The organism is Billgrantia aerodenitrificans (assembly GCF_021404405.1).
Lineage (GTDB): Bacteria > Pseudomonadota > Gammaproteobacteria > Pseudomonadales > Halomonadaceae > Halomonas > Halomonas aerodenitrificans.
Map to the genome: position 1 here is coordinate 342,195 of NZ_JABFTV010000002.1, position 56,362 is coordinate 398,556.

Annotated in this window: 52 protein-coding genes, 1 tRNA gene and 1 riboswitch (2 of these 54 only partly in view); of the genes, 32 read left to right on the forward strand and 21 right to left on the reverse strand. The window is 64.6% G+C overall.

Going from position 1 to position 56,362, the window contains the following annotated elements; translation table 11 throughout:
- Nucleotides 1-144: the beginning of a lysophospholipid acyltransferase family protein gene (locus tag HOP59_RS04835; protein ID WP_234253034.1), read on the reverse strand. It extends 516 nt beyond the left edge of the window; 144 of the gene's 660 nt are visible here — the first part of the coding sequence; the start codon lies at nt 142-144; its stop codon lies off the left edge, out of view.
- Nucleotides 126-2,318 carry an AMP-binding protein gene (locus HOP59_RS04840; RefSeq protein WP_234253035.1) on the reverse strand — a complete coding sequence of 731 codons (2,193 nt, stop codon included), beginning with the start codon at nt 2,316-2,318 and terminating at the stop codon, nt 126-128. Before HOP59_RS04840 ends, HOP59_RS04835 begins: the two co-directional genes overlap by 19 nt.
- 110 nt (nt 2,319-2,428) lie before the next feature.
- Here HOP59_RS04840 and HOP59_RS04845 point away from each other — a divergent pair, with 110 nt between their 5' ends.
- Nucleotides 2,429-3,268, forward strand: a complete 840-nt coding sequence (locus HOP59_RS04845; protein ID WP_234253036.1) for a fructosamine kinase family protein — start codon at nt 2,429-2,431, stop codon at nt 3,266-3,268.
- A 102-nt stretch (nt 3,269-3,370) separates the two neighbouring features.
- A complete protein-coding gene (locus HOP59_RS04850; RefSeq protein WP_234253037.1) occupies nt 3,371-4,363 on the forward strand; it encodes a lipid A deacylase LpxR family protein in 993 nt (330 codons plus the stop codon).
- A 60-nt stretch (nt 4,364-4,423) separates the two neighbouring features.
- Here HOP59_RS04850 and cynS read toward each other — a convergent pair whose 3' ends face one another.
- From cynS to HOP59_RS04870, 4 genes are read right to left on the reverse strand one after another with little or no spacing between them, the layout of a single operon-like run.
- Complete coding sequence (cynS, locus tag HOP59_RS04855) at nt 4,424-4,864, reverse strand: cyanase (RefSeq protein ID WP_010629321.1); 441 nt, start codon at nt 4,862-4,864, stop codon at nt 4,424-4,426.
- The gene (locus tag HOP59_RS04860; RefSeq protein ID WP_234253038.1) at nt 4,857-5,804 is read right to left on the reverse strand and encodes an ABC transporter ATP-binding protein; all 948 of its coding nucleotides are present in this window, start codon (nt 5,802-5,804) and stop codon (nt 4,857-4,859) included. Before HOP59_RS04860 ends, cynS begins: the two co-directional genes overlap by 8 nt.
- Before the next feature lie 5 nt (nt 5,805-5,809).
- A complete protein-coding gene (gene ntrB / locus HOP59_RS04865) occupies nt 5,810-6,667 on the reverse strand; it encodes a nitrate ABC transporter permease (RefSeq protein WP_010629319.1) in 858 nt (285 codons plus the stop codon).
- A gap of 1 nt (nt 6,668) precedes the next feature.
- Nucleotides 6,669-8,051, reverse strand: coding sequence for a CmpA/NrtA family ABC transporter substrate-binding protein (locus HOP59_RS04870; RefSeq protein ID WP_010629318.1), 1,383 nt, complete (start codon nt 8,049-8,051; stop codon nt 6,669-6,671).
- Between the two features lie 289 nt (nt 8,052-8,340).
- On the opposite strand from HOP59_RS04870, the gene HOP59_RS04875 reads away from it, so the two are divergent.
- A complete protein-coding gene (locus HOP59_RS04875) occupies nt 8,341-10,275 on the forward strand; it encodes a sigma 54-interacting transcriptional regulator (protein WP_010629317.1) in 1,935 nt (644 codons plus the stop codon).
- A gap of 89 nt (nt 10,276-10,364) precedes the next feature.
- On the forward strand, nt 10,365-10,766 hold the full coding sequence (locus HOP59_RS04880; protein WP_234253039.1) for a hypothetical protein: 402 nt from the start codon (nt 10,365-10,367) through the stop codon (nt 10,764-10,766).
- Nucleotides 10,767-10,953: 187 nt separating this feature from the next.
- On the opposite strand, the gene HOP59_RS04885 is transcribed toward HOP59_RS04880, so the two are convergent.
- Nucleotides 10,954-11,892, reverse strand: a complete 939-nt coding sequence (locus HOP59_RS04885; RefSeq protein WP_234253040.1) for an alpha/beta fold hydrolase — start codon at nt 11,890-11,892, stop codon at nt 10,954-10,956.
- Between the two features lie 247 nt (nt 11,893-12,139).
- On the opposite strand from HOP59_RS04885, the gene HOP59_RS04890 reads away from it, so the two are divergent.
- A complete protein-coding gene (locus HOP59_RS04890; RefSeq protein WP_234253041.1) occupies nt 12,140-13,336 on the forward strand; it encodes an efflux RND transporter periplasmic adaptor subunit in 1,197 nt (398 codons plus the stop codon).
- Complete coding sequence (locus HOP59_RS04895; protein WP_010629314.1) at nt 13,336-16,476, forward strand: efflux RND transporter permease subunit; 3,141 nt, start codon at nt 13,336-13,338, stop codon at nt 16,474-16,476. The genes HOP59_RS04890 and HOP59_RS04895 overlap by 1 nt, the downstream gene beginning before the upstream one ends.
- A gap of 21 nt (nt 16,477-16,497) precedes the next feature.
- Here the strand turns inward: HOP59_RS04895 and HOP59_RS04900 are convergent, their stop codons facing one another.
- Nucleotides 16,498-17,124 carry a TetR family transcriptional regulator gene (locus HOP59_RS04900; RefSeq protein WP_010629313.1) on the reverse strand — a complete coding sequence of 209 codons (627 nt, stop codon included), beginning with the start codon at nt 17,122-17,124 and terminating at the stop codon, nt 16,498-16,500.
- A 157-nt stretch (nt 17,125-17,281) separates the two neighbouring features.
- On the opposite strand from HOP59_RS04900, the gene HOP59_RS04905 reads away from it, so the two are divergent.
- On the forward strand, nt 17,282-18,313 hold the full coding sequence (locus tag HOP59_RS04905; RefSeq protein WP_010629312.1) for a succinylglutamate desuccinylase/aspartoacylase family protein: 1,032 nt from the start codon (nt 17,282-17,284) through the stop codon (nt 18,311-18,313).
- 6 nt (nt 18,314-18,319) lie between these two features.
- On the opposite strand, the gene dusA is transcribed toward HOP59_RS04905, so the two are convergent.
- The 12 genes from dusA to HOP59_RS04965 all read right to left on the reverse strand — a co-directional run bounded on the left by dusA (nt 18,320) and on the right by HOP59_RS04965 (nt 29,403).
- Nucleotides 18,320-19,333, reverse strand: a complete 1,014-nt coding sequence (dusA, locus tag HOP59_RS04910) for a tRNA dihydrouridine(20/20a) synthase DusA (protein ID WP_035591585.1) — start codon at nt 19,331-19,333, stop codon at nt 18,320-18,322.
- 303 nt (nt 19,334-19,636) lie between these two features.
- Nucleotides 19,637-19,939, reverse strand: coding sequence for a helix-turn-helix domain-containing protein (locus HOP59_RS04915; protein ID WP_010629310.1), 303 nt, complete (start codon nt 19,937-19,939; stop codon nt 19,637-19,639).
- A gap of 10 nt (nt 19,940-19,949) precedes the next feature.
- Nucleotides 19,950-20,243 (reverse strand): type II toxin-antitoxin system RelE/ParE family toxin, encoded by a 294-nt coding sequence (locus HOP59_RS04920; RefSeq protein ID WP_479688658.1) that lies wholly within the window; start codon nt 20,241-20,243, stop codon nt 19,950-19,952.
- Between the two features lie 153 nt (nt 20,244-20,396).
- Nucleotides 20,397-20,594 carry a hypothetical protein gene (locus HOP59_RS04925; protein WP_026038227.1) on the reverse strand — a complete coding sequence of 66 codons (198 nt, stop codon included), beginning with the start codon at nt 20,592-20,594 and terminating at the stop codon, nt 20,397-20,399.
- Nucleotides 20,595-20,906: 312 nt separating this feature from the next.
- Nucleotides 20,907-22,193: a Y-family DNA polymerase gene (locus tag HOP59_RS04930; RefSeq protein ID WP_010629307.1), complete on the reverse strand. Its 1,287-nt coding sequence runs from the start codon at nt 22,191-22,193 to the stop codon at nt 20,907-20,909.
- A complete protein-coding gene (locus tag HOP59_RS04935) occupies nt 22,190-22,630 on the reverse strand; it encodes a LexA family protein (RefSeq protein ID WP_010629306.1) in 441 nt (146 codons plus the stop codon). The genes HOP59_RS04930 and HOP59_RS04935 overlap by 4 nt, the downstream gene beginning before the upstream one ends.
- A gap of 1,307 nt (nt 22,631-23,937) precedes the next feature.
- A complete protein-coding gene (locus HOP59_RS04940; protein ID WP_234253042.1) occupies nt 23,938-24,270 on the reverse strand; it encodes a hypothetical protein in 333 nt (110 codons plus the stop codon).
- A 140-nt stretch (nt 24,271-24,410) separates the two neighbouring features.
- Complete coding sequence (locus HOP59_RS04945) at nt 24,411-24,980, reverse strand: recombinase family protein (protein ID WP_234253043.1); 570 nt, start codon at nt 24,978-24,980, stop codon at nt 24,411-24,413.
- Between the two features lie 928 nt (nt 24,981-25,908).
- A complete protein-coding gene (gene rnhA / locus HOP59_RS04950) occupies nt 25,909-26,379 on the reverse strand; it encodes a ribonuclease HI (RefSeq protein WP_234253044.1) in 471 nt (156 codons plus the stop codon).
- A gap of 595 nt (nt 26,380-26,974) precedes the next feature.
- Nucleotides 26,975-28,288 (reverse strand): tyrosine-type recombinase/integrase, encoded by a 1,314-nt coding sequence (locus tag HOP59_RS04955; RefSeq protein WP_234253045.1) that lies wholly within the window; start codon nt 28,286-28,288, stop codon nt 26,975-26,977.
- Between the two features lie 188 nt (nt 28,289-28,476).
- A tRNA-Gly gene (locus HOP59_RS04960) sits at nt 28,477-28,550 on the reverse strand.
- A 445-nt stretch (nt 28,551-28,995) separates the two neighbouring features.
- Nucleotides 28,996-29,403: a CBS domain-containing protein gene (locus tag HOP59_RS04965; RefSeq protein ID WP_010629305.1), complete on the reverse strand. Its 408-nt coding sequence runs from the start codon at nt 29,401-29,403 to the stop codon at nt 28,996-28,998.
- Between the two features lie 368 nt (nt 29,404-29,771).
- Here HOP59_RS04965 and HOP59_RS04970 point away from each other — a divergent pair, with 368 nt between their 5' ends.
- The 16 genes from HOP59_RS04970 to HOP59_RS05045 all read left to right on the forward strand — a co-directional run bounded on the left by HOP59_RS04970 (nt 29,772) and on the right by HOP59_RS05045 (nt 46,539).
- Entirely contained in the window at nt 29,772-30,350 is a 579-nt protein-coding gene (locus HOP59_RS04970) for a YqaE/Pmp3 family membrane protein (RefSeq protein WP_010629304.1), read from the forward strand.
- 345 nt (nt 30,351-30,695) lie between these two features.
- Nucleotides 30,696-32,228 carry a glycerol kinase GlpK gene (glpK, locus tag HOP59_RS04975; RefSeq protein WP_010629303.1) on the forward strand — a complete coding sequence of 511 codons (1,533 nt, stop codon included), beginning with the start codon at nt 30,696-30,698 and terminating at the stop codon, nt 32,226-32,228.
- A gap of 51 nt (nt 32,229-32,279) precedes the next feature.
- Entirely contained in the window at nt 32,280-33,368 is a 1,089-nt protein-coding gene (locus tag HOP59_RS04980; protein WP_010629302.1) for an ABC transporter ATP-binding protein, read from the forward strand.
- Nucleotides 33,368-34,465: an ABC transporter ATP-binding protein gene (locus HOP59_RS04985; protein ID WP_010629301.1), complete on the forward strand. Its 1,098-nt coding sequence runs from the start codon at nt 33,368-33,370 to the stop codon at nt 34,463-34,465. Before HOP59_RS04980 ends, HOP59_RS04985 begins: the two co-directional genes overlap by 1 nt.
- Entirely contained in the window at nt 34,462-35,346 is an 885-nt protein-coding gene (locus tag HOP59_RS04990; protein WP_010629300.1) for a carbohydrate ABC transporter permease, read from the forward strand. The genes HOP59_RS04985 and HOP59_RS04990 overlap by 4 nt, the downstream gene beginning before the upstream one ends.
- Nucleotide 35,347: 1 nt before the next feature.
- Nucleotides 35,348-36,241 carry a carbohydrate ABC transporter permease gene (locus HOP59_RS04995; protein ID WP_010629299.1) on the forward strand — a complete coding sequence of 298 codons (894 nt, stop codon included), beginning with the start codon at nt 35,348-35,350 and terminating at the stop codon, nt 36,239-36,241.
- A gap of 16 nt (nt 36,242-36,257) precedes the next feature.
- A complete protein-coding gene (locus tag HOP59_RS05000; RefSeq protein ID WP_010629298.1) occupies nt 36,258-36,530 on the forward strand; it encodes a DUF2160 domain-containing protein in 273 nt (90 codons plus the stop codon).
- 63 nt (nt 36,531-36,593) lie between these two features.
- Nucleotides 36,594-38,333: an ABC transporter substrate-binding protein gene (locus tag HOP59_RS05005; protein WP_026038225.1), complete on the forward strand. Its 1,740-nt coding sequence runs from the start codon at nt 36,594-36,596 to the stop codon at nt 38,331-38,333.
- Nucleotides 38,334-38,470: 137 nt separating this feature from the next.
- A complete protein-coding gene (locus HOP59_RS05010) occupies nt 38,471-40,183 on the forward strand; it encodes a glycerol-3-phosphate dehydrogenase/oxidase (RefSeq protein ID WP_010629296.1) in 1,713 nt (570 codons plus the stop codon).
- A gap of 57 nt (nt 40,184-40,240) precedes the next feature.
- Entirely contained in the window at nt 40,241-41,110 is an 870-nt protein-coding gene (locus HOP59_RS05015; protein ID WP_035591590.1) for a carboxylate/amino acid/amine transporter, read from the forward strand.
- A gap of 64 nt (nt 41,111-41,174) precedes the next feature.
- Nucleotides 41,175-42,068, forward strand: a complete 894-nt coding sequence (locus HOP59_RS05020) for an NAD(+) kinase (RefSeq protein WP_010629294.1) — start codon at nt 41,175-41,177, stop codon at nt 42,066-42,068.
- A 16-nt stretch (nt 42,069-42,084) separates the two neighbouring features.
- A complete protein-coding gene (locus HOP59_RS05025) occupies nt 42,085-43,071 on the forward strand; it encodes a metallophosphoesterase (protein WP_026038224.1) in 987 nt (328 codons plus the stop codon).
- Between the two features lie 228 nt (nt 43,072-43,299).
- On the forward strand, nt 43,300-44,151 hold the full coding sequence (locus HOP59_RS05030; protein ID WP_234253046.1) for a rhomboid family intramembrane serine protease: 852 nt from the start codon (nt 43,300-43,302) through the stop codon (nt 44,149-44,151).
- 36 nt (nt 44,152-44,187) lie between these two features.
- Complete coding sequence (locus HOP59_RS05035) at nt 44,188-44,472, forward strand: YeaC family protein (protein WP_234253047.1); 285 nt, start codon at nt 44,188-44,190, stop codon at nt 44,470-44,472.
- Nucleotides 44,473-44,675: 203 nt separating this feature from the next.
- Nucleotides 44,676-45,473 carry a DUF2797 domain-containing protein gene (locus HOP59_RS05040; RefSeq protein WP_234253048.1) on the forward strand — a complete coding sequence of 266 codons (798 nt, stop codon included), beginning with the start codon at nt 44,676-44,678 and terminating at the stop codon, nt 45,471-45,473.
- Between the two features lie 70 nt (nt 45,474-45,543).
- Nucleotides 45,544-46,539 (forward strand): zinc-dependent alcohol dehydrogenase family protein, encoded by a 996-nt coding sequence (locus HOP59_RS05045; protein WP_234253049.1) that lies wholly within the window; start codon nt 45,544-45,546, stop codon nt 46,537-46,539.
- 4 nt (nt 46,540-46,543) lie between these two features.
- Here HOP59_RS05045 and HOP59_RS05050 read toward each other — a convergent pair whose 3' ends face one another.
- Nucleotides 46,544-47,626, reverse strand: coding sequence for a PA0069 family radical SAM protein (locus tag HOP59_RS05050; protein WP_234253050.1), 1,083 nt, complete (start codon nt 47,624-47,626; stop codon nt 46,544-46,546).
- A gap of 117 nt (nt 47,627-47,743) precedes the next feature.
- Here HOP59_RS05050 and HOP59_RS05055 point away from each other — a divergent pair, with 117 nt between their 5' ends.
- From HOP59_RS05055 to HOP59_RS05095, 9 genes are all read left to right on the forward strand, one after another.
- Nucleotides 47,744-49,993 carry a heavy metal translocating P-type ATPase gene (locus HOP59_RS05055; RefSeq protein WP_234253051.1) on the forward strand — a complete coding sequence of 750 codons (2,250 nt, stop codon included), beginning with the start codon at nt 47,744-47,746 and terminating at the stop codon, nt 49,991-49,993.
- Nucleotides 49,994-50,050: 57 nt separating this feature from the next.
- On the forward strand, nt 50,051-51,106 hold the full coding sequence (gene cobT, locus HOP59_RS05060; RefSeq protein ID WP_234253052.1) for a nicotinate-nucleotide--dimethylbenzimidazole phosphoribosyltransferase: 1,056 nt from the start codon (nt 50,051-50,053) through the stop codon (nt 51,104-51,106).
- Between the two features lie 10 nt (nt 51,107-51,116).
- Nucleotides 51,117-52,097, forward strand: coding sequence for an adenosylcobinamide-phosphate synthase CbiB (cbiB, locus tag HOP59_RS05065; protein ID WP_234253053.1), 981 nt, complete (start codon nt 51,117-51,119; stop codon nt 52,095-52,097).
- Nucleotides 52,098-52,113: 16 nt separating this feature from the next.
- Entirely contained in the window at nt 52,114-53,199 is a 1,086-nt protein-coding gene (cobD, locus tag HOP59_RS05070; RefSeq protein WP_234253054.1) for a threonine-phosphate decarboxylase CobD, read from the forward strand.
- Entirely contained in the window at nt 53,196-53,756 is a 561-nt protein-coding gene (locus HOP59_RS05075; RefSeq protein ID WP_234253055.1) for a bifunctional adenosylcobinamide kinase/adenosylcobinamide-phosphate guanylyltransferase, read from the forward strand. Before cobD ends, HOP59_RS05075 begins: the two co-directional genes overlap by 4 nt.
- Nucleotides 53,753-54,511, forward strand: a complete 759-nt coding sequence (gene cobS / locus HOP59_RS05080) for an adenosylcobinamide-GDP ribazoletransferase (protein WP_234253056.1) — start codon at nt 53,753-53,755, stop codon at nt 54,509-54,511. The genes HOP59_RS05075 and cobS overlap by 4 nt, the downstream gene beginning before the upstream one ends.
- A complete protein-coding gene (locus HOP59_RS05085) occupies nt 54,463-55,107 on the forward strand; it encodes a histidine phosphatase family protein (protein ID WP_234253057.1) in 645 nt (214 codons plus the stop codon). Before cobS ends, HOP59_RS05085 begins: the two co-directional genes overlap by 49 nt.
- Nucleotides 55,059-55,487 (forward strand): bifunctional adenosylcobinamide kinase/adenosylcobinamide-phosphate guanylyltransferase, encoded by a 429-nt coding sequence (locus HOP59_RS05090; RefSeq protein WP_234253058.1) that lies wholly within the window; start codon nt 55,059-55,061, stop codon nt 55,485-55,487. Before HOP59_RS05085 ends, HOP59_RS05090 begins: the two co-directional genes overlap by 49 nt.
- Nucleotides 55,488-55,539: 52 nt before the next feature.
- Nucleotides 55,540-55,767: riboswitch (cobalamin riboswitch) on the forward strand.
- 126 nt (nt 55,768-55,893) lie between these two features.
- On the forward strand, nt 55,894-56,362 hold the 5' portion of the coding sequence (locus tag HOP59_RS05095) for a TonB-dependent receptor domain-containing protein (protein ID WP_234253059.1). Its footprint extends 1,412 nt past the window's final position; the window shows 469 of its 1,881 coding nt (coding positions 1-469); the start codon lies at nt 55,894-55,896; the stop codon falls past the right edge of the window.

Genomic DNA, 56,362 nt, shown 5'->3' on the forward strand with positions numbered 1-56,362 from the left:
GGGGCGGCCGTGCGGGAGGTGCTCCAGACCACTCACTTCGACACGGATGCCGGCCAGCCGAGCCATGGCCCGGCAGACGTAGTGAGCGACGCGCCAGCGCCAGGCGAGCCGCGGCAGCGGGAGGCCTACCAGGGCGAACAGCATGAAACCGACCCCGAAGAGCGACCAGGCATAGAGGTATAAGCCCAATAGCCCGCCGCCGATAGCCCCTGGCGTGCGCGTCTGACCCACGCACGCAGCGTCAGCTTGACCACCTGACGCCAGACCGGAAGTGGCTTCTCGCCCAAGCGGCCCTGGCGGTAGAAGTCGCGGGTTGCGGCGCGGCGGATCTTGCCGCTGGAGGTCTTGAGTACGCTGTGGGGCGGCACCAGGCGAATGTCGTCGGCCGGCAGGTCGACCACATCCACTACCGTATCGGCGATGGTGCGGCACAGTTCCTGGCGCTTGACCGGGTCGTCGATTCGGGTCTCCGCCACTACCACCAGCGACTCGGTGCCGGTGGTCGGGTCGGGGTCGCCGAACACCGCCACGCAGCCTCGGCGCACGCCTTCCAACCGGCCAACCGCCGTCTCGATGTCGTAGGGGTAGATGTTGCGCCCGCCGCGCACCAGCATGTCCTTGCGCCGTCCGCTGATGTGGAGATCGCCCTCGGCCAGGTAGCCACGGTCGCCGGTGCGCAGCCAGCCGTCGTGGCACAATTTCTCGCTCTCCTCGGGATTGTCGAAGTATCCTTCGGTGGCGGACGGGCCACGGAACTCGAGATCGCCCTCCTGGCGCTCGGCGAGCTCACTACCCTCGGCGTCGACGATGCGCAGGGCATAGCCGGGCAGCGGCGGGCCGCAGTTGACGAAGGGCTGTGCCGCCGCCGGGTCGCTCTCGGGGCGTGCTTCGCCGCTGGACGCGAAGCGCTCACGGTTGATCCTGTCGATCACCAGTCCGCGGCCGGGCTTGGCCACGCAGAGACCTACCGCTGCTTCGGCCAGGCCATAGACCGGCATCAATGCCTCGCGCTTCAGGCCGCAGGGGGCCAGCCGTTCGGCGAACTGCTCCATGGTAGTGGCGCTGACCGGCTCGGCGCCGTTGAAGGCGACCCGCCAGCTGCTCAGGTCGAGAGTCTGAACCTGTTCCGCAGGAATGGCGCGCAGGCACAGTTCGTAGCCGAAGTTGGGGGCGCCGGAGATGGTGCCGCGGTGGCGATCGATCAGCTCCAGCCAGCGCAGCGGGTGCGACAGAAAGGCCAGCGGCGACATCACCACCAGCGGGATGCCGTAGTAGAGGCTGGCCAGCCATGCCGCGATCAGCCCCATGTCGTGGTACAGCGGCAGCCAACTGACGAAGACGTCGTCCGGTGCGGCTTCCAGCCGGTCGCCCATGGCGCGGATGTTGGCCAGTAACTGGGCGTGAGTGAGCTGTACCCCCTTGGGATCGCCGGTGCTGCCCGAGGTGTATTGCAGCAGCGCCAGACTCGAGGCGCTGGGGGCGCGGGGAGCGACCGATGCGGAGGGTGCGTCGAGTTCTGCCAAGGTGACGACATGGCGCAGCTGCGGCGCCTCGGCATGCAGCAGATGCGCCACCTTACGCGCCTCATCGACGGTGATCAGCAGCTCCGCGCCGGCATTGCTCAGGATGCGCCCGTGGCGCCGAAGGTGCTCCTCGAGCTGGGACGGGCGGGCCGGTGGGTAGATGGGAACCGGCACGGCACCCGCGCGCAGTATGCCCAGGAAGGCGACGAAGTAGTCGGGCGAGGTCGGCAGCATCAGCGCGATGCGGTCGCCATGCCGAATGCCGCGCGCCGCCAGTGCGGTGGCGATGGCTTGCGCCTCCCGGTTAAGTTCACCGTAGCTGAGAACTTTCGGCTCATCTCCATCGCCATAGACATAGAGGTGAGAGCGATCCGGATGTCGCTGCAGGTGCCAGTCCATGGCGGCATTGAGGGTCTCTGCATCGCTCGGTTCGCCGCCTGGATCGGCCACCTCGGCACTGGCTGCTTCACGTCTCGGCGATAGGGGCTCCGTCGCGACCCGGTGAGACGACTCCGCCGTGGAAGAGTGCAGCAGCTCCAATAGGGTGGCGGGGGTCTCGGCCAGCAGCGCCGACTCAGGCAGGCGAGCACCGAACTCCTGCTCGATACGCAGCAGCAGTTCGGAGCGGGCCAGACTGTCCAGCCCCAGATCCCGGTCCAGCCGCGACGTCAGCGTGACGCGAATGTCATCGTCACGGTCGGGCCGAATCTCCTTGACCAGCGCTTCGAGCAACGCCAGCAAGCGCCGCTCGACCTTGTCGTTCGCCATGTCATGGCTGTCGTCGTGCTTCACCATACGTCACCTCTGTGGGTGCCCTTGGGTAGTGGACTCCGGCATGGCATGGTTTCTCCCTTACTGTAGTGGTTTAGAGCGGTTGTCAGATCAGACGATCAAGGAGGGAGTCAATGGATCGAAGGCTTGCGACGCTGCTGGAGACACGAGGGCTCTCGCCTCAGGGGGCGCTGCGCCCGCTGGGAGGCGGTGATATGGCGGCCGTTTACTGGCTGGAAACGGACCAGGGGGCGGTGGTGGCCAAGCAGGACGATGCGCAGCGCCTGGCCGGCGAGGCGGACGGGCTACGGGCGCTGCGTGAGGCGGGGAGTTCGCTACGGGTGCCCGAGGTGCTGGCGCTGGGCGACGGCTGGCTGGTGCTGGAGGCGCTGGTCAGCGGTTCGCGCTCGCCGCGCTCTGCCTCGGCGCTGGGCGAGGGCCTGCGTCAGCTGCATTCCCTCACCGCGAGCGAACATGGCTGGCCGCGTGACAACGCCTGTGGTCGTACGCCCCAGCCCAATGCGCCCATGGCCGACGGGCGAGCCTTCCAGCGCGAGCGTCGCCTGTTGCCGCTGGCGCAGGCCTGTCACGCGCGCGGGCTGCTCAACGCCCCCTTGCGTCGACGTATCGAAACCGTGGCGCAAGCGCTGGAGAGCTGGCTGCCCGATGCGCCGGCGAGTCTGCTGCACGGCGACCTCTGGTCCGGCAACGTGCTGCATACGCCTCAAGGCCCGGCAATCATCGACCCCGCGGTGTATCGCCACTATCCCGAGGTCGACCTGGCCATGTTGACGCTGTTCGGCTCGCCCGGCGATGTCTTCTTCGAGGCCTACTGGGACGGTAATGTACCGGGCGACTGGGCGCGGCGCGAGGCCCTGTTCCAGCTCTACCCGCTGCTCAATCATCTGCTGCTGTTCGGCGGCGGCTATCGGGGCGGTGTAGAACGCGCGGTAGCGGCCGTCGAATCCGGGTAGCGAGGATCGTTTCATTCAAGGGTACGTTTGAATCATCTTGCCGAGAGTGATGAAAAGTACATACACTCGTGTATGTTAGGCTCGCTCAAGGAAGAGAACCTTATGAATCGAGGCATCGGCGGTTTCATTCGGCGTGTCGTCGTTGGCTGCTTGCTGGCCACGCCGGCTTTAGCCGGCTCGGGCGTCGTGACGCTGCAAGTGGACAACGACGGCATGGTCAGCAGCGACGACGACCATTACACCTCCGGGGTAGAGCTGCACTGGACCCGGGCGGTCTCGCCGCAGCACTGGAGCCAGCGCGTCACCCATGGCTTGCCCGGCGTGTGGCTCGGCTCGGTGGATGCCATCAGCTATCACCTGAGCTATCGCATGTACACGCCGGTTGAGGTGGAGCGCCGCGACCTGATCGAGGACGACCGCCCCTATGCCGGCCTGATCCTGGGCGGCCTGGCGCTATATGGCAGAGAGCCGCTGAGCGGTGCCTGGCATCGTGAAGAGGCATTCCAGCTCGACCTCGGCGCGGTCGGCCCCGTTACCTCCGCCGACAGCGTTCAGCGCGAGGTACACCGCTTCACCAACAGTCAGCGCCCCCGTGGCTGGTCTCACCAGTTGGGCAACGAGCCCATTCTCAACCTGGGCTATCGTCGCCATTGGTGGCAAAGCCATTCGCTGGGGTGGCTGGAGATGCAGCATGGCCCGGGCGTGTCGGCCTCTCTCGGTAACCTGTTGGTGCAGGCTGGCGGCGGCTACGGCCTGCGGCTCGGCCGCGGGCTCGATGCCAGCATGGGCTGGCCCTCCCTGAGCATCGAGCGCGGTGGCTATCGTCAGGTCGCGACGTCGCCAGGCAGCGGCTGGAATCTCTTTGCCGCGCTGCAGGGGCGCTACGTGGCGCACAATCTGCTGCTGGACGGCAACACCGTGCGCGACAGCCATTCGGTCGACCGTCGCGAGTGGGTCGGCGATGCCGTCGTCGGCGTGGCGCTGACCTTGCAGCAGTGGGAGGTGAGCCTGGCTCACGTGTGGCGTAGCAAGGAGTTCGAGGAGCAGGTGAACAGCACCGTGCACGGTGCGTTGTCGCTGAGCTATCGGTTCTGACCCGGAAATCCCTTGCCTTGACCTGCATCGCCCCCGCCCTGGCGGCGGGGGCGTGACCGCTTACCAGGCTTTGTAGGGCAGGAACTTGCCGTTCAGAGTTAGCAGTACCCGGTCGCCCTTGGGGTCCTCGACCTTGTCCACTTCCATGGTGAAGTCGATGGCGCTCATGATGCCGTCGCCGAACTTCTCCTGTACCACGTCCTTCAGCGTCTCGCCGTAGACCCCCACCACCTCGTAAAGGCGATAGATGAATGGGTCCTGAGGGATCGCCTCGTCCCAGGCTTTGGTGGGGAAAGCCGTGAGAGCGTCAGCGACCTCGGTGTCGACCTCGAGCACGTCGCACAGCTTGTGGGCTACCTCTCGGCTGGCGCTGTTCATGCCGTAGCAGGCCGAGGCGGTCCACACCGGCGACATGCCGATGGCCTTGCCGATCTCGTCCCAGCTCAGCTTCTTGCGGGCCTTGGCGGCGAGCAGGGTATGGCGCATTTCGAGCTTATCCATGATGTTTCTCCTTGGCGCTGAGGTTGACCAGCTTGGGTGAGGCGGATGCCGGCGCATCGGCCTTGTGGTACGTGGCCGGGGCGCTTGCCTCGGCGACGGGGTTGACCGGCCGCGGGTAGTGCAGGCCGCGTGAATCCTGGGAGAGCGTGCGCAGGTCGCTGGCGCGATTGACGAGGAAATCGACCAGGTAATTGCGCAGGGTGTAAAAGTGTGGATGCTTGACGATCTCGCCCCGGGAGCGTGGCCGCGGCAGGTCGATCTCAACCGCCTCGGCGATACGCGCCTCTGGGCCGTTGGTCATCAGGAAGATGCGATCGGCCAGCAGGATTGCCTCATCCACGTCGTGGGTGATCATGAACACCGTCTGGCGGTCCTGGCTCCAGATCTTGAGCAGCTCGTCCTGGATCACGCCACGGGTCAGTGCGTCCAGCGCACCGAAGGGCTCGTCGAGCAGCAGCAGCTCCGGCTTGGTGGCGAAGGCCCTGGCGATGCTGACCCGCTGGCGCATGCCGCCCGAGAGCTGGGCCGGCTTGCGCGTGATCACTTCCTTGAGCCCGACCATCTCCAGGTAGTGCAGGCTGTGTTCGGTGACCTGGCTCTCCTTCCACTCGGGCCAGCGGGCACGCACGCCGAAACGCACGTTCTCCAGTGCCGTGAGCCACGGCAGCAGGCTGTAGTTCTGGAACACCACGCCGCGCTCGAGGCTGGGGCCGTCGATCTCGCGGCCATCCATGATCATGGCGCCGTCGCTCAGGCTGTCGAGCCCGGCCAGGGCGTTCATGATGGTCGACTTGCCGCAGCCGGAGTGGCCGATGATGCAGACGAACTCGCCCTTCTGCAGCTGGAAGCTGACGTTCTCGAAGACCGTGAGATCCGCGCTGCCCTTGCTGCCGGGAAAGCGCTTGGCGGCCTGTTGAACTTCCACGAAGGCATGACTCATGGCGCTTACTCCTGATAGGTGACCAGCCGGGCGACGGAGGAGAGCGCGAGGTCGAGCAGCATGCCCACCACGCCGATCACCAGAATCGCGAAGATCACGCTGGTCAGGTCGAGGTTGTTCCATTCGTTCCACACGAAGTAACCGATGCCGGTGCCACCCACGAGCATTTCGGCGGCCACGATCACCAGCCAGGCAATGCCGATGGAGATGCGCATGCCGGTGAGGATGGTGGGGGCCGCGGCGGGCAGGATGACCTTGAAGGCCGTCTTCAGCGGCGACAGCTCGTGGGTACGGGCCACGTTGACCCAGTCGCGGCGCACACCTGCCACACCGAAGGCAGTGTTGAGCAGCATCGGCCAGATCGAGCAGATGAAGATCACGAAGATGGCCGAGGCCTCGGCGTCGCGAATGATGAACAGGGCCAGCGGCATCCAGGCCAGCGGCGAGATCGGCCGCAGCACCTGGATATAGGGGTTGAGCGCGCGGTACATCAGCGGCGACATGCCGATCAGAAAGCCCACGGGAATGGCGATCACCGCCGCCATCAGATAGCCGGTGAGCACCCGGTAGAGCGAATAGCCGAGCTGAATGCCGATGCCCTTGTCGTTGGGGCCGGCGTCGTAGAAGGGGTTGGAGAGCTCGACCCAGGCGCGTTCGAGAATCGCCGAGGGCGGCGGTACCCGTGCCGTCTCGTCGGCGCCTCCCATCAGCAGCTCGTATTCGCTGAGCTCCTCGCCGCCGCCCAGCACGGGCGCACGCTCGAGACCTTCCCACAGGCCCAGGCCCACGACCAGCAGCAGCACGGCCAGCAGTGTGGCCCGAGCGTTCAGGCTCAGTTTCCATTCGGTGGTGGTGCGGTCCATGTCAGCTCCTCCTCAGCGCGAAGCTCTCGACGTAGGCTTCGGGCTCGGTGTAGTCGAAGGTCTTGCCCATGATCTCGAACTGGCGGGCGTTCTCCTCCGGGGCGTCGTAGCCCAGTTCGCGCATCACCTCGCGGGCATCGGTGGCGAGATAGACGTCGCGGGCGATCTGCTGATAATCGATGTCGCCGTTGATGTAGCCCCAGCGCTTCATCTGGGTGAGGATCCATATCGCCATCGAGTGCCAGGGGAAGGGATCGAAGTCGATGCGGTCGGGCACGTTCTGCACGTTGCCCAGGCCATCGGCGAAGCGCCCGGTCAGCACCTGTTCGATCACCGTTACCGGCTGGTTGAGATAGGCGGCGGGGGCGATGGCCTCGGCGATCTCGGCGCGGTTGGCCGGGTCGGAGGAGTACTGGGTGGCATCGACGATGGCGCGCAGCAGGGCGCCATAGGTGTTGGGGTTCTCGCGAGCGAAGCGCGCGCTGGTGGCGAAGGCGCAGCACGGGTGGCCGTCCCAGATCTCCTTGGTCAGTAGATGGATGAAGCCGATCCGCTCATAGACCGCGCGCTGGTTGAACGGGTCGGGAGAGAGAAAGCCGTCGATGTTGCCGGCGCGCAGGTTGGCGACCATCTCGGGCGGCGGGATGACGCGAATCTGGATGTCCCGATCCGGATCGAGACCGTGTTCGGCCACGTAGTAGCGCAGCAGGAAGTTGTGCATCGAGTACTCGAAGGGCACGCCGAAGGTGAAACCGCGCCACTGCTCGGGGTCGCGCTTGTCCTGATGGTCGTTGTGCAGCACGATCGCCTGGCCGTTGACGTTCTCGATGGCCGGCGCAACGAAGTGCCGCGAACTGGAGCCGGCGCCCAGGGTCATGGCCAGCGGCATCGGCGTCAGCATGTGGGCGGCATCGAAGCGGTCGTTGAGCGAATTGTCGCGGATCAGCGCCCAGCCCGCGGCCTTGATCACGTTCACGTCGAGCCCGTAGCGTTCGTAGAAGCCCATGGGGTGGGCCATGATGATCGGCGTGGCGCAGGTGATGGGGATGAAGCCGATATCCAGCTGGCTCTTCTCCAGCGGCCCCAGGCTCTCCTGGGCGGCGGCCTTGATCGCGCCCAGCGGCAGAATGGTAGACAGCGCTGCCGCCACGGTACCGCCGCCGACCAGCTTCATGAACTGGCGGCGATGCATGTCGCTGTGGCCGAAGATGCCGCGCACCAGAGCGCTCTCCACGACGCGATCCATCATCGCTTCGCTGTCGCGTGGGGCGTCGCTGGCATCATCGCGGCTGGCCGAACACTCACCACAGCCGCAGTGGCGGCCATGGACCAGTGACTGACGATGATCGAACGGGTTTCCCAGACTGTTGTGATCGTTGTTCATGTGGTTCCCCTCGAGAACGCAGGTAATCGATTGCCTGCACTCGCCTGGTGCATGGGGACAAGGCGTGCCGGCACTCTCTCCTGCCAAGCGAGTCACGTGCCATTCCTCGTGCTTTTCTTTCTAGTTTCGTAAAAACAATGGCTTGCAGGATGAGAGAGAGTGGCGGGAAAAGGCGACGATATGCGACGAAATTCCGTCATTGACGATATCTCGTTGCTTTCACGACGAAATGTCGTCACTGGTACGCTGCTTGTATGGATCAGGGCAGACTTCCTGTTGGAGTTCCACCATGTCTCTGCCCCAGGTACCGGAGCGCTTTGCCTTCGATCATGCCCCCATCGCCATGCTGCTGGCCGATCCCCGGGCCGACCGGCTGCTGGCCGCCAACGCCGAGGCGTGTCGCCTGCTGGGTGCCGACTTCGAGCGGCTCGCCTCACGCCCCTTCAGCCACTGCCTGGGACCTTCGTTGCCGATGTGGGTAGCGTTCAGCGACGAAACCCAGCAGCGCTCACCGGCCTGGTCCGACGACCTGCTGCTGTTCGATGTGCAGCGCGCTCCGCGCCGGGTGGAGGTGTACGGGCAGGCGCTGGACGAGCATTGCTTGATGTTCGGCGTGATCGAGCTCGACAAGGCCGAGCAGCGCCGGGCGCGGGCCGAACTGTGGCGGCGTCACCGTCGCGGTCATGTGGGCTGGGAGCGGGTCGAGCAGGTGTTCGAGCGCATCGAGCGGCAAAACCAGTTGATCCTGGGCGCCGCCGGGGAGGGCATCTACGGGCTCGACGCCGAGGGCCGCACCACCTTCGTCAACCCGGCCGCCGAGCGCATCCTGGGCTGGAGTAGCGAAGACATGGTCGGCCATGACGCTCACCTGATGTTCCACCACACCCATGCCGACGGCAGCCACTTTCCTGTGCAGCAGTGTCCGATTCACGCCTCCTTCAGCGATGGTCAGGTGCATCGGGTCGACAACGAGGTGTTCTGGCACAAGAACGGCGAGGCGATCCCGGTGGAGTACACCAGCACGCCGATCTTCGAGACCGGGCGGCTGGTGGGCGCCGTGGTGCTGTTCCGTGACATTCGCGAGCGCAAGCGGGCCGAACAGCAGCTGCGCGATGCCCTGGCCGAGGTGGAATCGCTAAGGCAGCGCCTGGAGCTGGAGAACCAGTATCTGCAGGAAGAGATCACCGCCGAGATCAACCATCGTGAGATCGTCGGCGAGAGTCCGGCAGTGGCCCACCTGGTGCGCCAGATCGCGCTGGTGGCGCCCACCGACGCCAACGTGCTGGTCACCGGCGAGTCGGGCACCGGCAAGGAGCTGATCGCCCGAGCGATCCACGCCGGCAGCAGCCGCAGCGACCGGCCGCTGATTCGGGTCAACTGTGCGGCGATTCCCCGCGACCTGTTCGAAAGCGAGTTCTTCGGCCATGTGAAGGGAGCCTTCACCGGTGCGGTGAGCGATCGACCGGGACGCTTCGAGCTGGCCGATGGCGGGACCCTGTTTCTCGACGAGGTGGGGGAGATACCGCTGGAGCTGCAGAGCAAGCTGCTGCGGGTACTGCAGGATCAGCAGTTCGAGCGAGTGGGCGACGATCGTACCCGCGAGGTGAACGTGCGTGTGATCGCGGCGACCAATCGTGAGCTGGGCGAGATGATCGCCGCCGGCCAGTTCCGCGAGGATCTCTACTTCCGCCTCAACGTCTTTCCCATCACCTCGGTACCTCTGCGCGAGCGAATCGGCGACGTGCCGCTGCTGGCCAACCATTTCCTGCGCCGTGCCTGTCAGAAGTTCAACAAGCCTGGCATGCGCATCCCACCGGCGCAGATGGAGGCGTTGAAGCGCTATCCCTGGCCGGGCAACATCCGCGAACTGGAGAACGTGATCGAGCGTCAGGTCATCGTCGCTCAGCGCCGTGACCTCGCCTTCGAGGAGCTGCTGTCGTCAACGGGCGCCGACAGCCTGGCGCTGCCGAGCTCGACGGCGCCGCTCGGGCGGGTAGGCCACGGGGAGGTGCGGGAACCGCAGACCGAACAGGAGATGACACGGCACCTGCGTGCCAATGCGGTAGCGGCGCTGCGCGCTTGTGGCGGCAAGATTTCGGGGCCGGGCGGTGCGGCAGAGCTATTGGGCCTGCCGCCGACTACCCTGCGTTCACGGCTCAGGGCATGGCGTATCGAGCCGCGGGACTATCGAGCCGAGCCGCGCGGGGCTCTTACATCTAGCTGAAGGCTCTCACACCTAGCCGGCAGCACCGCTATGCCTATACTGGAGGCTTGGCCGGTGCGCCGAGGGCGATGATGCCGGGGGGAAAGGTCATGCACGAATCGAAAAAGCGGCGGTGGGGCGTCGTCGGTGGGCTTCTGCTGACAGGCTGTTTCGTGCTTGGCTCGAGCGCCTGGGCCGCGCCTGACGAGGCCGGAGCTACCAACCACGGAGCGCTCTTCCTGCCCGTGCAGCACCCGCTGGCCTGGCATCGTGAGCACTGGCGTCAGCGCCGTCAGTTCGACCCTACGTTCACCATCGAACTCCCCTGGTTCCTCTTCGACCCCTATCTGCGTTGGGGCCACGCCCCGCGGCCGGATGAACCGGCACGGCCCGCTACCATCACCCCGCGCGAGCGCCGGCCTATCTGGCGGGACGACGTGGTAGGAACGGGCAGTGGGGAGCGGCTGGAGGTACATCCCGAAGGGCGGATACTGCGCAGCCGGCCACGTTAGGGAAACACTGCACAAATGCCTGCGCGAGCGAATTGCTGCGTTGCGCGGTGCTCGGAATCCTCACATATACCCCATATGCTCCGGTTCCTGTGCTCCGTGCGCCTTGCACTTCATCTCGCTCGTCTATTTGTTCAGCGCTTCCTTAGCGCCGCTTGGAACCAACTCGCTTTACGGTTGCTAAAAAGGGTTAGTCGGCGCTCTTCAAAGCGGTGCGTCGCCTGGTCCAGGAGATCAAGCGTTGCCACCAGCCTCGTTCGGAGTGCTGCGGATGTCGTGCTGGCTTCTGGTGTGGGGGGCGGGTGAGAAATTCAGCGATGGGGGCTACCTGGCTACTACGGTCGAGCATCGGCGCATGGCCGCAGCCGGGGACTTCCAGAGTAACCAGGTCGGGCTGTGCCTTGGCCATGCTCACGACACTATCGGCATCCAGCAGCGGCGATTCGGCGCCGCGTATTACCATCAGCGGGCAGTTGATCGCTCGCCAGTCGGCCCAGGTGTCGCGTGGTGTGTCGTTGATGAATTGTTCGGCGATGCGGGGATCGTAATGGTAGGTCCAGCTGCCGTCAGGCAGACGCCTTGCGCTGCCAAGTGCCAGTTGACGCCAGGCTTCGTCTCCCTCGATGCCGAAACCGTGATAATGCTCGGTCAGCTCGGCTTGCAGCTGAGCGAAGGTGGTGAAACGATGCGGTCTGCCGAAATAGAGTGCCAACTGCATCAAGCCTTGGGGATTCAACTCGGGGCCGACGTCGTTCAGCACCAGACGTTCTATGCGATGCGAGCTTTCAGTTTCGGCAGCCAGGAGCATTCCCAACAGCCCACCCATCGAGGTTCCGACCCAGGGCACTCGCTCCAGTTCGAAGTGATCCAGCACGGCCAGTGCTACATTCATGTAATTGCGATAGAGATAGTCTTTCGATGGAATGGGCGACCAGCTCGAAAGCCCTCGTCCGGGGGTGTCCGGAGCCAGCACACGCCACTCAGGACCGAGTGTGCGGGCGAATTTTTCGAAATCGCCACCGTGGCGTGCCAGCCCATGCCAGGCGATAACGGTTTTCGGCGCCTCCGGGTGCCAGATGCGCACCGCTATCTCCAAGTCTTTCAGCGTGACCAGTTCCATCACATCCATTTATATCGACCTCCGTCGCCACCTTATGCTGCTTTGCAGCATAACCTGTTTTCTCGGTCCTCGCCTTACCTAGGGGGAACGAGGGAAACGGGGTAAGGCTAGTATACATACAAGGTTGTAGATATAATCCATCGCCAGCTAATCACCTGCCCGTGCGACCCCTGCTACAAGGCGTGTTGCTCTGACGAACCACGATATCCAGCGGAGATCCAATATGCATTTGTCACTTCCGGGAGCGCGCCTTCCCGTGAAATGGATACTGGCTGTCGGCCTCTTGGTCTCCCTGCTGGCAGGGTGCGAGCAGAATGGAAACGGCGGAGCTCCCGCCGGCGCCGGTGGACGCCCGCCGCCCGATGTCTACGTACAGCGCGTGGAGCCGCGTTCGGTCGATGTGGTGGAGGAGTATGCCGCCCGTGTGCGCGGCTCGCGGGAAGTGGAAGTGCGCGCTCGTGTGCAGGGCATCCTGGAAGAGCGCCTCTATACCGAAGGCCAGGTCGTGGAAGCCGGCGAGCCGCTGTTTCGTATCGACCGTGAGCCGTACCAGATCGAGCTGCAGCGCGCCCGGGCGGAGCTGGCCAATGCCCAGGCCGAGCTGAACCAGACTCAGCGCGAGTGGCGGCGTATCTCGACGCTGTTCCAGCAGAACGCCGTCAGCGAGCGCGAGCGCGACTCGGCGCTTTCTGCTCGCGAGCTGGCCGAGGCGCGCTACGCTCTGGCCGAGTCCGGCGTGGCTACTGCCGAGCTCAACCTCGACTACACCGAGGTGCGCGCGCCGCTGGCCGGCATGACCGGGCTCGAGAGTTTCCCCGAGGGCAGCCTGATCGAGCGGGGCACGCTGCTGACCACGGTGACCCAGCAGGACCCGGTACACGTGCGATTCTCGCTGCCCGAGGGCGATGCCGCTCTGCAGCGAGCGGCCCGGCGCGCCCTGTCCGCCAATGGTCAGTCCGAGCAGCGTGAGGCGCTGCTGACCCTGCCCGACGGCCGCGCCTACGAAGAGAGTGGGGTGGTGGACTTCACCGACAGCACCATCGATCCGCGTACCGGCAGTGTGTCGGCCCGCGCCGTGTTCCCCAACCCTCAGGGAGAAGTGGTACCGGGGCAGTTCGTGCGCGTTCGCGTGCTGGTGCAGGAGCTCGAAGACGTCTTTCTGATACCCCAGCAGGCGGTGGGGCAAGGGCCTCAGGGAGCGCGCGTCTTCGTCGTCGAGGACGATACCGCTCACGCACGTACCGTGGAGCTCGGCCCCGTCATCGACGGTCGCCAGGTGGTGCTGACCGGCCTCGAGGCCGATCAGCGCATCGTGGTCAACGGTCTGGTGGGTCTGCAGGATGGCATGTCGGTTCGGGTCAATGAATTGAGCCCCGAAGAGGCTCAGCAGGCGGCTGAAGAGGCCGAGGCCTCGGCGGCGGAAGCCGAAGCCGAGACCGACGAGGAGGCGTAATGCTCAGGTTCTTCATCGACCGGCCGATCTTCTCCTCGGTCATCTCGATCATCATCGTGCTGGTGGGCACGGCGGCGCTGCGCGCGCTGCCGGTGGAGCAATATCCCAACGTGGTGCCGCCCGAGGTCGTGGTCCAGGCCCAGTATCCCGGTGCCAGCGCTCAGGTGATTGCCGAGACCGTGGCCGCCCCGCTGGAACAGGAGATCAACGGCGTCGACGACATGCTCTACATGGAATCGACGGCTACCGATGCCGGCAGTTTGCAGATCACCGTCTCGTTCGAGATGGGCACCGACCCGGACCAGGCAGCGATCAACGTCAACAACCGGGTGCAGGCCGCCCTCTCACGGCTGCCGCAGCAGGTGCAGACGCTGGGCGTGCGCGTCGAGGCGCGCTCCACCAACATGCTCATGGTGCCGGTACTGTATTCGCCGGATGGCTCCCGCGACCCGCTATTTCTCTCCAACTACGCGCTGCTCAACGTGCTCGACGAGCTGGTGCGTCTGCCCGGGGTGGGCGATGCCTCGCTGTTCGGCGCCCAGGACTACTCCATGCGCGTGTGGCTGTCGCCGGACAAGCTGGCGCAGTACGACCTGACGCCTTCCGACGTAGCCGCCTCCATTCGCGAGCAGAACGCCCAGTTTGCCGCCGGTAGCATCGGCGCGCAGCCGGCCCCAGAAGAAGTGGCCTTCACCTTCGCCGTTTCCACCCCAGGCCAGCTGTCCGAGCCGGAGGAGTTCGAACGCATCATCCTGCGCGCCGACGAGCAGGGTGGCACCCTGCGTCTGGGCGACGTGGCACGTGTCGAGCTGGGCTCGCAGAGCTACGCATTCTCTGCCACCTACAACGGCCAGGGCGCAGTGCCCATGGGTGTGTACCTGCAGCCTGGCGCCAACGCGCTGGATACCGCCACGGCGGTACACGAGGCACTGGAGAACATGTCCTCGCGCTTCCCCGAGGGGGTTGGGTACGTCGTGCCCTACGACACCACGGAGTTCGTCGAGATCTCCATTCGTGAGGTATTCATCACGCTGCTGATCGCGGTAGCGCTGGTGGTGGTGGTGACCTTCGTCTTCCTCCAGCACCTGCGTGCAACCCTGATCCCGGTGGTGGCGATTCCGGTGTCGCTGATCGGTACCTTCGCCGGCATGCTGGCGCTGGGCTTCTCCATCAACATGCTCACCCTGTTCGGGCTGGTACTGGCCATCGGTATCGTGGTGGACAACGCCATCATCGTGCTGGAAAACGTCGACAGACTGATCAAGGAGCAGGGCTTCAAGGCGCGGGATGCCGCCGTGGAGACCATGAAGCAGGTCGCCGGTGCGGTGGTGTCGTCGACCCTGGTGCTGGTGGCGGTATTTGCACCGGTCACCTTCCTGGGCGGGCTCACCGGTGAGCTCTATCGGCAGTTCGCCGTGACCATCGCCATTTCGGTGGTGGTGTCCGGCGTGGTGGCGCTCACGCTCACGCCGGCCATGTGCGCGTTGATGCTCGACAAGCAGAAGCACGAAGTGGCCAAGCCCTTCCAGTGGTTCAACGCCGCCTTCGACAAGCTTACCAACGGCTTCGCCTGGCTGGTGAGCAAGCTGCTGCGCCATGCGCTGCTGGGCATGGTGCTGTTCATCGGTGTGATCGCCCTGACGCTGTTCTCGCTGACTCGTCTACCCTCCGGCCTGGTGCCGCAGGAAGACCAGGGTACGGCGCTGGTGGTCTACAATCTGCCGCCGGCCTCGGCGCTGCCGCGTACCGAGGCGGTGCGCGATCAGATCACGCAGATGCTGCTGGGCATGGACGAGGTGGATCAGTTCACCACGGTGGCGGGCTTCGACATGATCGCGGGCTCGCTGCGCACCAATGCGGGTATCGGTTTTGCCAATCTCGCCGATTGGGGCGATCGCACCGGGCCGGGGCAGGACGCCGCTTCCGTGGCCGGACGCATCATCGGCATGGGAGCCGGTATTCCCGAGGCGATGGTGATCGCCTTCACGCCGCCCCCGATCATGGGGCTTTCTCTCACCGGCGGGGTAGAGGGCTACCTCGAGGTGAGTGGCGACGTGACCACCGAGGAGCTGGAAACGCTCGGTCAGCGGCTCAGTGCAGCTGCCAACGAGCGGCCGGAATTGACCAACGCGCGCATCACCCTGGACAGTGGCATTCCCCGCTATCGTGCCGCAGTGGACCGTGAGAAGGCACGGGCCATGGGCGTGCCGATCAACCAGGTGTTCGAGGCGATGCAGAGCACCTTCGGTTCGCTCTACGTCAACGATTTCACCCTGGCGGGGCGCAACTGGCAGGTCAACCTGCAGTCCGAGGGCGAGTTCCGCAGCCAGCCTGAGGATCTCAACAAGGTCTTCGTGCGTTCGGAGTACGGCGAGATGCTGCCGCTCTCGAGTCTGGTGAGCCTGGAGCGCACCAGCGGGCCGGACATCATCAACCGCTTCAACGTCAACAGCGCGGTCAACTTCCTTGCCGACGCGGCCCCGGGCTATACCACCGGCCAGGCCAAGGAAGCGATGGAGGAGGTCGCCGCCCAGGTGCTCGATGCCAACAGCTCGCTGGGCTGGATCGGTGAGGCCTACCAGCTCGATGCCGCCGCCGGTGCGGGTGGGCTCGCCTTCGGCCTGGCCATGGTGATGGTGTTCCTGATCCTGGCCGCCCAGTACGAGCGCTGGACCCTGCCGATTGCGGTGGCCACGGCGGTACCCTTCGGCGTGCTGGGAGCGGCGCTGGCAGCCATGCTGCGCGGTTTTCCCAACGACATCTACTTCCAGGTGGGGCTGCTGGTGCTGATCGGTCTGGCGGCGAAGAACGCCATCCTGATCGTCGAGTTCGCGGCGCAGAATCGACGCACCGGGATGAGCTCCTTCGATGCGGCACTGGCCGCAGCCCAGCAGCGTTTCCGCGCCATCCTGATGACGGCACTGACCTTCATCATCGGCACCTTGCCGCTGGTATTCGCCACCGGAGCGGGGGCCAACAGCCGTCAGGAGATCGGTACCGTGGTAGTGGGCGGCATGATCATGGCCAGTTCGCTGGCGCTGATCTTCGTGCCGTTGGCCTACAAGGTGATGGAAGATCTGGCTACCTGGCGGCGTGAGCGCAGCCAGCGCAACGCAGAGGGCAAGGCAAGCCGGGCATGATGCCCGGCCAGGCCGCCGGGGTCAGGGCGACTCCGGCGCCTGTGCCAGCAGCATGAGCTGCGTATCGACCAGCTGCGTGCCGCGTTCGATGAGCGAGAAGTGCTCGTGGTTGCGCAGCCAGTCGTGAAACAGCCCACCGAGGGTCGCCTGCAGTAGCCGGGCGGCGACTTCCGGCGAGAGATCGTGTCGCAAATGGCCCATGCCGGCAGCGGCGGTGAAGTACTCGATGAGAGCGCCGCACGCCTCCTGGGCAATCTCGTTCTGCATGGCCAGCGGATCGATCTCACCGAAGGTTTCGCAGTGGTGAATCAGAATGGCGTGCACGCGCCGATAGCGTGGCTGTTCGAGGCGGGCGAAACCGCGGTGGCAGGCCTGACGAATGGCTTCCAGCGGGCGCTCGGCCAGTCCCGGATCGCCGATCTCCTCGACCAACTCCTCGAACGGCATACGCACCCGCAGCAGCATGGCCCGGAACAGGTCGGCCTTGTTCTTGAAGTGCCAATAGACGGCGCCGCGGGTCACGCCGGCCTCGCGGGCGATCTGCTCCAGCGAGGTACGTGCCACTCCGCGCTCGAGAAACACCTCTTCCGCAGCATCGAGCAGAGCTTCGCGGGTGGCGGCGGCTTCCGCCTTGGTACGTCGCGCCATGGTGTGTGGTGTCTCCTCAGGCCTCGCTTTTGCGCCATTCTATCGTAGCGGCGCACGTCTTACCTTCACCTGTGTATGGTCTTGCCCCGCTATGCTCGTATTCCACGGTGGGGCAGGGTATAACAGAGCGAACACTGTTCGTATTGGAATCAAGGCCATGCCCCGCGCACCCTTCGTGCTTGCCGGTGTCACCATCAAGCCCGGCAGTCGCCTTCAAGTCGACGTTCCGGTGGCGCGGCTCTATACCCACGCTCCGCTGCACATCCCTGTGGAAGTGGTGCATGGCCGACGCCAGGGGCCGGTCATGCTGGTGTGCGGCGGCATTCATGGCGACGAGATCAACAGCGTCGAGATCGTGCGCCGGCTGATGCGCTCCAAGCAGATCCAGGGCCTGCACGGCACCTTGATCGCCGTGCCCATCGTCAACGTGTTCGGCTTCATGCAGCACAGCCGCTACCTGCCCGACCGGCGCGACCTCAACCGCTGCTTTCCCGGCAGCGAGACGGGCTCGCTGGGGGCGCGGGTGGCCGCTCTCTTTCGCGAGCAGATCGTCGATCACGCCACCCACATCATCGACCTTCACACCGGGGCCATTCACCGCACCAACCTGCCGCAGATCCGCGCCCAGTTGAGCCCGGGCAGTGAGACCGAGCGCATGGCCAACGCCTTCGGCGCGCCGGTGATCCTCAATGCGGAACTGCGCGAAGGCAGCTTGCGCCATTACGCCCAGAATCGAGGCATCCCGGTGCTCACCTACGAGGCCGGCGAAGCGCTGCGTTTCGACGAGTGGGCGATTACCCCTGGGGTGCGGGGTGTACTGAGGGTCATGCGGCGGCTGGGCATGCTGGCGGGCGAACATCGGCGTCGGCCACCCCCTGCTGCCGAACTGGCCAATGGCTCGAGCTGGGCCCGGGCGCCCATCGACGGCATCCTGCGGCCCAAGGTGCGTCTCGGCGCGCGGGTGAGCAAGGGCGACGTGCTGGGCAAGGTGGCGGACCCCTTCGGCAACGCCGAAGCCTGCGTGAAGGCCATGGCCGACGGCATCGTGATCGGCGTGAGCCGCCTACCGCTGGCCAACGAAGGCGAGGCGCTGTTCCACATTGCCCGCTTCGACGCCATCGAAGAGGCCGAAAGCGCCATCGAGACCTTCCACTCCAGCCTCGAGCCGCCCCCCGACCCGCTCTATTGAGGCCGCTCAGGCCGTTTCGGCAGTCTCCCGCTCCGGTACCAGGCTCAGCGCATCGTCGAACACCCGCAGGCAGGCGCCGTCCAGGTGGCCGTTTTCGGAGAGATGACGACGGAAACGACGCCCGCCCGGCTGGCCCTGGAACAGGCCCAGCAGGTGGCGGGTCACGTGATTGAGCTTGGCACCTTCCTCGAGCCGGCGGGCGATGTAGGGGCGGAACGCCCTGGCTGCGGCGTGGCGGCTCTCGGCCGGCCCCTCGACGCCGTAGATGGCCCGATCCACCCCGGCCAGCAGCCAGGGGTTCTGATAGGCCTCGCGGCCCACCATCACGCTGTCGACGCTATCGAGCTGCTCACGGCACTCGTCCAGCGTCTTGATGCCGCCGTTGATGCCGATGTGCAGCTCCGGCCGGCTGGCCTTCAGGCGGTGTACGCGGGAGTAGTTGAGCGGCGGGATGTCGCGGTTCTCCTTGGGCGAGAGACCCTGCAGCCACGCCTTGCGCGCATGCACGATGAACACTTCGCAGCCGGCGTCCGCCACCTGAGCGATGAAGCGCTCCAGATCGGCATCCTCGTCCTGGTCGTCGATACCGATACGGCACTTCACCGTGACCGGGATCTTCACCGCCTCGCGCATGGCGCGCACCGCTGCCGCCACCTTATCCGGGTGACCCATCAGGCAGGCGCCGATCATGTTGTTCTGCACCCGGTCGCTGGGGCAGCCGACGTTGAGGTTCACCTCGTCGTAGCCCCATTCCTCGGCAATCGCCGCGCACTCCGCCAGCTCGCCCGGGTCGCTGCCGCCCAGCTGCAGCGCAATGGGGTGCTCCACCTCGTCGTAGCCGAGAAAACGTTCCCGCGGGCTGCCGTGCAGAATGGCACCGGTGGTCACCATCTCGGTATACAGCAGCGCCTGGCGAGTCAGGGTGCGAGCGAAAGCCCGGTAATCACGGGTCGTCCAGTCCATCATCGGCGCGACGGAGAACGTCCTATCCAGCGCAGGGCGCGTCGTGCCAGTATTCATGCGGGTTGTGGCAGTTGCCTTCTCAGTCATAACTGTTCATATTTACAGTGATTGTGCTGCGTTTTTCACGACGCGTTGGTACTTTTTTGGCACACGGGGCACTGGCGATTTGGCACATCGGTGGATGCGCGTGGCGACGATCAGGAAGCGTCGGAAACAGGGCAGTAGTTTCTCATACCTCGTGTGCGTACGCATCGCGCGTAAGCAGACCACAATCTAGGCAGTGTTCATGGGAGGCTAGGGATTGGGCAAGCTTACTCTCACGTCTACCTGCGTAGAGCTGGACACGATAATGCGTACCGGTCACACGGGAAACCCGTGATGGGTACCATCCGGCAACTCGATATCCAGGCGAACCTTCCCACCAATAGCTTCAACATAGCGCTTGAGAGAACTCAAGCGAAGATCCTGGCCGCTTTTCTCCATGCCGGCGATGGTCGGCTGCTTGACTCCGAGAGCCTCAGCCATTTCGGCCTGAGTCATTTCAACCAAGTGGCGAATTTCCGCAAGGCGTAGCTCCAGCAGCATCGCATCGGCCTTTTCCTTGGCGCGGTTGACGACCTCGGGGCTTTCGTTGGCAATGAGTTGGTCTAGTGTGCGGGCCATGGTTTACACCTCACTTCAGTGATTCCAGGTGAGCCGCGTATTCCCGGTCTGCCACTGGGATCATGTCATCATAGAAACGTTTGTTGCCGGTCTTGTCACCAGCGCACAGCACGATACCTGCTCGCCGAGGGTCGAAGGCGAAGAAGGCCCTTAGCGGTCGCCCCTGGCTCTGGATCCTCAGCTCTTTCATGTTGCGATACTGTGAGCCGTTCACGGTGTCCGCGTGGGGCCGTGGCAACATCGGTCCCCTTTCCTTCAGCATCAAGAGCGCTGCCAGCACGTTCTCTCGGTCGGTCTCGTCCAACGAAAAGTACCACTCCTCAAACGTCCTGGTCTGCTCTATTTGCCACATGGGAATCATCCTTCGCCTATAGGGAGAAGGCTATATAGGTTTTTTCCTATAATCAAGTCGGATTCCACATGTCGTCGAGATCGGGCAGGGGGCGTACGCCACGGGCTACTTCTTCTTCCTCATGAACGGGAGCACCTTGGCCATGGCATCCGCGAGCACCTGGTCGAGCGGTTTGTGCTCCAGGCTCACCGCAGCGCGTGCGGCGGTATAGGTCCCCTTGTACTCCCGGGCGATTTCGCTGTCGCTCATGCTGTCGGGCAGTTGCTCCTTCTCGCGGATCACGTCGATGACGGCCTTGTCCATGTCGTCCTCCATGTCGCGCCGTTCACTGTGAAGGGTAGTGCAGAGACGGGATGAGGGCCCAGCGGGCCGCCATTTCGAAGTGTTTGTAAGATATTTCCTACAAAGCGAAGCGGCAATGTCTTACGTCGCTTCATATCGTGCGTTAAACCACGTTCCGCTTGGAGCGGCTACCTTATGGATAACGGGGCAACGGAGAGCCCCTCAGGGAAGACAGAGCAAAGGATTGTTCGGTACCAAGGATGCTCGAGCAGGATGCTTGAGAAGGTGGAAAGGAAGCGAAGATTCAGCCCGGCCTCACGGCCGGGTTTCGCGTTATAGCGCCCTGGCCTTGGGCAGCTCATCCCAGCGTGTCGTGCTCCTATCCGAGCGATGGGCGCAGCGCAAATGCCACGCCGCCCCGGGGGTGGGCATGCCTAGCTTCACCGTATCGCGCCCCATCCTGCGGTTCAGGGTATCCAGCACGTCCATCAGCTTCTGGCTGCGCTGCCGCTCGGCATCGCTCTGGGGCGTATCCAGTAAAGAGAGCTGCTGGCGGTCGGCGTCGATCAGGTCGAGCAGCATCACGCCGCCTTTCTGGTACAGGTGGCCCTTGCGGTAGATCCGCTCCAGGGCGTGGCCGGCGGCATGCAGGATCTCGCGGCTGTCGGCGGTGGGGCGGGGCAGTTCGAGTACCAGGCTCGGTGAGTGTGGCAGCAGGTCCTGCCGGTGCGGGTTGGTCTTGAGGAACACCAGCACCGCCTTGGCGAGACCGTTCTGGCGGCGCAGTCTCTCGGCGCTACGTTGGCCGTACTGTCGAATCGCCTCGCGAATCTCGTCCAGGCTGTCGGTGAGCCTGCCGAACGAGCGGCTGGTCATGATGTGCTGGCGGGCTTCATCGAGGTCGCTCATTTCGATACAGGACACACCGCGCAGCTCCTGGGCGGTGCGTTCGAGGGTGACCGAGAAGTGGCGCCGGATCTCCTTCGGGTTGGCTTGGGCGAGGTCCCAGGCGCTCTTGATGCCCATCAGGGCCAGACGCTCGACGAGCCGCCGGCCCACGCCCCATACATCGCCCAGGGGGGTGTTCTGCAGCAGGTCGCGGGTTTCCGCGCTGCCGGCGTGAAGTATGCAGACGCCCTGGCAGGCCGGAATCTTCTTGGCGGCACGGTTCGCCAGCTTGGCCAGGGTGCGCGTGGGGGCCACGCCTACGCATACCGGAATGCCGGTGAACTGGCGCACCTTCCGGCGCAGCTGCCGGGCGTGTTCGAGCAGTGGCTCGTGGGCGAAGCCGTCGAAGCGAACGAACATCTCATCGATGGAGTAGGGCTCTACGGCTGGACTGAACTCCTCAAGCACTGCCTGCACCCGCTGGCTCATGTCGCCATAGAGCTCGTAGTTGGAGGAGAGCAGGTGGATCTGCCCGCTGCGTACCAGAGGCTGAAGCTTGAAGGATGGCATTCCCAACTTGATGCCGAGGGCCTTCAGCTCGTCGGAGAGCGAGATGACGCAGCCGTCGTTATTCGACATTACCCCAACAGGTAAACCGCACAGCCGGGGCTGGAAGACGCGCTCGCAGCTGACATAGAAGCTGTTGCAATCGACCAGACCGATCATGCTCATACCGGGTACTCGTGGATGACCGCACGCACCACGCCCCACACCTGACACTCGATGTCGACGAGCGGGATCGGCGCATAGCGTGGATTGCCCGAGCAGAGGCACGGCACCTTGCCGCGCAGCTCGTATCGCTTGACGGTGATCTCACCCTCGACCAAAGCTACCAGGATATGGCCGGGGCGGGGCTCGAGTGAGCGATCGACCAGCAGCAGATCGCCTTCGTGGATCCCCAGGCGCTCCATGCTGTCGCCGGTCACGCTCATGAAGAACGTCGACGAGGGGCGTTTGACCAGGCGCTCGTTGAGGTCGAGCGTACGGCCTTCGTAGTCCTGCGCCGGGCTGGGAAAGCCGCTGAGGCCGGCGCGGCCCAGGGCCAGCGGGTGAGGCAGCGCAAGCGGTGGTGGCTCGGGGTGAGCTGGGATGAGGTTTGCCAGTGTCATGTGAGTCCCTTGGTGTTTTCTGTGTTTTTGTACAGTATTTGCGACACTGGCACTGTCAGGCAACAGGTAAGTGCTAATGGAAGTTAGCTTGGGGAGCGTGTCGGCCTGGCGAAGGTGAGCGAAGGGCGGCGTAATCAGACTCCTTTGTAGGAGATAGCCTACAAACACGAAGCAAATTTCTTACGCCTTTCGATATCCTGAGTTAAACCACTGCTGGCGCGAAGCTACTACCCTGTGGGTAACGGGCTAGGGAAAGCCCTACAGGGAAGGCCGAGCGACGGAATGCTCTTACCCCAAGGAGGCTTGGGCAGGATGCCCAAGGTTTGGTTGGATAGGGACGCATCGATAGAAGCCCGGCCCGTGCGGTCGGGCTTTTTTTTGTTGGCACACCAGCCAGGCGACACGGCTTCCTTCGTCAGCTGTTCCCGGTATCCGTCTCCCATGCGAGAGACGCTATGGTTTCGCGTTCTTACGGGTTCGCCAAAATATCGCGTCTCATCGAGCCTGCCCTGGCCACCGCCGGGGCTCTTTTATTGGCGTTTTTTCACCTAGCTACAGCGGGTTCACGACTCAGTACCTGATCGTGAGGGGCCAAAGCTGACAGCTCGAGTCGGCAATCTCTTACAACAATTGAAGTCAAAGCTAATACATGGCGCACGTCTTGGCTGGCATAGTAGGCGCATCGGGCACGGAGGCCCTGCAGGGAAGGACACGTCAAGGGAGACTCAGGAACCAAGGAGGCTCAAGCAGGAGGCTTGAGGAAGTGGAAAGGAAGCGAAGACCCAGCCCGGCCTCATGGCCGGGCTTTCGCGTTCTGGGCTTTCGCATTCACGGTCCAGGGTTCCGCGCCGCCAGCTTGCCGTTACCGTAGCCATTGGTATAGCCACACATGTAGCCATCAACCCTTGCTGAGGAAGGGAGGCTGGAGAAATCAATGGATTGGGGAGACGCTGGAGCGGGTGAAGGGAATCTCCCAGCGCCCGCTGTATGCTTTGTAATTCAATCGGTTACGCATGTGGCGTAGCCATGTGAAGCCGCTACTGTAGCCATTTGTATAGCCAGATAGAGATTAGTACATCGACTCGTGGTCTACCAGAAGCAATGACCCCCGAAGGGAGCCTTCAGGGGTCTTGTGGTTGGTTCCTGACCTACACCTACCTACCGGTAGGCCTCTGCTCATGCGGCTTTACGCTGAGTGTCGCGGCAATGAGCCTCGTAGGCTTCCTGCAGGATGCGAGAGGCTTGGTCAAGGAGCCGGATCGCTTTTTCATAGTCGGCGCGTTGCATATGTCAACTCCTTCAAAGGGTTAGGTGTAGTCATGCTGCATAGTAGGATAAACAAAAGGCTTTCCGTCTAGTTGGTCAGCCAGGCTGTCGAGCGCTTCTTGGTCGCCCTCGGTAATGGCTAGTGCCATTTTCTCCATGATGGTCGTGTACTCAATAGCTTGATGGGCCATCATAGGATCAATATCGTCCACGAGGTTGTGAACTATAGCTGAGACCTGTCGCATGATCTTAGCAAGCTCTTGGTAGCTTGGGTTGTGTCCCTGCAGTACTGACACCTCAAACTGCCGTGCGTTCCTTAGGAAGTGGTTCGCAACCTCCAGTACCTTCAAATATAGCTCTTGAGCTTGATGCATGTATACAGTCCCTGCTTATCTAAGTCTAGTCATTGCCTCGTGGCCGCGCATTCTACCATTGTTGTTGCTGGGTTGCACCTGTGTGTACCTTCGTCACGCAAGGTCAAGGTGGTAATAATAAATATATTTATATCAATGGGTTAGGTTGGGCTTCGGGTCCTGCAGGCTCGCTTCACAGAGGCCGTTGAGATGCCGAAGTGATCGGCTGTGGCCTTGATGCTGGCGCTGTTTTCCTGGCGCCACTGGGTCACGGCTTCGTCATCGATAACCTTCTCCCGACCCAGGTTCTTCCCTTCTGCTCTGGCTCGCTCCAGCCCTGCCAGTTGCCGCTCCTTGATGTTGGAACGCTCCAACTCAGCCATGGCGGCGAGCATGGTCAGCATGGCCTTGCCCATGGGAGTGGAGAGGTCGAAGCCCTCACGGATCGAGACCACGGCCACGCCTTTCCCTTGGAGAGCCTCGACCGTCTCCAGCACGTCGATGGTATTCCGCCCCATCCGGTCGATGGCGTAGACCACCACGGTATCGCCCTCCCTGACGTAGCTCAGGAGCTGACCGAACCCGGTCCTGTCCTTGGCCTTGATGGCCCCAGAGGTCGCCTCGTCGGAGAACCAGCGGTCTACCTTGAAGCGGCTCTCGATAGCGTGACGCTGGGCGCTGGTGGTCTGGTCGTCGGTGCTGACTCGAACATAGGCGATGGTGGTGGTCATGGCTGGCTCACTCCCTGATGGTGGCTCGCAATGCATGGCTCACAATCTAGAGGGTGGCTCAGTGGAAGTCAACAGCTTTGAGCCATGCTGGCGGCTACCCTCCTCCCCTGGCTCACAGGGTACACCTTATGAGCTAGTGCTAATCTTAAGACGTCAGAGGTCAGGTTCTCGCCGGACTCTGTTCCGAGGTTTGGAATCCGCTACTCAATCTTATGCAGATATCAATATAAGACGTTGATATTAAAGGTATTTAATCTTTGCTTGCGGCGTCCTATCATCACCTTGCCGGTACGGTCGCCGGTACTGCTAGAGAGGCTAAGGGAATGAAAGTCACGTTTGCTCGCTGGGGCGTAGGCGTTGCTGTGGGTGGTGTGGTAGTGGAGCTATACCTAGGGGATGTTTTCTTGTCAGTGCCGGGGATTGGCTCACTAGCGTGGAACCGGACTGGGCTTCACATCGCCAGGGCTGGAAAGCATGAGCTGGCAGAGGGCGACAAACAGGCTGCGGAGTCGGTCCGCTAAGCTGATTCAGAGCCGCCTAGAAGCGTCTAGGAGCCCCTGCTGGCGAGCCTATAGGGGTTGCTAGGGGTAAGTCGGGAGTGGGGCTCTACGCGCCCTTGTAGAGGCTCAGGGCTGTGGTGATAGGTGTCTCTTCAAAAACCCCCAGCAGGTGAGGACCGGGGCATGGGGGAGTCCAGCCAGCGCCGCCGCTAAGGGTGGGGGCTCGAAAATTTATCATGAATTTTTCGCCCGGACTCATCCTGCCCTGACAAGCAAAAAAACCCCAAGCACCAGACCTGGGCGGGTCTGCTGGCGAACCAGCCTAGGGATGCTTGGGGTGGGTACTACGGCACAGCGCCTTGGAAAGGCCGCTGGGTGGATGAGGTGAGACGGACAAGAAAGAGGGCGAGGCAAGTCGCCCCCAAAAGTTACCCGTACTCCCTGACCGCTTTCCCATCACAGGCTTGGCGGGCGAGCGTGTCAGCAAGTTCGTTCTCTGGGTGGCCGCTGTGACCACGGACCCAATGGAAAGTGACGGCGTGAATCTGGAGTAGGGCATCAAGGCGCTGCCATAGGTCGGCGTTCTTGACCGGCTCCTTGTTCGCAGAGAGCCAGCCCCGAAGCTTCCAGCCATCAAGCCACTCCGTGGCCCCCTTGGCCACATATTCACTATCGGTGGTCAGCTCCACACGGGCGGGGCGCTTTAGGGCTGATAGGCCTTCGATAACGGCGGTTAACTCGGCTCGGTTGTTGGTGATCGTGTCACCGGTCAGCTTACGGGCGAGTACCAGACGCTGCCCATCTTCGTTGACCAGGATCGCAGCCCACCCTCCAGAGGGGTTGGGTCGACCGTTGTTGCTACAAGCGCCATCGGTATAGATACGGACAGTACGAGTCATGTGTTTGGTTCCTGACTACAGGGGCGGTACGGGGTGAGGTGAAGCCCTCTTGCTGGGGCTCTTTAAGCCAGTCCTGCTGTGGTCAGTTGCGGTTTGTAGATGGTGGGCTTCACTTACTGACACACATCCCTTTCCCGGTCTTGTTCCTTAATCAGGTCTGACAGCTATAGACTGACCTATAGCTTGACTGTCAGTTTGTCTTCAAGCTAAGGCTTAAGTAGAAAAATGGTAAGAAGGAAAGGGAAAGGAGAAAAAGGTAAGGAGAAAAAGGCATGGATAAAATCGGAGAAGTATCTTAAGAGCCTCTTTAGAGGCTTCGCCATTTAGCAGAATCACCCCATCAACGACACTGCTCCATGTGTCGGTGGGTCGCCTGCCTCAACTGGGTGCCATTACCTCCCAGCCAGCATCGTCAGGTTCCAACCGCTGCCGTGACCTCGCGGGGGAGAGGGCGGGCTGTCCTGAAGCGCAAAGACTCTGCAGAGAAGGGTCACCGGTTGGTGCTCTTTCTCCATAAGGAAGGGTTAATCAGGGCAGGAGATACCTCGCTGGCAACCAGGGCCTTGAGGGGGCCTCGGTCGACAGTGAAGGAACATTATCTGGAGCTGTAATTGGATTGGTCTGCTTCCAGTAAGGCTTCCACTTTGATTGCCTCCACAGCCTTCAGCCTCATTTTGAAATCTGGCCCACGGTGATAGACCTTGCTAGCGGTGGTGAGCCCTCGCTCGTGACCAGTAACCCAGACCACGAGCTGCTCTTGGAAGCCAGCCCCAAGCATGATGGTGATGGCTGTGGTCCTGAAGGAGTGAAAGCTGACCTTCCTGCCTTGCTTGGGTATTGTCTTCTCCGTTAGCCGAGAGAACCATTGAGAGAACTTCGGCCCTTTCTTCCCATCACTACGGTTCGTAGCGCCAGCTTCGGGGAAGAGATAGACCGACCCTACCGCCTGGGCTTGCTTGAGTTGCTCCAGTACCAATGGCTTGATGGCGGAGTGCAGCGGGACGTCTCGCGTGGCGTTGCTGTTCTTGCCCATACCCTCGCGCACGGACAAGCACCAGACGCCTTGCTGCTGGATGATGTCGGTCGTCTTGAGTGAGCACAGCTCTTCGAGCCTTGCGCCTGTATAGAAGCCAAGACGGGGGAGTAGGTAGAAGATGCCCTCAGCCTCTTCCGTTGCCTTGAAGATCGCCTCGACGTCATCACGGGTGAACTGGTCGTAGCTCTTCACTGTGGCCTTGGGATTGAGGCTGTGTCCCTTGAAGGGGTTGCCGGCTGGCAGTGGCTCTTCCATGGTGTACTCGGCATGACGCCAGAGAGCAGACAGGCCTGAAAGGTAATTGGCCACGGTCTGCTTGGTTTTGCCGAGGTGGAGCTGTTCAGTGATGAAGCCTCGAACCTGCTTGCGCGTAATGGCAGCCAAAACCACGTCATCGCCCCCAAGGCAGCTGAGGAATAGTTCTACAGCGTGGCTATTCTTCGAGCGCGTAGAAGGCTTCCGCTCAACGAGAGGTGAGTAAAGCCAGTCCTCAAGGGCAGCCTTGAGGCTGAGTCGGTACTCATCAGGGGTCTGGCCTGAGTACATGGACCGCAATGCATCCTGTTCAATCTCTGATAGCCTCTCAGGCTCAATGACATCCAGCAGCGTTAAAGGCTCGTCGCTGATGATGCTTTCCTCATACTCCTTGAACCGTTCACGTGCTTCTATGAACTGCCGTCGTCGCTGCGCGGGTGAGGCTTGGCCTAAGAGCAGGGCTTCCAGCTCCGACAGCTCAACCAGTACCTGATCTCTGATCCGGCATGCAGCATCGAGGTCGCCTGTCTGGGTGCTCTGCTGGAGCATCTTCTTGCCGAGGTGCTGGGTGAGGATAGGGGAAAGCCGCTTCTGGACGAACCAGACGTTGCCTCTCATGCGAAGGTGTCGGGAGTCGGCTGGCTTGCCTCTGGCCATGGTCTAGGGGCTCCGGTACATAAGCAAATCGTGCGGGAGCATACAGCGGGGAAAGGGGGGAAGTGTAGCCACTTCTGTAGCCATTCCTGTAGCACCTAACCCCATGATTAGTGGGGAAAACCATCCGAATCAATGGCTTAGGTGGCTACTGGAGCGGGTGAAGGGAATCGAACCCTCGTCTTAAGCTTGGGAAGCTTCTGCTCTACCATTGAGCTACACCCGCAGAGGGGTTTCGATAGTAAAACCAAGGGCTTGAGCATTGCAAGCCATCCTGTCGACTAGTTGCTGCTTTTTTTCATGCCACTGTTTTTACTGAGCTTTTTCGTGTCGTGATAGGCGGCACGGTGCGGTTGTGCGCGTCTTGGGCGGCGCGCGCCAGAGATCGTGGTGACAAACGGACAAAAAAATTATCGAACAGTGGCGAACTTTTTTGCTTGCTGCTGTCATATCTGATACAGGCAACAGCGCGATGGCAGTCGCTAACACTGTTGCTCTGGCTCGCAGTTTCGATCTTGCCGCCCATGACCCCATGGGCGGTTTTTTTTGTACTGCCGATAGGCTGGCAGGTGGGCACACGGCAAAGCAGGCCCGGTTCGTGGGGCCTGCTGCTTTCGCTCAGGAAGCGTGTCAGGCCCGGCTGCCGTTGGCTCGGCAAGGGCCCGGCGGGTTCAATTATGGCGCATGCGCAGGATGGCGGTCAGCACGTCGCGGCGAGTCACGATGCCGCACAGGCGACCCTGCTCGGTTACCGGGTAGACCTTGGGCTTCTGGCCCAGCATCTCCTGCGCCAGGTCGGTGATGCTCTTGGTGGGCGAGACCGACAGTACTTCGTTGCGCATCAGCTCCTTGACCAGTGGCGCTTCATCGTTGAGATAGGCGCTCTGCAGCAGCTTGCCCAGCACGTCCTGCTCGGAAATGAAGCCGATCAGGTTGTCATTGTCATCGACGACCGGCACGCCTGGCAGGCGGTGCAGGGCCAGGCCTTTGGCCAGCGTCGTGATCGAGGTGTTGGCCGTGACCCGGTAGCAATCCCGGGACATGATCTCGCGAACGATGGTAGGGGCCCTGGTTTGCATGGCGCATCTCCTTGTTCGAGCGCTTTGGAAACACTGCACAAACGCCTGCGCGAGCGCATCGCTGGTCGGGAACGAACCTGGCCGCTTCAACTCGCTCGACGATTTTGTTCAGCGCTTCCTTTTACGGACACTTTCAGCATAGCTGAATCGCTTCGGGCTTAAACAGCGTCTTCAACACCTTGCCAACGCTGTGGCTGGCCTGCTGGGGCGGTGATCCCAGGCACCGGAACATGGGTGGGTAGAGGCGAATCCAATGTTTTAGAAGGGGAGTGCAGGCTAGGCACTTTTTCAAGCACAGCCTAATTTGAGAGGTGGGCTGGCGCACCACACCCTGGCGCACCCCACCATAGTGGGCGATGGAGGAGCAGATGGACGCGCGTGAGTACATGGCACGAAAGGGCCTCGATGGCAGTCGCGACGAGGAGCGTCCCAATACGCTGGAAGAGAAGGCATGGGAGCGTGCCCGCCAGGCCGGTGGGCACCAGCCTCGAGCGGGCACTCCTCACGATTGGGAAGATTGGGAGCGCTACCACGACGAGCTGGCAGAGGGGGCGGAAGGCATCGATCAGAAGATCGATCACGAGGCGCATCGTCGGGCTCTGGAGATCGAACGGAGGGCGCGGGAGGCGGATGAGGCGGTGCAGCACTATACCCCCGCCAACGACACCGTTCCGGCAAGCGCTACCAGGCCGGGCCCGGAGGCTGAACGAGGCGCATCGTCATTGTCGCTTCCGCCCTCGCCGGTAGCGTCATCATCGCCGGCCGAGCCGATGCCTTCAGCGCTGCGCTTCGCCTTCAAGGTGCTTGCCATCCTGTTGCCACCCTTGGCGGTGGGCCTCTCCCAGGGGGGCGCCAAGCGAGTCGTCTACAGCCTGGCATTGACCCTGCTGGGATGGGTGCCGGGCTGCATCTACGCCTGGGTGTGGCTGAAGCGCCGGCTTGGGTGATGTCCTTCCGGGCTCCTGGTAGGCCACCTGTGCACCAGACATTCATTTTCGTTTGTGAATAGTGAGATTGAAAACGAAAGCAATATGCTCGGGCTCGCACGCCATGAGCCGCTATTCGCAGCGCTTTCGCAAAGGGAATCGCAAGAGCAATTCCATAGACTAAGGTCTAGGTGTCTTGGCGAACATGTCTGTTGCCCTCTAATGATCGTTAAGCTAGTCTCGCTATCGTAAACGAACATTTGGGGCTATTTTTGATTGAAATCGAACATTTGACCGAGTGGTTAGTTTTCGTTTCGATCAGCCAGGGCCTCAACTTCGACCCACAAGAATAATCGGGCGAGGCTAATGTCCTACCTACTCTCCATCGATCAAGGCACGACCAGCTCGCGCGCCGTTCTCTTCGACCGCTCCCTGAGCCCGCTGGCCATCGCTCAGCAGGAGCTCGTTCAATCTTTTCCCGACGATGGCTGGGTGGAGCACGACGCCGAAACGATCTGGCAGACGGTGATCGGGGTCTGCCGAGAGGTTCTGCAGCGTACCGGTGTTGCGCCTCGAGACATCGCAGCAATCGGTATTACTAACCAGCGTGAGTCCACCGTGGTCTGGGATCGCGCCACGGGCGCGCCGATCCATCCCGTGATCGTGTGGCAGGATCGGCGTACGGTGGCGCACTGCGATGCGCTCAATGCCGCCGGCCATGCCGAACGGGTACGCGAGCGCACCGGGCTGCTGATCGACCCCTATTTTTCCGCTACCAAGCTGGCCTGGATTCTCGACAACGTACCGGGGGCGCGCCAGCGCGCCGAGCGCGGCGAGCTGGCCTTCGGCACCGTCGACAGCTATCTCGTGTGGCGCTTGACCGGCGGTCGACACCACGCGACCGATGCCACCAACGCCTCACGCACGCTGCTGTTCGACATTCACACCCAGCAGTGGGATGCGGAGCTGCTGACGCTGTTCGACATTCCTGCTGCAGTGCTGCCCGAGGTGCGCGATTCCAGCAGCGATTACGGCAGCACCGAGCCCGGCCTGTTCGGTCACCCCATTCCCATCACCGGCGTGGCCGGCGACCAGCACGCCGCGCTGGTCGGCCAGGCGTGCTTCGAACCCGGCATGGTCAAGAGCACCTACGGTACCGGCTGCTTCATCATGCTCAACGCCGGCGAGCAGGCGGTGGTCTCGAACAACCGCCTGCTGACCACTCTGGCGTATCGGATCGACGGCGTTCCCACCTACGCCCTGGAGGGCAGCATCTTCGTGGCCGGGGCCACGGTGCAGTGGCTGCGCGACGGGCTCAAGCTGTTCGATGACGCCGCCGAGACCGAGCGCTTGGCCGAGCAGACCCGTGCGGGCAGCGGCGTCTATCTGGTACCGGCCTTCACCGGGTTGGGGGCGCCGCACTGGGACCCGCGTGCCCGCGGGGCGATCTTCGGTCTCACCCGCGATACCGGTATTGCCGAGCTGGTGGCCGCCGGGCTGCGCTCGGTGTGCTTCCAGACACGCGATCTTCACCGCTGCATGGAGCAGGACGTCGGCCTCGGCCAGGGCAGGCTGAGGGTCGACGGTGGCATGGTCGCCAATGGCTGGCTGATGCAGTGCCTGGCCGACGTGCTGGGGCAGGAGGTCGACCGCCCGGCGGTGCGCGAAACCACGGCCCTGGGAGCGGCCTATCTGGCGGCGCTGGGTGTCGGCTGGTTCCGCTCGCTGGACGAGCTGGCGGCCAACTGGCAGTGCGAGCGCACCTTCTTCCCACGCATGCCGGCGGATATCCGCGAGTCGCTCTATGCCGGCTGGCAGGTTGCCGTGGAGCGGGTGAAGAGCGAGCGCGAACTTTCTGCCGGATGTGCGACGGAGCACGCATTGTCGCTCGCCGGCTAGAGCCCGCCTGGGGCTCACCCATGACTCAATAACGACGACAAAGAGTTCAGCATGTCCTTGATACTTGAAAACATCGATCACGTGGTCAATGGAGCCGTGCATATCGAGGGCGTCAACCTCGAGTTGGCGCCCGGCTCCTTCAACGTGCTGCTGGGGCGAACCCTGGCCGGTAAGACGACGCTGATGCGCATCATGGCAGGCCTCGAGCCGCCCACCCGCGGCAGGGTGCTGATGCACGGCGAGGACGTCACGCGTACCTCGGTGCGCAAGCGCAACGTCTCGATGGTCTATCAGCAGTTCATCAACTACCCGGCCATGACCGTTTACGACAACATCGCCTCGCCGCTCAAGCTGGCGCGGGTGCCGCGGGAGGAGATACGCCGCCGGGTTCACGAGACGGCCAGCATGCTGCACATCGAGCATCTGCTGGAGCGCTATCCGGCGGAGCTCTCCGGCGGCCAGCAACAGCGCACCGCCATGGGCCGGGCGCTGGTCAAGGATGCCGATCTGATCCTGTTCGACGAGCCTCTGGTCAACCTCGATTACAAGCTGCGCGAGGAGTTTCGCGAGGAGCTGCGCGAGCTGTTCAAGGCGCGCAACTGCATTGCCGTCTATGCCACCACCGAGCCCAACGAGGCGCTGGCCCTGGGCGGGCACACGGCGGTACTGCACGAGGGGCGCCTGCTGCAGTACGGCCCCACCGAAGACGTCTACCACCGCCCGCGCGACGTGCTCACCGCCGAGATGTTCTCCGAGCCGCCGATCAACGTGGTGCCGGCCATCGTCTCGGGCACGGAGGTGACCTTCGACCGCAACGTGCACTTCCCTCTCAATCGCGATCTGGCGGGCCTTTCGCCGGGGCAGTACCAGTTCGGCGTGCGGGCCTCCCACATCGGGCTCGAGCGCCGGACCAAGGACGATCTCGAACTCGAGGTGAAGGTCGACATCGCCGAGATCAGCGGCTCGGAAACCTTCCTGCACGTGCGCAACGAGCTGTTCCATCTGGTGCTGCATCTGGCAGGGGTGCACGAGTTCGCCGTGGACCAGCCGCTCAAGGTCTACTTCCCGACCCACAAGATCTATGCCTTCGACCGGAATGGCGACGTCGTGCACATTCCGTCTCGGCCAGGAGCGCACTGATGGCCCAGATAACTCTCAAGTCGCTGGCGCACAGCTATTCGCCCAACCCCTCGGGTCCCGAGGATTACGCCATTCGCGAAATGGAGCATGTGTGGCACCAGGGTGGCGCCTATGCACTGCTGGGGCCCTCCGGCTGCGGCAAGTCGACCCTGCTCAACATCATCTCGGGCCTGCTGACGCCTTCGGATGGGCAGGTGCTGTTCGACGACCGGGTCATGAACGAGCTGCCGCCCGAAGAGCGCAACATCGCCCAGGTGTTTCAGTTCCCGGTGGTCTACGACACCATGACCGTGTACGAAAATCTGGCCTTCCCGCTGCGCAACGTGGGCACGCCGGCGGCCAAGATTCGCGAGCGCGTGGCGGAAGTGGCCGACGTGCTCGATCTCACCTCGCTGCTCAAGCGCAAGGCGCGCAACCTCACCGCCGACGAGAAGCAGAAGGTCTCCATGGGGCGCGGCCTGGTACGCGACGACGTCTCGGCGATCCTCTTCGACGAGCCGCTCACGGTGATCGACCCCCAGCTCAAGTGGAAGCTCCGGCGCAAGCTCAAGGAGATCCACGAGCGCTTCAACATCACCATGATCTACGTGACCCACGACCAGCTCGAGGCCTCGACCTTCGCCGACAAGATCGCGGTGATGTACGAGGGCCAGGTGGTGCAGTTCGGCACCCCGCGTGAGCTGTTCGAGACCCCGGCACACACCTTCGTCGGCTACTTCATCGGCAGCCCCGGCATGAACCTGATGGAGGTGGCGCGCACCGAAACGGGCGTACGCACCGGCGCCGTCGATCTGACGCTGCCGCCCGCCCTGCGCGATGCCATTCATCGCTCCCGCTCGCGCAACGTCAAGCTCGGCATTCGCCCGGAGTTCGTGGAGGTGCTGACGGAGCCGGGCGAGGCCAGCTATCCCGTCGAGATCGACAACGTGCAGGACCTCGGCACCTACCGCATCGTGTCGTTCACCTTCGCCGGCATACCGTTCCGGGCGCGCCTGGGGGAGGACCGGCCGCTGCCTGCGCGGTATGCCTACGTTCGCTTCCCCGAAGCGTGGCTGAACCTGTACATCGACGAGTTCCGCGTGGAGGTGGGGCAATGAACAAGGTCTACAACAACCGGGCGTGGTTCCTGATCCTGCCCATGCTACTGCTGGTGGCGTTCTCCGCCATCATCCCGTTGATGACGGTGGTCAACTACTCGGTGCAGGACGTGTTCGACGCCAACACGCGCTTCTTCACCGGCACCGAGTGGTTCGAGGTGATGCTCAACGACCCTGCCTTGCAGGCGGCGCTGCTGCGTCAGTTCGCTTTCTCCTTCACCATCCTGGCCATCGAGGTGCCGCTGGGCATCGGCATCGCCCTGCTGATGCCAAAGCGCGGCTGGCAGGCCTCGGCGGTGCTGATCCTGATCACGCTGCCGCTGCTGATTCCGTGGAACGTGGTGGGCAGCATCTGGCAGCTCTTCACCCGCGGCGACATCGGCCTGATGGGGGTGGGCATTCGCGAGCTGGGCTACGCCTACAACATCACCCGCAATCCCGCCGATGCCTGGGCCACCATCATCCTGATGGACGTGTGGCACTGGACCCCGCTGATCGCTCTGCTGTGCTACAGCGGCCTGCGCTCGATTCCCGATGCCTACTATCAGGCGGCGCGCATCGACCGGGCTTCCAAGTGGGCGGTGTTCCGCTATATCCAACTGCCCAAGCTCACCAACGTGCTGGTAATCGGCGTGCTGCTGCGCTTCATGCACTCCTTCATGATCTACGCCGAGCCGTTCGTGCTCACCGGCGGCGGGCCGGGCAGTTCGACCACCTTCCTCAGCCAGTCGTTGACCACCATGGCCATCGGCCAGCAGGACCTGGGCCCCTCGGCGGCGTTCTCGCTGATCTACTTCCTCATCATTCTGCTGGTCTGCTGGGTCTTCTACACCGCGATCATGAACAGCCAGAAAGACAACACCACTCAGGGAGGAGCCTGATATGACCAGCTCCGTACCGACCACCCCCGAAAGCGTGCGCCAGCAGGCCGCCGAAGCCGCTGCACTACGCCGCAAGCGGGCACGTAACGTCACCACCCGCTGGCGCCGCCGCACACTGCTCGGCCTCTATCTCGTGTTCGTGATACTGCCGATCTACTGGCTGCTCAACCTGTCGTTCCAGACCAACAGCGAAATTCTCGGCAGCTTCTCGTTCTGGCCCCAGAACTTCACCGTAGCCAACTATGCACGCATCTTCACCGATGCCAACTGGTACATGGGCTACGTGAACTCGCTGGCCTACGTGCTGATGAACATGCTGATCAGCATCTCGGTGGCGCTGCCGGCGGCCTATGCCTTCAGCCGCTTCCGCTTCATCGGCGACAAGCACCTGTTCTTCTGGCTGCTGACCAACCTGATGGCGCCGCCGGCGGTGTTCCTGCTGCCGTACTTCCAGCTCTACTATTCGGTCGGCCTGTTCGATACCCATATCGCCGTGGCGCTGGCGCACTGCCTGTTCAACATCCCGCTGGCGATCTGGATCCTCGAAGGTTTCATGAGCAGCGTGCCCAAGGAGGTCGATGAAACCGCCTATATCGACGGTTACAGCTTCCCGCGCTTCTTCGTGACCATCTTCCTGCCCATGATCCGTTCGGGAATCGGCGTGACGCTGTTCTTCCTGTTCATGTTCTCGTGGGTCGAGCTGCTGCTCTCCCGCACCCTGACCGCCACCAACGCCCAGCCCATTGCCTCGATCATGACGCGTACCTCGACGGCCTCGGGCATCGACTGGGGCACCCTGGCCGCGGCCGGTGTGCTGACCATCATCCCGGGCATCGTGGTGGTCTACTTCGTGCGCAATCACATCGCCAAGGGCTTTGCCCTGGGCCGGACCTGAAGGGGAGGGAACGACGATGGAATGGATGGTCTGGACATTGCCCACGGCAGTCTTCTTCTCCGTCATCGCCGCGATCCTGCTCGGCATGACGACCTGGGAACTGGTATCGCCCAGCGTGGAACGGCGTGGCTTTCTGCCGATCGCCACCACCCGCGGCGACCGGCTCTTCATCGGGCTGCTCTCCGCTGCCTATATCCACCTGGCAGTGGTCGGCTTCACCGATATCTCGATTTGGTTTGCCCTGGGGGCTTCCGTCCTCTGGTTGCTGGTGCTGATGCGCTGGGGCTGAACCAAGGCCGTACGGACGATAAAGGTGTCACGGATGACTCACAACACGCAGAACGAGGTCAACATGAAGAATAAAAGGATCCAACTGACGGCCATCGCGGGCAGCCTGCTGCTTGCTTCGGCCGCCCTGCACGCCCAGTCAGACGATGCTCGTGCTATCGCCGAGCGATTGGTCGATACGCACTTCCAGAACTCCACGCTCTCGAGGGAGGAGCAGATCGAGGAGCTGCTGTGGTTTGCCCAGGCCGCCGAGCCGTTTCGCGGCATGCAGATCAACACCGTGGCCGAGGGTTTGACCACCCACGTGTGGGAGCGCGACGTGTTGGCACCGGCTTTCGAGGAGCTCACCGGCATTCGCGTCACGCACAACATCATCGGCGAGGGCGATCTGGTCGACAACATGCAGACCCAGATGCAGACCGGACGCAACATCTACGACGGTTTCATCAACGACTCGGATGCCATCGGTACCCACATCCGCTACGGCACCACCATCAACCTCTCCGAGGCGATGGAGAACGAGTGGGCCGACTTCACCTTGCCGACGCTGGATCTGGATGACTTCATCGGCATCCAGTACACCACCGGCCCCGACGGCAGCATCTATCAGCTGCCGGCGCAGCAGTTCGCCAACCTCTACTGGTTCCGCTACGACTGGTTCCAGCGCGAGGACCTGCAGGAGCAATTCCGCGAGATTTACGGCTATGACCTGGGCGTGCCGACCAACTGGACCGCCTATGAGAACATCGCCGAGTTCTTCACCGATCACGTGGGCGAGATCGACGGCGTGCGGGTCTATGGTCACATGGACTACGGCCGTCGCGATCCGTCGCTGGGCTGGCGTTTCCACGACTCCTGGCTCTCCATGGCCGGCATGGGCAGCCCCGGCATTCCGTTCGGCAACCCGGTGGACGACTGGGGCATTCGGGTCGACGAGGAGAGCCGTCCGGTGGGTGCCAGCGTAACCCGCGGCGGCGGCACCAACGCGCCGGCCTCGGTGTTCGCCATGCAGAAGGCGGTGGACTGGCTGCGCGACTACGCACCGCCCGAGGCTCAAGGCATGACCTTCGGCGAGGCCGGTCCGGTTCCCGCCCAGGGCAACATCGCCCAGCAGATCTTCTGGTACACCGCCTTCACTGCCGACATGATCGACCCCAGCGTGGCGGTCACCGACGACGAGGGCAATCCGCTGTGGCGCATGGCACCGTCGCCCACCGGGCCGTATTGGGAAGAGGGCATGAAGGTGGGCTATCAGGACGTGGGTTCCTGGACCTTCTTCGACTCCACCCCCGAGGATCGTCGTACCGCGGCCTGGCTGTTCGGCCAGTTCACCGTGGCCAAGACGGTTTCGCTGGAGAAGCTGATGGCGGGCCTTACGCCGATTCGCGAATCTGACATCTTCTCCGATCAGATGACCGAAATGGCGCCGCGCCTGGGTGGCCTCGTCGAGTTCTATCGCAGCCCCAACGAGTCCATGTGGACGCCGACCGGTACCAACGTGCCCGACTATCCGCGCATGGCACCGCTGTGGTGGCAGAACCTGGCACCGGTCATCAGCGGCGAGATCACGCCTCAGGAAGGTCTCGACAACCTGGCCAGCGCCATGGACAACATCATGGCGCGCCTGGCCCGGGCCAACGTGTTCGAGGCCTATCCGCCGGTGCTCAACGAGGAGCGCGATCCGGAATACTGGCTGTCGCAGCCGGGTGCACCCAAGGCCAAGCTCGACGACGAGATGCCGCAGGGAACCACCATTCCTTACGACCAGATGATGGAAGAGTGGATGGCCGCCGGTACACGTTGATGCCGACTGAAGCCCGGCGCAACGGCTAGGCGCGCCGGGTTTCGCAACCATTCGTGTTTCCGGTAGCCCGTCCGGGTCATTCCAGGCCCCGTTCGGCGCTCGCCGAGCGGGGCCTTTGTCTTTCGAAAGGTCCGCACATGGAACTGCGTAGCAGCAATATCGACAAGCTGAGCGGCGAGGTCTTCGACGTCCTGATCGTGGGCGGCGGTATCAACGGTGCGTCTGCGGCGGCGGCTCTGGCCGGCAAGGGCGTTCGTGTCGCCTTGATCGAGCGCGGCGACTTCGCCGGCAGCACCAGCATGCACTCCTCCAATCTGGTATGGGGCGGCATCAAGTACATGGAGAGCCGCGACTTCGCCCTGGTGCGCAAGCTGTGCCGGAGTCGCAACCACCTGATCAAGAGCTATCCCTCCACGGTTCAGGAGATCCGCTTTCTCACCACCATCACCCAGGGTTTTCGCTACCACCCGCGCTATCTCTGGGCCGGTGCCTGGCTCTACTGGCTGATCGGCAACGGCTTCACCCGCATACCGCGCTTTCTGTCGCCCCAGGCGATAGGCGACAGCGAGGCGATCATCGACACCAGTAGCGCCGTTGGCGGCTTCGAGTACTCCGATGCCTATCTGCACGACAATGATGCCCGTTTCGTCTTCAACTTCGTGCGCGGGGCGCTCAACTACGGCGCCGTGGCGGTCAACTACGTCGAATCGCTGGGTGCCCGGCGCGAATCGGACGGTTGGCTGACCCGCGTGCGCGACGTCATGACGGGCAGGGAGCTGGAGGTGCGCTCGCGGGTGTTGATCAATGCCGCCGGCCCCTGGGTCGACGAGCACAACACGCTCACCGGTCAGTCGACGAACCATCGTCACGTCTATTCGAAGGGCATTCACCTGATTGTGCCGCGGCTGACCGACAGCCAGCGGGTGCTGGCCTTCTTCGCCGACGATGGCCGGCTGTTCTTCGTCATCCCCATGGGGCCGCGAACCTGTATCGGCACCACCGATACCCGGGTCGAGCGTCCGGAAGTGGTAGCGACGGAGGAGGACATCCGCTTCGTGCTCGACAACATCAACAAGCGGCTGCGGCTCGAGCGTCCGCTGGACCAGCAGGACATCATCTCCATCCGCTGCGGCGTTCGCCCCCTGGCGGTCAAGGCTACGGGCGGCGGCGAGCGCGACTTCCTGCAGCTTTCGCGTAAGCATGCCATCGACATCAACCGGCAGGATGCCCATCTGAGCATCTTCGGCGGCAAGCTGACCGATTGCCTCAACGTCGGCGAGGAGGTGGTCGAGGCGGTGAACCGCATGGGGATCGAGGTGCCTTTCCCGAAGCACCGCTGGTACGGCGAGCCGCCCGATCAGGTACGTCGGGAGTTTCTGCACCAGGCCAGGCTGATGCGACTCGACGATCTCACCGCGCAAGCGTCATCCGAGCCGCTGTCGACCCGGCTGTGGCGGCGCTATGGCACCCACGCGCTGGAGATGCTGGAAGAGATCCGCGAGGACCCCCGCCAGGCCGAAGTGCTGATAGAGGGCACCGAGTACCTGCGCTGCGAACTACACTACGCCAAGCGGCGCGAGATGATCACGCGGCTGGAGGACTTCCTGCGCCGGCGCTCGAAGATCGCTCTGGTGGTGCATGAAGAGGCGATGCGTCGCTCGCCCGGTTTGCGTGAGGCCTGTGTGATTCTGTTCGGCGACGAGGCCGATGCGCGCCTGGAGGAGTACTTCGCCACGACCCGGCGCGAGCGCAGCGAGGCCGCCGCCGTCGAGCGGGCTGCCACGGTCACCGCGGCGAGTGCAGCGCTAGCGGAGCCGGGAGCCGAACCGGGACGTCAGGCGTCGCATTGATGCGCGGCGGGTTGGCAGTATAATCCGCGTCAACTCAAATCGAATGTGAGGTTGACCGTGGGCTACTTGATCGGCGTTACCGCGCTCTGGGCCTTCTCGTTCTCATTGATCGGCGTCTATCTGGCCGGTCAGGTGGACAGCTATTTCGCGGTGCTGGTGCGTGTGATGCTGGCGGCCCTGGTGTTTCTGCCGTTCCTGCGCCCCAGGCTGCTGGCCGGCCGCCAGCGGCTGGCCTTGATGGGCCTGGGCGCCGTGCAACTGGGCGTGATGTACATCTTCTTCTACCAGTCCTTCCTGCTGCTCACGGTGCCGGAGGTGCTGCTCTTCACCATCTTCACGCCGCTCTACGTGACGCTGCTCGACGATGCCCTGTTCGGCCGCTTCACGCCGTTCTACCTGCTCACCGCCGCCCTGGCGGTAGTGGGAGCGGCGGTGATCCGCTACGACGGTATCGACAGCGGCTTCCTGCTCGGTTTCCTGGTGGTCCAGGGGGCCAACCTCTGCTTTGCGCTGGGCCAGGTGGGCTATCGGCGCCTTTCCGCGGATCTGCCCGCCGAGCTACCCCGCCACAGCGTCTTTGCCTGGTTCTACCTCGGCGCTCTGGTCGTGGCGCTGCCGGCTTTCGCGCTGCTCGGCAATGCCTCGGCGCTGCCTACCACCAGCGTGCACTGGGGCGTACTGGCCTGGCTGGGGCTGGTGGCATCCGGGCTTGGCTACTTCTTCTGGAACCTGGGGGCCACCCGGGTGGATGCCGGGGCCCTGGCCATCATGAACAACGCGCTGATCCCGGCCGGGCTGCTGGTCAATCTGGTGATCTGGAACCGCGACGCCGATCTGCTGCGGCTGGGGCTGGGCGGGGCGATCATCGTCGGCTCGCTGGTCCTCAACGAGTGGTGGCTGCGCCGCCGCGCTGCCGTTCCCGCCTGAGACGCGTTTGCCCGTCCTGCCCACTGTCTCCATAATGAACGCCCACGACGCGAGAGGCGAGGGCATGCACAAGCAGCACGACGGGTTCAAGAACATCGGTCTGATCGGCCGCCTGGGCAGCACCAAGGTGGTCGAGACCCTCGAGCGACTGCTTCGTCTTCTCGATGAGCGTGGCCTGCATGTGATCGTCGAGGATCGCACCGCGACCGTGCTGCCCGATCATGGTCATCCCGAGGCCAGCCGCCGCACGCTGGGTGAGCTCTGCGACCTGGTCATCGTGGTGGGCGGCGACGGCAGCCTGCTGGGCGCCGCCCGTACGCTGTGCCACAGCGGCACCCTGATGCTTGGCGTCAACCGTGGCCGCCTGGGTTTTCTCACCGACATCTCGCCGGACGAACTCGAAGAGCGGGTAGGGCAGGTGCTGGACGGCCAGTACGAAGTGGAAGAGCGCTTCCTGCTCGACGCCGAGCTGTACCGGGACGGTACCCTGGTGGGCAGCGGCGATGCCCTCAACGAGGTCGTGCTGCACCCCGGCAAGGCGGTGCGCATGATCGAATTCGAGCTATTCATCGACAAGCAGTTCGTCTGCAGCCAGCGTAGCGACGGCCTGATCATGGCCACGCCCACTGGCTCGACCGCCTATGCGCTGTCGGGCGGCGGTTCGATCATGCACCCCAAGCTGGACGTGATCGAGCTGGTGCCGATGTTCCCCCACACGCTCTCCAGCCGGCCCATCGTCATCGATGCCGCCAGCGAAATCCACGTGCACATCGGTGAGACCAACCAGACCTACCCGCACATCAGCTGCGACGGCCAGACCCGTGCCGTGGCCAAGCCCGACGACGTGCTGGTGGTGAAGCGCAAGCCGCAGCGGGTGCAACTCGTGCATCCGCTCGGTCATAACTTCTATGAGGTCCTGCGCAGCAAGCTGGGCTGGAGCAACCGGCTGGGAGATTGAGGTGAGGCAGGCGGCGATAGAAGGCTACGATCTGATCGGTGACGTGCACGGCTGCGGGGCGACCCTGGGGGCGCTGCTGGAGAAGCTTGGCTACCATCAGCGTGGCGGCGTCTACCGTCACCCCCGGCGCAAGGCGATCTTCCTCGGCGACCTGATCGATCGCGGCCCGCGCATTCGCCTGGCGGTGAGCATCGCCCGGCGCATGGTGGAAGAGGGCGAGGCGCATATCGTCATGGGCAATCATGAATACAACGCCCTGGCCTACAGCCACCGCGCGCCACGCCAGTTGGGGCGCGAATGGCTACGTGAACACACGCCCCGGCACAACCGCATCATCAAGGAAACCCTCGACCAGTACCGCGACCATCCCGCCGAGTGGGACGAGACGCTGAGCTGGTTCATGGAAATCCCGCTGTATCTCGACTTCGACGCCTTCCGCGTGGTGCACGCCTGCTGGGACCAGCCCCTGGTCGATGCGCTGGAAAAAGAGTGCCCAGGAGGCACCATCGACGAGCCGTTCCTCAGGCAGTCCGTCGATTCGAGCACGCTGGCCTATCGCATACTAGACCGCCTGACTCGTGGCGTGCATCTGCCCCTGCCCACCGGGGTGGAGATCCACTCCGGCGACGGCTTCACCCGACGCAGTTTCCGCGCCCACTTCTGGGCGCGCGAACCCCAGACCTGGGGCGACGTCATCTTTCAGCCCGACAACCTGCCCGACGCTCTAGAAGAGCGTGAGCTGACCGCGGCCGAGCGGGCCCGCCTGCCGCACTACGGGCTCGACCAGCCGCCGCTGTTCATTGGCCACTACTGGTGTGAAGGGGTGCCGGCGCTGCCCACGGCCAACATTGCCTGTCTCGACTACAGCGCGGTTAAGTTCGGGCGTCTCGTCGCCTACCGCTGGAGCGGCGAACGGCGGCTGGACGCCAACCATTTCGTCTGGGTGAGGGTGCCGCAGGAAGAGGCTGCAAGGCCGAGGCCGTGGGAGATCGACTTCGACTAAAAGGCGGATACAAAGTTTTACAACTTTTTTTCTCACGGCCCTGAACTTCCCCTCGGCTCGCTCGTCTGAGTAAGTGTTCCCTTGAATGATCCCTTGCTCTTGTCCGGCGGCCCCCCTTCCGCCGGATTTTTTCTGTGCCCCGATTTTTCTGTGCATCAGTGGGCGGATTTGAGAAAAGCCCCGCCGCAGCGCAAGATTGCACTCATTACCTTGGTTCAGGAAGCGTTCATGTATCGCATCATGCTGTTCCCCCACGAAACGGACACCAGCGAACTTCGTCGCGCGCTGTGGGCGCATCGCATCGGGCACCGCTTTACCGAGGAAACGGAAGGTCAGGTGCTGTGGCTGGCCAATCCGGATCAGCACGACGCCCTGATGCAGCTGCTGACACGCTGGCAGCGCGGAGAGCGGGTCATGCCCGAGCGTCGCAAGCGTTCGTCGGGCACCGGCGGTTCCCTGGCCGTGGCCTTCCGCCAGGCGCCGGTCACCGCCGCAGCGCTGGGGATCTCGCTGCTGGTCTTCGCCCTGATGTACCTGCTCGGCGATATCGTAGTGGCCATGCTGACCATCGTGCCGGTCGGGATCGTCAACGGCAGCCTGGCGTTTGGCAGCCTGACCGACTCCATTTCCTCGGGGCAGGTATGGCGTCTGCTGTCGCCGGCCTTCATCCACTTCGGCTGGATGCACCTGATCTTCAACATGATGTGGCTATGGTATTTCGGCCGCCAGGTCGAGACCCTACAGGGCAGCGGACGCATGCTGATGATCCTGCTGGTGGCAGGCATCGGCGCCAACCTGGCCCAGTACGCCACCGGCACCGTGCTGTTCGGCGGTATGTCGGGAGTCGACTTCGCGCTGCTCGGCTATGTCTGGCTGATGTCGCGCCGCGCGCCGCACAGCGGCTTCTTCGTGCCGCAGATGCTGGTGGTGTTCATGCTCGGCTGGATGGTGTTCACCATGACCGACATGGCCGCCGCGGTAGGCTTCGGCAACGTGGCCAACGAGGCGCACCTGGGCGGGCTGGTCGTGGGGCTGGCGTTGGGGTGGTATTATTCGGGCCGTGCTCGTCATCTTCACTGAGCCGTCACTTCGAGAGAGTTCCCCGAGAGAGTTCCAATGAGCGATATGACCTTTGAGCGCATGATCCGTCAGATGACGCCGGCCATCTACGAAAGCCTCAAGCAGGCGGTGGCGCTGCGCAAATGGCCGGACGGGCGCATGCTGACTGCAGAGCAGACCGAGCTCTGCCTCGAGGCGGTGATTCGCTACGAGCACGAGAACCACGTGCCCGAGGAGCTGCGCGTGGGCTACCTGCAGCAACGCACCTGCGGCAGCGCCAGCAGCGGTACCGACGTACCACCCGAGCTGGCTGGGTTGGCCCGGGATGCCTCCCGTGACTGAGGAAATGCGGCATACATGGCTGCGCGGGCGAATCGCTGCGTTGCGCGGTGCGCGGAATCCTCACATATACCCCATATGCTCCGGTTCCTGTGCTCCGTGCGCCTTGCGCTTCATCCCGCTCGCCAGTCTATGCCACATCCCCTATGAATATTATTGAAACGAAAGAAATCGATTCCGCCGTAGTTCAGGGCTGCCTGAGCAAGATGGCCGTTGCACCGGGCGAGCAGGGCGGCGCGGTGCGCTATAGGCTGCGTGCCGGTGAACATCGCCTCGACCTCAATGCGCGGCTCGGCCAGCCGCTGCGGCTGGAGTGGACCGGTGCGATTGCCTGTACCCACTGCGGCCGGGCAACCAAGAAAAGCTTCGCCCAGGGCTACTGCTACCCCTGCTTCACCCGGCTGGCCCAGTGCGACACCTGCATCGTCAAGCCCGAGACCTGCCACTTCGACGCCGGCACCTGCCGTGAGCCGGAGTGGGCCGAGCGCCACTGTTTCCAGCCCCACGTCATCTACCTGGCCAATTCCTCCGGCCTCAAGGTGGGCATCACCCGCGGCACCCAGGTGCCCACGCGCTGGCTCGATCAGGGCGCGATCCAGGCATTGCCGATCCTGTCGGTCGAGACGCGCCAGCAGTCGGGCCTGGTCGAGATGCTGTTCAAGGAGGAAGTGGCCGACCGCACCAACTGGCGCGCCATGCTCAAGGGCGAGGTCGAGCCGATGGACCTGCTGACCGAGCGCGATCGCCTCCTGGCGCGCCTGGAGAGTGGGCTGGGCCAGCTGCGCCAGCGCTTCGGCGCCGATGCCATTCGCCTGCTCGACGAGCCGCCGGTGAGCTTCGACTACCCAGTACTGGAGTTCCCACGCAAGATCGTCTCCCACAACTTCGACAAGAAGCCCGAGGTGACCGGCACTCTGCTGGGACTCAAGGGGCAGTACCTGATCCTCGACAGCGGCGTGATCAACCTGCGCAAGTTCACCGGCTACGAAGTGGCGGTGAGCTGAGCACGGAACTGAGCGCAGCCGAGAGGCTGCGCTATGCTCCCGTGAGAGATCTCTTTCAGGGGAGCCTGCCATGGATCAGATGCGCGCCATGCGCCTGCATGCCCCCGGCCAGCCGCTGCAGCTGGACCGGATCCCCAGACCACAGCCCGACAGCGCCCAGGTGCAGTTCCGCGTGCTGGCCTGTGGCGTCTGCCGCACCGACCTGCATGTGGTAGACGGCGAGCTGCCTTCGCCCGTACTGCCGCTGATACCCGGCCACGAGATCGTCGGCGAGGTCACGGCGCTAGGCGAGGGTGTCCATCACCTGAGCGTGGGCATGCGCATCGGCGTGCCCTGGCTGGGGTGGACTTGCGGCGAGTGCGAGGCCTGCCTGGCCGGTCGCGAGAATCTCTGCCCTCACGCGCGCTTCACCGGCTATACCCTCGATGGCGGCTACGCCGAGTACGGCGTGGCCGATGCCCGCTACTGTTTCCCCTTGATCGCCGAGGACGCCCAGGCCGCCGCACCGCTGCTGTGCGCGGGGTTGATCGGCTACCGCACCTGGCGCCTGGCCGGTGGCGAGCAGAACCGCCGCCTCGGCATCTACGGTTTCGGCGCTGCGGCCCATATCCTCGTTCAGCTTGCCGTGGCGTGTGGACAGCGAGTCTACGCTTTCACCCGACCGGGCGACGCCGCCGCCCAGACCTTCGCCCGACGGCTCGGGGCCGTTTGGGCCGGCGATGCCGACCAGGCGCCGCCGGAGCCCCTCGATGCCGCGCTGCTGTTCGCGCCGGTGGGAGAGCTGGTACCCCTGGCCCTGGCGCAGGTACGTCCGGGTGGCACGGTAGTCTCCGGCGGTATCCACATGTCCGACATTCCCGCCTTTCCCTATCGCCTGCTGTGGCAGGAGCGCAGCGTCAAGTCGGTGGCCAACCTCACCCGCCAGGACGGCGAGGAGTTCCTGGCCCTGGCGCCTACGGTGCCGATTCGCACCGAGACGCGCGCCTATTCCCTGGAGCAGGCCAACCAGGCGTTGGCCGACCTGCGCGAGGGTCGACTGACGGGAGCTGCCGTCATCGTGCCTTGAGGCGTCACTCGAACAGGTCGCCCTGGGCTCGTGGCGGGCGGAACGCGGTCACGTCGAGCTGTCGCGATTCGCTGGTGGCTGGGTCGTTGAGGCCCAGCCGTCGGCAGATCTTGTCGAAGCGCTGGGCGATCAGCTCGGCGAACACCCCCTCGCCGCGCATGCGCTTGCCGAAGCGGCTGTCGTAGTCGGCACCGCCGCGACTCTGCCGCACCAGACTCATCACCTTGCGTGCCCGCTCGGGGTAGTGGGCTTCCAGCCAATCCTCGAACAGCGGGGCCACTTCCCGCGGCAGGCGCAGCAGCGTCCAGCCGGCCCACTGCGCGCCGGCGTCTCGCGCCGCTGCCAGCAACCGGTCCAGCTCATGGTCGGTCAGGCCCGGTATCACCGGCGCCACCATCACCCCCACCGGAATGCCGGCTTCGTGTAGCCGCTGCACGGTGCGCAGGCGCGCGGCGGGGGAAGCGGTCCGGGGCTCCAGGCTGCGCTTGAGCTCGGTGTCCAGGCTGGTCAGGCTGATCGACACCCGCACCAGCCGCTGGCGGGCCAATTCCCCTAGCAGGTCCAGATCGCGCAGGATCAGTGCGCTCTTGGTGATGATCGATACCGGATGGCGGCATTCGAGCAGGAAGCCCAGTATCTCGCGGCTGGTGCCGCGTTCCGCCTCCAGCGGCTGATAGCAGTCGGTGTTGCCGGAGAAGGCGATGGGACGACACACGTAGCTGCGCTTGCAGAACTCCTCGCGCAGGCGATCCACCAGGCCGCTGCGGGCAATCAGCCGGGTCTCGAAGTCGATGCCCGGCGACATGTCCCAGTAGGCGTGGCTCGGTCGCGCGTAGCAGTAAATGCAGCCGTGTTCGCAGCCGCGGTAGGGGTTGAGGGAGCGGTCGAAGGCTAGATCCGGGGAGTCGTTCCACGCCAGCGCGCTGCGCGCCCGCTCCTCGCTGACCACCGTGGCCAGGCGCGTCGGCATCTCCTCCTGCCACCAGCCGTCGTCCTCCGTTTCGCTGTGGGTGGGGGCGAAGCGGTTGCTGGGGTTGTAGGTGGCGCCGCGACCCTTGCGCGTTTGCTTGATGTCGAAGTGGGGCATGGCGAGTCTTCATTTAACTGTATTCATATACAGTGTAGTGGGGCATTGGCCAGGTGCCAATCGTCAACGGCTCCACCTGGCGGGCATTTGCCCGGGGTTTCCTTTACGCTTTGCCGTATGGATGCCATCTCCGACAGTCAATCCGAGCGCCAGGGCGAGGCGCTCTACTCGGTCCAGGGGTTGTGGTGCACCAGCTGCGCCCTGGCCGTCGAGGCACAGCTGGCCCGCATGCCCGGCGTCAGCGCCGCCAGCGTGCACTACCCCAGTGCCACCCTGCTGGTGCAGGGGCAGCCGCCGGCGCTCGAGGAAGCGCGGCTGGCTGCCGCCGTGAGCCGGCTCGGCTACCGCCTCGGCCCACCGGAAGCGATCGGCGATGCCGAAGCGCGGCTGGATGCCGAGAGCCGCTATCTCACCCTGCGGTTGCTCATGGCCGTGGCCTTCGGCATGTGGACCATGCTCGCCTCGCTGCTGATCTATGCCGGCGCCATGCCGAGTGCCGAACTCGACTTGATCATGGCCTGGGTCTCGGGCGCGTTCGCCCTGCCGGTGGTCACCTACGTGGCGCTGCCGTTCTACCGCGCCGGCTGGCGCACGACCCGGGCGTGGCGACCCGGCATGGATGCGCTGGTGGCGCTGGGCGCGCTGACGGCGGTGGGCGTATCGCTGTGGCTGCTGGCTCGCGGCTCGCCCGAGGTCTATTTCGATACCGCCGTGATGCTGGTCACGCTGCTGCTGGTCGGGCGGCTGGTGGAAACCCTGTGCCGCCATCGTGGGCTGCGTGCGCTCCAGGCCTTGCATCGGCCGCCGGCGCAGGTGCAGCGCTGGGAGGCGGATGCCTGGCAGCCCTGTGCGCTGGATAGCGTGGCGGTGGGAGACCGGCTGCGCGTCGAACTCGGCGAAGCGCTGCCGCTGGACGGGACCCTCAGCGATGCCGAAGCGCTGCTCGACCTCTCGCCGCTGACCGGCGAAAGCGCGCCGCGGCGCTGCCTGCCGGGCGATGCCGTGGCGGCCGGCTGTCGTAACCTCGGCGCAGCGCTGGTCTTCGAGGTCACCGCGCCCGCCGGTGAGTGTCGTCTGGACCGGCTGCGCGAGCAGATGTGGTGGCAACAGGCGCGCAAGGGCGAGCTGCAGCGGCTGGCGGATCGCTTCGCCGGCTGGCTCAGCCCCCTGGCGGTGGTGCTGGCGCTGTTCACCCTGATGGCCACCTGGCTGGCCGGCGTGCCGGCCGAAGAGGCCTGGGTAAGGGCGCTATCGGTGCTGGTGGTGGCCTGCCCCTGTGCCGTGGGCCTGGCCATTCCCCTGGCCGGCCTGGCGGGCAGCGGCCAGGCCCTGGAGCGCGGCGTGGTGATCCGCGACCCGGGCGCCTTCGAGACGCTGGCGCGAATCCGCAGCGCGGCCTTCGACAAGACCGGCACCCTCACCGCCGGGGAGCCGCAGGTGCAGGCCATGCACTCGGCGTCCAACCTGTCTGAACCGGAGCTGCTGGCGCTGGCCTCGGTGGCGGCGCGTGGCAGCGAGCACCCGTTGGCGCGGGCCGTGCGTCGCTATGTTCAAGATGCCCAGGATGCCGGGGCGGGCGGGGAGCTCGAGATCGTGCAGGCCGAGGAGGTCGGCGGACGCGGGCGGCGGGTCTCACTTGGCGACGGGCGAGAGCTGCTGCTGGGCAGCCGTGCCTGGCTCGCCGAGCAGGGCGTTGCCACCGAGCAGGCCGCCGACTCGGGAGAGAGCGAAGTGCTGCTGGCCTGTGGCGGCACCCTGCTGGCCCGCTTCACCCTCGGCGAGACGGCCCTGCCCGGTACTAGCGAGACGCTGACCGAACTGCGCCGAGAGGGGCTTGCCCTGGCCCTGATCAGCGGTGACAGGGGGCCGGCGGTGAGGCGGCTGGCGGATGCCGTGGGCATGAAAGCGGAAGAGTGCTATGCCGGGCGCAGCCCCGAGGCCAAGGCCAAGCTGCTGGCGGCCATGCCGCAGCCGTCGCTCTACGTGGGCGACGGGCTCAACGACGTGGTGGGGCTGGCCACCGCCAGCGTCGGCGTGGCGCCGCTGGGTGCCAATACCACGGTGCAGGAGGGCGCCAGCGTGGCGTTGCTGAAGCCCGGGGTGGCCGGGGTCGAGGTGGCCTGGCGCCTGGCGCGCCGCACGCGCCGGGTGATGCGCCAGAATCTGGTGCTCTCCGGGGTCTACAACCTGCTGGCGCTGGGGCTGGCGGTGGCCATGCCGATTCCGCCTCTGATAGCGGTACTGGCCATGGTGGCCAGCTCGCTCAGCGTGGTGGCGAATTCGGCACGCCTGGCCCTGGCCGGCGAGCGGGAGCCCGAGCAGCCACGGCAAAGCCGACAGGTGGGAGCGCTGGGCACGGCGCCGTGACAGGCCGTGCCAGCCTGTTAAGATGGCGGCTGCTTCACGCCCTATCAGGATACGCTCATGCTTGCCGATACCCTGGCCGCCATCGTGCCGGTCGATGACTCACTCGCCACTGCCGTGCAGGCACGCCTCGACAACCTCACCAAACCCCCTGGCAGCCTGGGGCGCCTCGAGGCCCTGACCAAGTCGCTGGCCGGTATGAGCGGCAATGCTTCACCCAGGGTGAGCCCGCCCGGGGTGATCGTCTTCGCCGCCGACCATGGCGTGGCCGAAGAGGGCGTGTCGGCCTTTCCTCAAGAGGTCACGGCGCAGATGGTGGCCAATTTCGCCGCCGGCGGTGCCGCCATCAATGTCTTTGCCCGCCAGATCGGCGCGCGGCTCGAAGTCGTCGACGTGGGCGTGAAAGGAATCGTCGAAGGTGACGGCGTGGTAGTCGACAAGGTGCGCCCCGGCACCGCCAACTTCGCCCGCGAGGATGCCATGAGCCTGGCCGAGGCCGAGCGTGCCATCGAGGTCGGCATACGCGCCGCTGCGCGCAGCCACGCTGCCGGCTGCTGCTGCCTGATCGTTGGCGAAATGGGCATCGCCAATACTACCGCCAGCAGCGCCCTGTTGGCCGCCTTGAGCGGCCGGCCGGTGACCCGCCTGGTGGGGCAAGGGACCGGCATCGATATCTCGCGCCTGGCGCACAAGGCCGGGGTGATCGAAGGGGCCTTGGCAGCGCGCCAGCCCGACTCGGCCCGGCCGCTGGAGATGCTGGCCAAGCTCGGCGGGCTGGAGATCGCCGCCATGGCCGGTGCCTACCTGGGCGCGGCGGCTCGGCGCATGCCGATCCTGGTCGACGGCTTCATCGCCACGGTGGCGGCGCTGGTGGCCTGCCGACTTGCGCCCGCCCTGCGCGGTTACCTGATCTTCGGTCACCGCTCCTGCGAGCCGGGTCACGACGTGGCCCTCGAATTGCTCGATGCCGAGCCGCTGCTCGACATGCAGCTGCGCCTGGGCGAGGGCACCGGGGCGGCCCTAGCCTTTCCGCTGCTCGAAGCCGCCTGTCGCATGCTGAGTGAGATGGCTACTTTCGATTCGGCCGGGGTGGCTGGCGCTGCCCCCGAGTCATGAGCGCCGAAGCATGAGCGCCGAGCCGCTGAGCCTGGCCCTGCTGGCGCTGCTGCTGGGAGCTATTGCGCTGGATCTGCTGATCGGCGACCCGCGCTGGCTTCCGCATCCGGTGGTTGCCATGGGACGGCTGATCGAAGCGCTGGAGCGCCGCTGGAACCGGGGCTCGCCCCGAGCCCGGCGGCTCAAGGGCTTCCTGCTCACCGGCTGCGTGGTGGGGCTGACCTATGCCCTGGCCTGGAGCGTGCTGACGCTGCTCGCCGGGCTGCATCCTTGGCTGGGACTCATCGGCGAACTGCTGCTGCTGGCCAGCGCGCTGGCGATCAAGGGGCTGCGCGATGCTGCCTTCGCAGTGGCCGGTCCGCTGGCCAGGGGTGACTTCGACGCCGCGCGCCGGGCCGTTGCGATGATCGTGGGACGCGATACCGAGGCCCTCGACGAGGCCGAAATAACCCGCGCCACGGTGGAAACCGTGGCCGAGAACACGGTCGACGGCATCACCGCGCCGCTGTTCTGGGCGCTGCTCGGCGGGGCGCCGCTGGCACTGGCCTACAAGGCGGTGAATACGCTGGACTCCATGGTCGGCCACCGCAGCGAGCGCTACGCCGACTTCGGCTACGCCTCGGCCAAATTAGACGATCTGGCCAACTGGGTGCCGGCCCGGCTCACCGCCCTGAGCATGTGGCTGGCCGCCCTGGCGCTGCCGGGGGCGCGTAGGCAGGGAGCGTTGGCTGGCACCTGGCGTGACGCGCCGGGCCATCCCAGCCCCAACGCCGGCTGGCCCGAGGCGATGATGGCGTACCTGCTCGGCGTGCAGCTCGGCGGCACCAATACCTACGGCGGGCGGGTCTCAGAGCGGGTAAGGCTGGGCGAGCCCCGCGAGCCGCTGCGAGTCGTCCATATCCAGCGCGCCGTGACTCACATGCACGGCGCCTGGGTAGTGTTCTTCCTGCTGATGGCCGGTGTGGCCGGGACGTGGAGCGCATGGGCATGAGCGAGGGGAGAGGCGTATGAGCGACTGGCCGAGTCACGGCGGGCGTCCGGAGCAGCTGTTGCCGCGCTTCGGCCTCGCTGGTGGCAGTGAGGTCATCGACTTCAGCGCCAACCTCAACCCGCTGGGGCCGCCGACGTGGCTAGCTGAGCGGCTCGCCGCCAGCGTGGCGGAGCTCGCCACCTATCCCGACCCCGATTATCGCGAGGCGTGCGAGGCCATCGCCCGCGCCGAAGAGCTGCCCGCCGAACAGGTGCGGCTGACCAATGGCGGTGCCGAGGCGATCTTCCTCGCCGCGGCGCTGCTGGCCAGGCAGGGGGTGAGCCGGGCCGCAATCGTGCAGCCCACCTTCGGCGAGTATACGCGCGCCTGCCGCCACTACGGCATCGCCGTGGAGCACGTCGAGCTGGCGGGTGAGCGTTTCGAGCTGGACGAGGCACGTGCCGCTGAGGCCATGCGCGCTGCCGGCGCGCTGTTCCTGTGCCGCCCCAACAACCCCACCGGCACGCTGATCGAGCGCGAGCGGATCGAGCGCCTGCTGGCGGCAGCCCAGCGCCACGGCGCCACGCTGGTGGTGGACGAAGCCTTCGTCGATTTCGTCACACCGGATGAGCGGCTCACGCCGCTGCTGGCCCGCTTCGACAACCTGCTGCTGCTGCGCTCGATGACCAAGCTGTACGCCATTCCCGGCCTGCGGCTGGGTTACCTGCTGGGCTCGGCCACAGTGGTAGGGCGTATCGGCGAGCTGCAGCCGCCGTGGAGCGTCAACGCCCTGGCGGCGGGGCTGGTCGCGCCGCTATTGGCGGATCGTGACTATCTGGCACGGACCCGCGCCTGGCTCGACGCCGAGCGGCCCTGGCTGCATGCCGAGCTCGAGGCGCTGGGGCTCGACGTCGTGCCTTCCCACGCCAACTTCCTGTTGTTCAGGGATGCGCACGGCGAGTCGATGCCGGCGCTGCTGGAACACCTGGCGCGCTGCGGCATCCTGGCGCGCCATACCCACAATTTTATCGGCCTCGAGGGTGCCTGGCTGCGGGTGGCGGTGCGCTCGCGCAAGGAGAATGCTCAGCTGGTCGAAGCCATCACCCGTTGGAGAAATCCATGATCGCTTTCATCAGCGGCGGGGCGCGCTCCGGCAAGAGCACCCATGCCGAAGCCCTGGCACGACGCTGGCAGGCCGAACGGGGCGGGGCCCGCTATTACCTGGCGACCGCGAGGAGCGGCAGCGACGGCGAGTGGCAGGCCCGCATCGGCCGCCATCGGCAAGCCCGGGGCGAGGGCTGGATCACCCTGGAGGAGCCGGTCGATCTTATCGCCGCTCTTGAGCGCGTGGAGCCGGGCGGCACGCTGCTGCTCGACTGCCTGACCCTGTGGGCCAGCCAGCTGCTCTATTCCAGCGAGCATGCCAGCGAGCTCGCCGAGGTGCGAGGCATCGCCATGCTCGAGCACCTGCTGGCCGAGGCCCGGCGACGCGACGTGGCGCTGGTGATCGTCTCCAACGACGTCAACGAAGGCATGCCCCCCGAGGACGCCGAGGTGTGGCGCTACCTGGCCTTTCTACAGCGGGTTCACCGCCTGGTGGCGCAGGAGGCGGACGAGGTGATCCAGGTGATGGCCGGGCTGCCGCAGGTGTGGAAGCGCCGTGATGGAGAGCCATCATGAAAGACGCCGCCTACGGCCTGGTGCTGGCGCTGCAGTTCCTGACCCGGCTGCCGCTGCCCTTCGCCTGCCCCTGGACGCCGGCCACCCGGCGCTGGGCGGTGCGCTGCTATCCGCTGGCTGGCGTGCTGCTCGGCGGCCTGCTGGTGGCGATGGCCACGCTGCTCGAGAACCTGCTGCCCGCGCCGTTGCTGGCGCTGGCGCTGCTCACGCTGTGGGTGGCGCTCTCCGGTGGGCTGCACCTGGACGGCCTGATGGACGTGGCCGACGCCCTGGGCAGCAACGCGCCGCTGGAGCGCAAATGGGAGATCATGAAGGACCCCCATGTCGGCAGCTTCGGCATCCTGGCGCTGGTGTTCCTGCTGCTGTGGAAGGCCGCGCTGCTGTTCGTGATGATCGACATCGGCACGAACCTGCTGCTGTTGGTGATGATTCTGGGGCTGGGGCGCCTGGCCGCGGTCGCGCTGCTGGTACTGGCTCCGGCGGCGCGGCCCGAGGGCATGGCCGCCAGTTGGGAGCGTGACCTGGTGCCGCGGGACCTATGGCTCGCGGCGCTGCCGCTGCTGCCGCTGGCCGTGCTGGTGCCGGGCGGGGTGTGGCTGTGCCTTGCACTGGCGCCGTTCCTGATGCTCTATGCCTGGGGCATGCTGCGTGCCTTCAAGGGCATCAACGGCGATATCGTCGGAACCGCAATCGAGGGAGGAGAGCTATGGCTGCTGCTGGTCGCCTGGAGCTGGTGGTCGTTCGTCACGGGGTGACGCAGTGGAATCGCGAGCGTCGCTACCAGGGGCAGCGCGACATCCCGCTGCTACTGCCTGACGCCCTGGCGGGCCTCGACACGCTGCGCGGGGAGCTGGAGGAGCAGACCTTCGACGCCGTGCACTGCAGCGACCTGACCCGCTGCCGGCAGACCCTGGCGCACGTGATCGAAGGGCGCGAGAGGGCCTGGCCGACGCACTTCGATGCGCGTCTGCGCGAGCTCGATTTCGGCGACTACGAGGGGCGTACCTACGATGAGCTGAAGTCGCAGCCCTTCTATCGCGCCTGGATCGACAGCGAAGGCCGGCAGCCGCCGCCCGGCGGCGAGTCCACCGCCGACCTGGGCCGGCGGCTCGACGCTTGGTTCGGCGACGTGCTTGGCGCCTGCACGGCGCTTGGCCAACGCCGCGTGCTGGTGGTCACCCATGGCGGGGTGATTCGCGAGTTACGCCGCCGCTTCGAGGGCATCGGCTTCTGGCAGGGTGACGTCGTCCAGGCGGAGGGACGCCGCTTCACGTTTTCCATGAACGAAGAGGGATGCTGGCAATGCAGCTCTTCATCGGCGGTGCCTGCGCCGGCAAGCGCGACGCCGTAACGCAGCGCTTCGACGCTCCGCATTGGCACTCCGCCCATGCCGGCTGCCGGCTCGAGGCCTGGCGCTCGCTGACGGAAACCCGCTGCCTGGTGCTGGAGGGCTGGGAGCGCTGGATCGGCCAGCGGCTCGCCGATGAACCGAACGACGACCGGCTGCGCCAGGCCATGGCGCGGGAGCTCGACGCGCTGCGCGCCTGGGAAGCCGAGCAGGGTGGTCAGGCCGTGCTGATCCTGCTCGAAATGGGCCGCGGCATCGTGCCGCTCGGCCGGGAGAACAGGCGCTTGCGGGACCTCAACGGTTGGCTGGCCCAGGACGCCGCGGCACGCTGCGAGCGGGTCTGGTACGTATGGAATGGGCTGGTGAAATCGCTAACGCTTTGATCTGTCTCAATACACGCCTAACCCTGCGTTGACGCCCTGGCGCGAGATTGCTAGCTTACGCCCACTCTCAGGCGCCTCATGTCCTATCGAGGTTAAACGGGAAGTCGGTGACTCTCTTCGCAAGACGAAGAGGCGCATTCCGACGCTGCCCCCGCAACGGTGATCGAGTGTAGGTCCATCATCACGCCACTGTGCTTTGCATGGGAAGGCGATGGACCCGAAGCGTGCAGTCGACGCTTCGCTCGTCAGCCCGGAGACCGGCCTGAGATAATTTGCCGGGTTGCGGTGGGCTACCTCGAGGCAGGGCAGGCGCCGCCGTTCACCTCTCCCTTTCTCGATCCCTTCACGCCACCCCGGCTTCGCCTAGAAGACCGTGCGGGTAGGCACGGCGAGCAAGGGAATCAAAATGAAAACCAAACCTCACCTGGCTGCGCTCCCTATGGCTGCGCAGGGCCTGGCCGCCTTCGGCCTGGCAGCGCTTCCTCTGGCCGTTCAGGCCCAGACCACGGTCAATCAAGACACCGATGTCGTCGCCCTCAATCCGATGGTGATCACCGCCACCCTGGCGCCACGTACCGCCGACGAGACCCTCTCCTCGGTGACCGTGCTCGACGAGGCCAACCTGCGCCGACAGGACCCCACCAGCGTTACCGATATGCTGCGCGGCCAGCCGGGGGTGGACGTCATCACCAACGGCAGCTTCGGCAAGAACAGCAGCGTCTACCTGCGGGGTACCGGCAACGAGTCGACGCTGCTGATGATCGACGGCATTCGCCTGCGCTCGGCGACGGCGGGCGGTGCAGCTTGGCACTATCTCGATCCGCGCATGTTCCAGCGTGCCGAGATCGTGCGTGGCCCGCGGGGCAGCCTCTACG

Excerpts from the sequence above, each read along its gene's own strand:
- cynS (WP_010629321.1), bottom strand. The coding sequence starts at position 4,864 with ATGGATAAGCTCGAAATGCGCCATACCCTGCTCGCCGCCAAGGCCCGC.
- HOP59_RS04875 (WP_010629317.1), top strand. The coding sequence starts at position 8,341 with ATGTCTCTGCCCCAGGTACCGGAGCGCTTTGCCTTCGATCATGCCCCC.
- HOP59_RS05075 (WP_234253055.1), top strand. The coding sequence starts at position 53,196 with ATGATCGCTTTCATCAGCGGCGGGGCGCGCTCCGGCAAGAGCACCCAT.
- HOP59_RS04990 (WP_010629300.1), top strand. The coding sequence starts at position 34,462 with ATGAACAAGGTCTACAACAACCGGGCGTGGTTCCTGATCCTGCCCATG.
- HOP59_RS04870 (WP_010629318.1), bottom strand. The coding sequence starts at position 8,051 with ATGAACAACGATCACAACAGTCTGGGAAACCCGTTCGATCATCGTCAG.
- HOP59_RS05020 (WP_010629294.1), top strand. The coding sequence starts at position 41,175 with ATGCACAAGCAGCACGACGGGTTCAAGAACATCGGTCTGATCGGCCGC.
- HOP59_RS04860 (WP_234253038.1), bottom strand. The coding sequence starts at position 5,804 with ATGAGTCATGCCTTCGTGGAAGTTCAACAGGCCGCCAAGCGCTTTCCC.
- HOP59_RS05010 (WP_010629296.1), top strand. The coding sequence starts at position 38,471 with ATGGAACTGCGTAGCAGCAATATCGACAAGCTGAGCGGCGAGGTCTTC.
- HOP59_RS05005 (WP_026038225.1), top strand. The coding sequence starts at position 36,594 with ATGAAGAATAAAAGGATCCAACTGACGGCCATCGCGGGCAGCCTGCTG.
- HOP59_RS04935 (WP_010629306.1), bottom strand. The coding sequence starts at position 22,630 with ATGACACTGGCAAACCTCATCCCAGCTCACCCCGAGCCACCACCGCTT.
- HOP59_RS04930 (WP_010629307.1), bottom strand. The coding sequence starts at position 22,193 with ATGAGCATGATCGGTCTGGTCGATTGCAACAGCTTCTATGTCAGCTGC.
- HOP59_RS04995 (WP_010629299.1), top strand. The coding sequence starts at position 35,348 with ATGACCAGCTCCGTACCGACCACCCCCGAAAGCGTGCGCCAGCAGGCC.
- HOP59_RS04925 (WP_026038227.1), bottom strand. The coding sequence starts at position 20,594 with ATGGACAAGGCCGTCATCGACGTGATCCGCGAGAAGGAGCAACTGCCC.
- HOP59_RS05045 (WP_234253049.1), top strand. The coding sequence starts at position 45,544 with ATGGATCAGATGCGCGCCATGCGCCTGCATGCCCCCGGCCAGCCGCTG.
- cobS (WP_234253056.1), top strand. The coding sequence starts at position 53,753 with ATGAAAGACGCCGCCTACGGCCTGGTGCTGGCGCTGCAGTTCCTGACC.
- HOP59_RS05090 (WP_234253058.1), top strand. The coding sequence starts at position 55,059 with ATGCAGCTCTTCATCGGCGGTGCCTGCGCCGGCAAGCGCGACGCCGTA.
- ntrB (WP_010629319.1), bottom strand. The coding sequence starts at position 6,667 with ATGGACCGCACCACCACCGAATGGAAACTGAGCCTGAACGCTCGGGCC.
- HOP59_RS04880 (WP_234253039.1), top strand. The coding sequence starts at position 10,365 with ATGCACGAATCGAAAAAGCGGCGGTGGGGCGTCGTCGGTGGGCTTCTG.
- glpK (WP_010629303.1), top strand. The coding sequence starts at position 30,696 with ATGTCCTACCTACTCTCCATCGATCAAGGCACGACCAGCTCGCGCGCC.
- HOP59_RS04845 (WP_234253036.1), top strand. The coding sequence starts at position 2,429 with ATGGATCGAAGGCTTGCGACGCTGCTGGAGACACGAGGGCTCTCGCCT.
- HOP59_RS04955 (WP_234253045.1), bottom strand. The coding sequence starts at position 28,288 with ATGAGAGGCAACGTCTGGTTCGTCCAGAAGCGGCTTTCCCCTATCCTC.
- HOP59_RS04895 (WP_010629314.1), top strand. The coding sequence starts at position 13,336 with ATGCTCAGGTTCTTCATCGACCGGCCGATCTTCTCCTCGGTCATCTCG.
- rnhA (WP_234253044.1), bottom strand. The coding sequence starts at position 26,379 with ATGACTCGTACTGTCCGTATCTATACCGATGGCGCTTGTAGCAACAAC.
- HOP59_RS05085 (WP_234253057.1), top strand. The coding sequence starts at position 54,463 with ATGGCTGCTGCTGGTCGCCTGGAGCTGGTGGTCGTTCGTCACGGGGTG.
- cbiB (WP_234253053.1), top strand. The coding sequence starts at position 51,117 with ATGAGCGCCGAGCCGCTGAGCCTGGCCCTGCTGGCGCTGCTGCTGGGA.
- HOP59_RS04965 (WP_010629305.1), bottom strand. The coding sequence starts at position 29,403 with ATGCAAACCAGGGCCCCTACCATCGTTCGCGAGATCATGTCCCGGGAT.
- dusA (WP_035591585.1), bottom strand. The coding sequence starts at position 19,333 with ATGAATACTGGCACGACGCGCCCTGCGCTGGATAGGACGTTCTCCGTC.
- HOP59_RS05055 (WP_234253051.1), top strand. The coding sequence starts at position 47,744 with ATGGATGCCATCTCCGACAGTCAATCCGAGCGCCAGGGCGAGGCGCTC.
- HOP59_RS05030 (WP_234253046.1), top strand. The coding sequence starts at position 43,300 with ATGTATCGCATCATGCTGTTCCCCCACGAAACGGACACCAGCGAACTT.
- HOP59_RS04940 (WP_234253042.1), bottom strand. The coding sequence starts at position 24,270 with ATGCATCAAGCTCAAGAGCTATATTTGAAGGTACTGGAGGTTGCGAAC.
- HOP59_RS04840 (WP_234253035.1), bottom strand. The coding sequence starts at position 2,318 with ATGGTGAAGCACGACGACAGCCATGACATGGCGAACGACAAGGTCGAG.
- HOP59_RS04885 (WP_234253040.1), bottom strand. The coding sequence starts at position 11,892 with ATGGATGTGATGGAACTGGTCACGCTGAAAGACTTGGAGATAGCGGTG.
- HOP59_RS04850 (WP_234253037.1), top strand. The coding sequence starts at position 3,371 with ATGAATCGAGGCATCGGCGGTTTCATTCGGCGTGTCGTCGTTGGCTGC.
- cobT (WP_234253052.1), top strand. The coding sequence starts at position 50,051 with ATGCTTGCCGATACCCTGGCCGCCATCGTGCCGGTCGATGACTCACTC.
- HOP59_RS04915 (WP_010629310.1), bottom strand. The coding sequence starts at position 19,939 with ATGGCCCGCACACTAGACCAACTCATTGCCAACGAAAGCCCCGAGGTC.
- HOP59_RS04905 (WP_010629312.1), top strand. The coding sequence starts at position 17,282 with ATGCCCCGCGCACCCTTCGTGCTTGCCGGTGTCACCATCAAGCCCGGC.
- HOP59_RS05050 (WP_234253050.1), bottom strand. The coding sequence starts at position 47,626 with ATGCCCCACTTCGACATCAAGCAAACGCGCAAGGGTCGCGGCGCCACC.
- HOP59_RS04945 (WP_234253043.1), bottom strand. The coding sequence starts at position 24,980 with ATGACCACCACCATCGCCTATGTTCGAGTCAGCACCGACGACCAGACC.
- HOP59_RS05035 (WP_234253047.1), top strand. The coding sequence starts at position 44,188 with ATGAGCGATATGACCTTTGAGCGCATGATCCGTCAGATGACGCCGGCC.
- HOP59_RS05040 (WP_234253048.1), top strand. The coding sequence starts at position 44,676 with ATGGCCGTTGCACCGGGCGAGCAGGGCGGCGCGGTGCGCTATAGGCTG.
- HOP59_RS04985 (WP_010629301.1), top strand. The coding sequence starts at position 33,368 with ATGGCCCAGATAACTCTCAAGTCGCTGGCGCACAGCTATTCGCCCAAC.
- HOP59_RS05000 (WP_010629298.1), top strand. The coding sequence starts at position 36,258 with ATGGAATGGATGGTCTGGACATTGCCCACGGCAGTCTTCTTCTCCGTC.
- HOP59_RS04980 (WP_010629302.1), top strand. The coding sequence starts at position 32,280 with ATGTCCTTGATACTTGAAAACATCGATCACGTGGTCAATGGAGCCGTG.
- HOP59_RS04970 (WP_010629304.1), top strand. The coding sequence starts at position 29,772 with ATGGACGCGCGTGAGTACATGGCACGAAAGGGCCTCGATGGCAGTCGC.
- cobD (WP_234253054.1), top strand. The coding sequence starts at position 52,114 with ATGAGCGACTGGCCGAGTCACGGCGGGCGTCCGGAGCAGCTGTTGCCG.
- HOP59_RS04900 (WP_010629313.1), bottom strand. The coding sequence starts at position 17,124 with ATGGCGCGACGTACCAAGGCGGAAGCCGCCGCCACCCGCGAAGCTCTG.